The sequence below is a fragment of the Cupriavidus sp. GW823-FHT07B10 genome (assembly GCF_058794355.1).
Map to the genome: position 1 here is coordinate 1 of NZ_JBXAGS010000018.1, position 57,269 is coordinate 57,269.

The 57,269-nt window shown below is 68.5% G+C and carries 46 protein-coding genes and 1 tRNA gene (1 of these 47 running past the window's edge); 15 read left to right on the forward strand and 32 right to left on the reverse strand.

What is annotated here, in order from left to right; translation table 11 throughout:
• The 3 genes from AC1Q6V_RS27595 to AC1Q6V_RS27605 all read right to left on the reverse strand — a co-directional run.
• The coding region (locus tag AC1Q6V_RS27595; RefSeq protein WP_492316421.1) for an ATP-binding cassette domain-containing protein at positions 1-221 on the reverse strand (221 nt) is incomplete at its 3' end.
• A gap of 352 nt (positions 222-573) precedes the next feature.
• Positions 574-2,241, reverse strand: coding sequence for a GMC family oxidoreductase (locus AC1Q6V_RS27600; RefSeq protein ID WP_439671074.1), 1,668 nt, complete (start codon positions 2,239-2,241; stop codon positions 574-576).
• Between the two features lie 27 nt (positions 2,242-2,268).
• Positions 2,269-3,828, reverse strand: a complete 1,560-nt coding sequence (locus tag AC1Q6V_RS27605; protein ID WP_492316420.1) for a CoA-acylating methylmalonate-semialdehyde dehydrogenase — start codon at positions 3,826-3,828, stop codon at positions 2,269-2,271.
• A gap of 230 nt (positions 3,829-4,058) precedes the next feature.
• Here AC1Q6V_RS27605 and AC1Q6V_RS27610 point away from each other — a divergent pair, with 230 nt between their 5' ends.
• Positions 4,059-4,946, forward strand: a complete 888-nt coding sequence (locus tag AC1Q6V_RS27610) for a LysR family transcriptional regulator (RefSeq protein ID WP_010811291.1) — start codon at positions 4,059-4,061, stop codon at positions 4,944-4,946.
• Here the strand turns inward: AC1Q6V_RS27610 and AC1Q6V_RS27615 are convergent.
• The 3 genes from AC1Q6V_RS27615 to AC1Q6V_RS27625 form a co-directional block, all read right to left on the reverse strand.
• A complete protein-coding gene (locus AC1Q6V_RS27615; protein ID WP_058697413.1) occupies positions 4,943-5,875 on the reverse strand; it encodes an alpha/beta hydrolase in 933 nt (310 codons plus the stop codon). The genes AC1Q6V_RS27610 and AC1Q6V_RS27615 overlap by 4 nt on opposite strands.
• A gap of 103 nt (positions 5,876-5,978) precedes the next feature.
• Positions 5,979-6,398, reverse strand: coding sequence for a Cu(I)-responsive transcriptional regulator (gene cueR, locus AC1Q6V_RS27620; protein ID WP_010811293.1), 420 nt, complete (start codon positions 6,396-6,398; stop codon positions 5,979-5,981).
• On the reverse strand, positions 6,395-8,872 hold the full coding sequence (locus AC1Q6V_RS27625; protein ID WP_454750763.1) for a heavy metal translocating P-type ATPase: 2,478 nt from the start codon (positions 8,870-8,872) through the stop codon (positions 6,395-6,397). The genes cueR and AC1Q6V_RS27625 overlap by 4 nt, the downstream gene beginning before the upstream one ends.
• Before the next feature lie 197 nt (positions 8,873-9,069).
• Between AC1Q6V_RS27625 and AC1Q6V_RS27630 the strand changes: the two genes are divergently transcribed.
• Positions 9,070-9,270: a heavy-metal-associated domain-containing protein gene (locus AC1Q6V_RS27630; protein WP_010811295.1), complete on the forward strand. Its 201-nt coding sequence runs from the start codon at positions 9,070-9,072 to the stop codon at positions 9,268-9,270.
• 72 nt (positions 9,271-9,342) lie between these two features.
• Here AC1Q6V_RS27630 and AC1Q6V_RS27635 read toward each other — a convergent pair whose 3' ends face one another.
• Together AC1Q6V_RS27635 and AC1Q6V_RS27640 are read right to left on the reverse strand one after the other, a co-directional pair.
• Positions 9,343-10,065, reverse strand: coding sequence for an OmpW/AlkL family protein (locus tag AC1Q6V_RS27635; protein WP_010811296.1), 723 nt, complete (start codon positions 10,063-10,065; stop codon positions 9,343-9,345).
• Positions 10,066-10,335: 270 nt separating this feature from the next.
• The gene (locus AC1Q6V_RS27640; RefSeq protein ID WP_454750764.1) at positions 10,336-12,324 is read right to left on the reverse strand and encodes an alkyl/aryl-sulfatase; all 1,989 of its coding nucleotides are present in this window, start codon (positions 12,322-12,324) and stop codon (positions 10,336-10,338) included.
• 180 nt (positions 12,325-12,504) lie between these two features.
• Here AC1Q6V_RS27640 and AC1Q6V_RS27645 point away from each other — a divergent pair, with 180 nt between their 5' ends.
• Positions 12,505-13,137 carry a TetR/AcrR family transcriptional regulator gene (locus AC1Q6V_RS27645; RefSeq protein ID WP_037025237.1) on the forward strand — a complete coding sequence of 211 codons (633 nt, stop codon included), beginning with the start codon at positions 12,505-12,507 and terminating at the stop codon, positions 13,135-13,137.
• Here the strand turns inward: AC1Q6V_RS27645 and AC1Q6V_RS27650 are convergent, their stop codons facing one another.
• From AC1Q6V_RS27650 to AC1Q6V_RS27670, 5 genes are all read right to left on the reverse strand, one after another.
• Entirely contained in the window at positions 13,138-14,091 is a 954-nt protein-coding gene (locus tag AC1Q6V_RS27650) for a delta(1)-pyrroline-2-carboxylate reductase family protein (RefSeq protein WP_011616246.1), read from the reverse strand. It lies immediately after the preceding gene.
• A 59-nt stretch (positions 14,092-14,150) separates the two neighbouring features.
• Positions 14,151-16,379, reverse strand: coding sequence for a penicillin-binding protein 1C (gene pbpC, locus AC1Q6V_RS27655; protein WP_439671078.1), 2,229 nt, complete (start codon positions 16,377-16,379; stop codon positions 14,151-14,153).
• Positions 16,376-17,080: a lysoplasmalogenase gene (locus AC1Q6V_RS27660; RefSeq protein ID WP_011616248.1), complete on the reverse strand. Its 705-nt coding sequence runs from the start codon at positions 17,078-17,080 to the stop codon at positions 16,376-16,378. The genes pbpC and AC1Q6V_RS27660 overlap by 4 nt, the downstream gene beginning before the upstream one ends.
• Positions 17,077-23,148, reverse strand: a complete 6,072-nt coding sequence (locus tag AC1Q6V_RS27665; protein WP_439671079.1) for an alpha-2-macroglobulin family protein — start codon at positions 23,146-23,148, stop codon at positions 17,077-17,079. The genes AC1Q6V_RS27660 and AC1Q6V_RS27665 overlap by 4 nt, the downstream gene beginning before the upstream one ends.
• A gap of 109 nt (positions 23,149-23,257) precedes the next feature.
• Positions 23,258-23,743 carry an Lrp/AsnC family transcriptional regulator gene (locus tag AC1Q6V_RS27670; RefSeq protein WP_010811303.1) on the reverse strand — a complete coding sequence of 162 codons (486 nt, stop codon included), beginning with the start codon at positions 23,741-23,743 and terminating at the stop codon, positions 23,258-23,260.
• A gap of 170 nt (positions 23,744-23,913) precedes the next feature.
• On the opposite strand from AC1Q6V_RS27670, the gene phhA reads away from it, so the two are divergent.
• From phhA to AC1Q6V_RS27690, 4 genes are all read left to right on the forward strand, one after another.
• Positions 23,914-24,843: a phenylalanine 4-monooxygenase gene (gene phhA, locus AC1Q6V_RS27675; protein WP_010811304.1), complete on the forward strand. Its 930-nt coding sequence runs from the start codon at positions 23,914-23,916 to the stop codon at positions 24,841-24,843.
• 149 nt (positions 24,844-24,992) lie between these two features.
• On the forward strand, positions 24,993-25,292 hold the full coding sequence (locus AC1Q6V_RS27680) for a 4a-hydroxytetrahydrobiopterin dehydratase (RefSeq protein WP_010811305.1): 300 nt from the start codon (positions 24,993-24,995) through the stop codon (positions 25,290-25,292).
• A 158-nt stretch (positions 25,293-25,450) separates the two neighbouring features.
• Entirely contained in the window at positions 25,451-26,155 is a 705-nt protein-coding gene (locus AC1Q6V_RS27685) for a response regulator transcription factor (protein WP_010811306.1), read from the forward strand.
• Positions 26,156-26,283: 128 nt separating this feature from the next.
• Positions 26,284-27,906, forward strand: a complete 1,623-nt coding sequence (locus AC1Q6V_RS27690) for a sensor histidine kinase N-terminal domain-containing protein (protein WP_439671080.1) — start codon at positions 26,284-26,286, stop codon at positions 27,904-27,906.
• A gap of 43 nt (positions 27,907-27,949) precedes the next feature.
• Here the strand turns inward: AC1Q6V_RS27690 and AC1Q6V_RS27695 are convergent, their stop codons facing one another.
• On the reverse strand, positions 27,950-28,465 hold the full coding sequence (locus tag AC1Q6V_RS27695) for an SET domain-containing protein (protein WP_010811308.1): 516 nt from the start codon (positions 28,463-28,465) through the stop codon (positions 27,950-27,952).
• 1,184 nt (positions 28,466-29,649) lie between these two features.
• Here AC1Q6V_RS27695 and AC1Q6V_RS27700 point away from each other — a divergent pair.
• Both AC1Q6V_RS27700 and AC1Q6V_RS27705 read left to right on the forward strand, forming a co-directional pair.
• Positions 29,650-29,928: an HU family DNA-binding protein gene (locus AC1Q6V_RS27700; RefSeq protein WP_010811309.1), complete on the forward strand. Its 279-nt coding sequence runs from the start codon at positions 29,650-29,652 to the stop codon at positions 29,926-29,928.
• A gap of 239 nt (positions 29,929-30,167) precedes the next feature.
• Positions 30,168-31,184, forward strand: a complete 1,017-nt coding sequence (locus AC1Q6V_RS27705) for a DUF2272 domain-containing protein (protein WP_011616254.1) — start codon at positions 30,168-30,170, stop codon at positions 31,182-31,184.
• A gap of 74 nt (positions 31,185-31,258) precedes the next feature.
• On the opposite strand, the gene dinB is transcribed toward AC1Q6V_RS27705, so the two are convergent.
• From dinB to AC1Q6V_RS27720, 3 genes are all read right to left on the reverse strand, one after another.
• On the reverse strand, positions 31,259-32,338 hold the full coding sequence (gene dinB, locus AC1Q6V_RS27710) for a DNA polymerase IV (protein ID WP_010811311.1): 1,080 nt from the start codon (positions 32,336-32,338) through the stop codon (positions 31,259-31,261).
• 53 nt (positions 32,339-32,391) lie between these two features.
• On the reverse strand, positions 32,392-33,297 hold the full coding sequence (gene rarD, locus AC1Q6V_RS27715; protein ID WP_454750765.1) for an EamA family transporter RarD: 906 nt from the start codon (positions 33,295-33,297) through the stop codon (positions 32,392-32,394).
• Between the two features lie 151 nt (positions 33,298-33,448).
• Positions 33,449-34,585 carry a TRAP transporter substrate-binding protein gene (locus AC1Q6V_RS27720; RefSeq protein ID WP_010811313.1) on the reverse strand — a complete coding sequence of 379 codons (1,137 nt, stop codon included), beginning with the start codon at positions 34,583-34,585 and terminating at the stop codon, positions 33,449-33,451.
• Between the two features lie 349 nt (positions 34,586-34,934).
• On the opposite strand from AC1Q6V_RS27720, the gene AC1Q6V_RS27725 reads away from it, so the two are divergent.
• Positions 34,935-36,752, forward strand: a complete 1,818-nt coding sequence (locus AC1Q6V_RS27725) for a carbohydrate porin (RefSeq protein WP_454750766.1) — start codon at positions 34,935-34,937, stop codon at positions 36,750-36,752.
• Here the strand turns inward: AC1Q6V_RS27725 and AC1Q6V_RS27730 are convergent.
• The 11 genes from AC1Q6V_RS27730 to def form a co-directional block, all read right to left on the reverse strand.
• Positions 36,736-37,461 carry an aquaporin gene (locus tag AC1Q6V_RS27730; protein WP_010811315.1) on the reverse strand — a complete coding sequence of 242 codons (726 nt, stop codon included), beginning with the start codon at positions 37,459-37,461 and terminating at the stop codon, positions 36,736-36,738. The genes AC1Q6V_RS27725 and AC1Q6V_RS27730 overlap by 17 nt on opposite strands.
• A gap of 287 nt (positions 37,462-37,748) precedes the next feature.
• Positions 37,749-38,369, reverse strand: a complete 621-nt coding sequence (locus AC1Q6V_RS27735) for a LysE family translocator (RefSeq protein WP_010811316.1) — start codon at positions 38,367-38,369, stop codon at positions 37,749-37,751.
• Between the two features lie 106 nt (positions 38,370-38,475).
• The gene (locus tag AC1Q6V_RS27740; protein WP_011616259.1) at positions 38,476-38,967 is read right to left on the reverse strand and encodes a hypothetical protein; all 492 of its coding nucleotides are present in this window, start codon (positions 38,965-38,967) and stop codon (positions 38,476-38,478) included.
• A gap of 499 nt (positions 38,968-39,466) precedes the next feature.
• Positions 39,467-39,542 (reverse strand) — tRNA-Phe (locus AC1Q6V_RS27745).
• A 60-nt stretch (positions 39,543-39,602) separates the two neighbouring features.
• A complete protein-coding gene (locus AC1Q6V_RS27750; protein ID WP_011616260.1) occupies positions 39,603-40,313 on the reverse strand; it encodes a response regulator in 711 nt (236 codons plus the stop codon).
• A gap of 52 nt (positions 40,314-40,365) precedes the next feature.
• A complete protein-coding gene (locus AC1Q6V_RS27755) occupies positions 40,366-42,798 on the reverse strand; it encodes a sensor histidine kinase (protein WP_010811320.1) in 2,433 nt (810 codons plus the stop codon).
• The gene (locus tag AC1Q6V_RS27760) at positions 42,795-43,685 is read right to left on the reverse strand and encodes a DUF4390 domain-containing protein (protein ID WP_081050210.1); all 891 of its coding nucleotides are present in this window, start codon (positions 43,683-43,685) and stop codon (positions 42,795-42,797) included. The genes AC1Q6V_RS27755 and AC1Q6V_RS27760 overlap by 4 nt, the downstream gene beginning before the upstream one ends.
• 9 nt (positions 43,686-43,694) lie before the next feature.
• Positions 43,695-45,095 (reverse strand): 16S rRNA (cytosine(967)-C(5))-methyltransferase RsmB, encoded by a 1,401-nt coding sequence (rsmB, locus tag AC1Q6V_RS27765; protein ID WP_010811322.1) that lies wholly within the window; start codon positions 45,093-45,095, stop codon positions 43,695-43,697.
• Positions 45,096-45,228: 133 nt separating this feature from the next.
• Positions 45,229-46,089, reverse strand: a complete 861-nt coding sequence (htpX, locus tag AC1Q6V_RS27770; protein ID WP_010811323.1) for a zinc metalloprotease HtpX — start codon at positions 46,087-46,089, stop codon at positions 45,229-45,231.
• Between the two features lie 189 nt (positions 46,090-46,278).
• Positions 46,279-47,292: a methionyl-tRNA formyltransferase gene (fmt, locus tag AC1Q6V_RS27775; RefSeq protein WP_010811324.1), complete on the reverse strand. Its 1,014-nt coding sequence runs from the start codon at positions 47,290-47,292 to the stop codon at positions 46,279-46,281.
• 152 nt (positions 47,293-47,444) lie between these two features.
• The gene (def, locus tag AC1Q6V_RS27780; protein ID WP_010811325.1) at positions 47,445-47,951 is read right to left on the reverse strand and encodes a peptide deformylase; all 507 of its coding nucleotides are present in this window, start codon (positions 47,949-47,951) and stop codon (positions 47,445-47,447) included.
• Between the two features lie 161 nt (positions 47,952-48,112).
• Between def and AC1Q6V_RS27785 the strand changes: the two genes are divergently transcribed.
• From AC1Q6V_RS27785 to AC1Q6V_RS27800, 4 genes are all read left to right on the forward strand, one after another.
• Positions 48,113-49,294: a LysM peptidoglycan-binding domain-containing protein gene (locus AC1Q6V_RS27785; RefSeq protein ID WP_439668415.1), complete on the forward strand. Its 1,182-nt coding sequence runs from the start codon at positions 48,113-48,115 to the stop codon at positions 49,292-49,294.
• Positions 49,295-49,301: 7 nt separating this feature from the next.
• Positions 49,302-50,501 (forward strand): DNA-processing protein DprA, encoded by a 1,200-nt coding sequence (dprA, locus tag AC1Q6V_RS27790; protein WP_011616266.1) that lies wholly within the window; start codon positions 49,302-49,304, stop codon positions 50,499-50,501.
• 68 nt (positions 50,502-50,569) lie between these two features.
• Positions 50,570-50,974, forward strand: coding sequence for a thioredoxin family protein (locus AC1Q6V_RS27795; protein ID WP_011616267.1), 405 nt, complete (start codon positions 50,570-50,572; stop codon positions 50,972-50,974).
• A gap of 147 nt (positions 50,975-51,121) precedes the next feature.
• Complete coding sequence (locus AC1Q6V_RS27800; protein WP_439671087.1) at positions 51,122-53,809, forward strand: DNA topoisomerase III; 2,688 nt, start codon at positions 51,122-51,124, stop codon at positions 53,807-53,809.
• Between the two features lie 74 nt (positions 53,810-53,883).
• On the opposite strand, the gene AC1Q6V_RS27805 is transcribed toward AC1Q6V_RS27800, so the two are convergent.
• Positions 53,884-54,831 (reverse strand): LysR family transcriptional regulator, encoded by a 948-nt coding sequence (locus AC1Q6V_RS27805; protein ID WP_010811330.1) that lies wholly within the window; start codon positions 54,829-54,831, stop codon positions 53,884-53,886.
• A 200-nt stretch (positions 54,832-55,031) separates the two neighbouring features.
• On the opposite strand from AC1Q6V_RS27805, the gene AC1Q6V_RS27810 reads away from it, so the two are divergent.
• On the forward strand, positions 55,032-55,286 hold the full coding sequence (locus tag AC1Q6V_RS27810; protein ID WP_010811331.1) for a hypothetical protein: 255 nt from the start codon (positions 55,032-55,034) through the stop codon (positions 55,284-55,286).
• A gap of 293 nt (positions 55,287-55,579) precedes the next feature.
• On the opposite strand, the gene AC1Q6V_RS27815 is transcribed toward AC1Q6V_RS27810, so the two are convergent.
• From AC1Q6V_RS27815 to AC1Q6V_RS27825, 3 genes are all read right to left on the reverse strand, one after another.
• A complete protein-coding gene (locus AC1Q6V_RS27815; RefSeq protein WP_010811332.1) occupies positions 55,580-56,035 on the reverse strand; it encodes a YMGG-like glycine zipper-containing protein in 456 nt (151 codons plus the stop codon).
• A gap of 224 nt (positions 56,036-56,259) precedes the next feature.
• Positions 56,260-56,454 (reverse strand): YbdD/YjiX family protein, encoded by a 195-nt coding sequence (locus AC1Q6V_RS27820; protein WP_010811333.1) that lies wholly within the window; start codon positions 56,452-56,454, stop codon positions 56,260-56,262.
• Positions 56,455-56,468: 14 nt separating this feature from the next.
• Positions 56,469-57,269, reverse strand: partial view of a carbon starvation CstA family protein gene (locus AC1Q6V_RS27825; RefSeq protein WP_010811334.1) — the 3' portion only. Its footprint extends 1,272 nt past the window's final position; 801 of the gene's 2,073 nt are visible here — the last part of the coding sequence; the start codon falls outside the window, past its right edge — the gene reads right to left on this strand; it ends in the stop codon at positions 56,469-56,471.

The following is a 57,269-nucleotide window of genomic DNA, read 5'->3' on the forward strand; positions in this document are numbered from 1 at the left end:
TCACGGGTGATGTCGATGCCGTTGAAAAGGATGGTGCCGGTGGTCGGCTCCAGGAACTTGGTGAGCAGGTTGAAGCAAGTCGTCTTGCCCGCGCCGTTGGGCCCGATCAACGCATGGATCGACCCGCGGCGCACCTGCAGGTTGACGTCGCTCACCGCCGTGAACCCCTTGAACTCCTTGGTGAGGTTCCGCGTTTCCAGGATGGTTTCCTGCTGGTTCATGTCTCCTGCCCGCCCTCTTGCTGAACTGCCGGGGTGATGCCCGGCACTGACAATGGTCCGAACCGGCCTTGTAGGCCCTTGCTGCCGCTTGTTCCGCCAGGCTGGCCGTGCTTGCGGCCCTGCCTGCGGCTTTCTGTACTGGTGCGGGGCGGCTCCCGCGCAGGTTGCGGCGATGGCTTCGATGTGCTGCCGACGCACCCTGTGAGGCGTCTATTGTGTGCGCCTGTTGCATCGCAAAACATCGGGGTTTGCACTATGAAACATGAACCAAGTGTCAGTTTTTTTGCAAGCGCACATGAGCAGGCTGCGCCACTCGGTCACGGCCCCGCCCGCGACCCGTGGCGCGCTCATGTCAGGCGCCTGCAGCGGCTGCCGCCGGCGCCGATTGCACCAATACTTCCGCCGCCGCCAGGCCCTGCCGGCGGTCTTCGCGGATCAGGTCGCTGGCGCGCTCGGCGATCATGATGGTCGGCGAATTGGTGTTGCCCGATGTGATCAGCGGCATCACCGAGGCATCGACCACGCGCAGGCCATCGATACCCAGCACGCGCAGGCGATGGTCGACCACGGCCATCGGGTCATCGGCGCGGCCCATCTTGCAGGTGCCCACCGGATGGAAGATGGTGGTGCCGATATTGCCGGCCGCTTCGGCCAGCTGTTCGTCGGTCTGGAATGCCGGGCCCGGCAGCCATTCCTCGGGCTGGAACGGTGCCAGCGCCGGCGACGCCACGATGCGGCGCGTGAGCCGGATGGAGTCGGCCGCGACTTTCCGATCCTCGTCGGTCGCCAGGTAATTGGGCGCGATCACCGGCGCCTGGCGGAAATCCGCGCTGCCGACATGCACGCTGCCGCGCGAGGTCGGCCGCAGGTTGCAGGCACTCGCGGTAAAGGCGTTGAACGCATGCAGCGGGTCGCCGAACTTGTCCAGCGACAAGGGTTGCACGTGGTACTCCACGTTCGGCCGCGCCTGCGCCGGGTCCGAGCGCGCAAAGGCACCCAGTTGCGACGGCGCCATGCTCATCGGCCCGCTCTGGTTGAAGGCGTACTGCACGCCGATGCAGAACTTTCCCCACAGGCTCGCGGCGCGCGTGTTGAGCGTGCGCACGCCGCTGACCTTCACCACCGAGCGCAGTTGCAGGTGGTCCTGCAGGTTCTCGCCCACGCCGAGCAGCGCATGGCGCACCGGGATACCCAGCGCCTGCAGGCGCTCGGCCTGGCCGATGCCCGACAGCTCCAGCAGCTGCGGCGTATTGACCGCGCCCGCGGCGAGGATCACTTCCTGCGTGGCCGCCACCGTGTGCGGCCGGCCGCCGCCGATATAGTTCACGCCGGTGCAGCGGCGCCCGTCGAAGGTCAGCCCGCTCACCTGCGCCCCGGTGACAATGGTCAGGTTGGGACGCTCCGACGCACGCCGCAGGAAGGCCTTGGCCGTGTTCCAGCGGATGCCGCGGCGCTGGTTCACTTCGAAATAGCCGACGCCGAAGTTGTCGCCGCGGTTGAAGTCCTCCGTGCGCGGAATCCCCGCCTCTTCGGCGGCATCGGCAAAGCGCTCCAGGATGTCCCAGCGCAGGCGCTGGCCTTCCACGCGCCATTCGCCGCCGGCGCCATGGAATTCGCTCGGGCCGCGGTGGTGGTCCTCGCTGCGCTTGAACAACGGCAGCACATTGTCCCAGCGCCAGCCAGCATCACCGGTGAGCCGCGCCCACTCGTCATAATCCTCGCGCTGGCCGCGCATATAGATCATGCCGTTGATCGACGAGCAACCGCCCAGCACGCGCCCGCGCGGATAGCCGAGTGAGCGGCCGTTCAGGCCGGCCTCGGCCTCGGTGCGATAGAGCCAGTCGGTGCGCGGGTTGCCGATGCAGTACAGGTAGCCCACCGGGATATGGATCCAGTGGTAGTCGTCCTTGCCGCCGGCCTCCAGCAGCAGCACGCTGACGTCCGCATCCTGCGTCAGGCGGTTGGCCAGGACACAGCCTGCCGAACCGGCCCCCACGATGATGTAGTCGAATGTCTCCATCGCTGTTCTTGTCGTCATCGTTGCGGCTTATTTCGCCACCGGCATGGTGAACTCGGCGCCCTTGGCGATCGAATCCGGCCAGCGCTGCATCACGCTCTTGTAGCGCGTGTAGAAGCGCACACCCTCTTCGCCATAGGCGTGATGGTCGCCGAACAGCGATCGCTTCCAGCCACCGAAAGAATGCCACGCCATCGGCACCGGGATCGGCACATTGATGCCGACCATGCCGATCTGGATCTGCCGCGCGAACGCACGCGCGATGCCGCCATCGCTGGTGTAGCACGACACGCCGTTGCCGTATTCATGCGCATTGATCAGCGCCACCGCTTCGGCAAAGTCATGCACGCGCACTACCGACAGCACCGGGCCGAAGATCTCTTCCTTGTAGATCGTCATATCCGGCTTGACGTTGTCGAACAGCGTGCCGCCGACATAGAAGCCGTTCTCATGGCCGGGTACGGTATGACCGCGGCCATCGGTCACCAGCGTCGCGCCCTCTTCCACGCCCTTGGCGATATAGCCCTCCACCTTCGCCTTGTGCGCAGCGGTTACCAGCGGACCCATTTCGGCGTCGGACTCCATGCCGTTGCGGATCTTCAGCGAGCTGGCGCGCTCGGCGAGGCGCGGCACGAGCTTGTCAGCGACATCGCCCACCGCTACGGCGACCGAGATCGCCATGCAGCGTTCGCCGGCAGAACCATACGCGGCACCGATCAGCGCATCGACCGCCTGGTCGAGATCCGCATCGGGCATCACCACCAGGTGGTTCTTGGCGCCGCCCAATGCCTGCACGCGCTTGCCGTGCCTGGTCCCTTCCGTGTAGATGTACTCGGCGATCGGCGTCGAGCCGACGAACGACAGCGCCTGCACATCCGGATGCGCAAGCAATGCATCGACGGCTTCCTTGTCGCCCTGCACGACATTGAACACGCCATCGGGCAAACCAGCCTGGCGCAGCAGGTCGGCAATCAGCAGGCTCGGCGACGGATCACGTTCCGACGGCTTCAGCACGAAGGTATTGCCGCACGCCAGCGCCACCGGGAACATCCACATCGGCACCATCACCGGGAAGTTGAACGGCGTGATGCCGGCCACCACGCCCAGCGGCTGGCGCAGGTTCCAGTTATCGATGCCGCCGCCGATGTTGTCGGTGAAGTCGGTCTTGAGCAGGTTGGGGATGCCGCAAGCGAATTCCACCACCTCGATGCCGCGCGTGACTTCGCCCCTGGCGTCCGAGAACACCTTGCCGTGCTCGCGCGTGATCAGCGCGGCCAGGTCGTCGTGGTGCTGGTCGAGCAGTTCCTTGAACTTGAACAGGATGCGCGCGCGGCGCAGCGGCGGGGTGTCGGCCCAGGCGGGGAATGCCGCATGGGCGGCGGCAACGGCGTCGGCCACGTCCTGGGTGGTGCCGAGCGCCACGCGTGCTGCGACTTCGCCGGTGGCGGGGTTATAGATATCGGCCAGACGCTGCGATGCGCCGCGTGTCTGCCGGCCTGCGATGCTATGGCCGATGATGGTCTGCACCGCGCTGGCTTCTGCAAGGATGTCTTCCACTTCCGCTCCTGAATGCTGGGTCGCTGACGGCATGCGGCTCGCCCGATCTTTGCGTCTGGTGAAGACGCTGGCGCAAACACCCGCCAGTCTCGCACTGGCATCGATGCCGCGCCGCACAAGGCGTGCCGGGCCGTATTGAGCGCAAGCTTGGTGCAGTTGCGCGGCCCCGTCCAATGATTTATCGTCAATCGCAATATAAGCCGCGCAAAATATTGCGCCGCACCACGCCTCGCCCCTGCGCCACCTTTCGCCCCGACACCGCCTTGGACCTCCACCACCTGCGCGCCTTCGTTGCCGTCGCGCGCGAGGGCAACCTGACCCGCGCCGCGCAGCGGCTGCACCTGACCCAGCCCGCAGTCAGCCTGCAGTTGAAGGCGCTGCAATCGGCGTGGCGCATCCGGCTGTTCGAGCGCACTGCCGCGGGCCTGACGCTGACCGCCGACGGCGCCGCACTGCTGCCGCTGGCCGAACGCATCCTCGACGGCGTGGGCGACCTGCAGCACACCGTCAGCGCGATGCATCACACCGTGCGCGGCCGGCTGGCGATCGGCACCATCCTCGATCCGGAATTCACGCGGCTGGGCCCGATGCTGCGCACGCTGGTGGAACGCCACCCGCAGATCGGCACAGAACTGCGCCACGGCATGTCGGGCTGGGTGCTGCAACAGGTACGCAGCGGCGCGCTCGACGTGGGCTTCTACCTGGGCCAGCCGCCTGACGCCGGCTTCCATGCGCTGACGCTGACGCCGTTCTCCTACTATGTGGTGGCACCCAAGGGCTGGAAAGAGCGCACCGCGCTGCGCTCATGGGCGCAGCTGGCAACGCTGCCGTGGATCTGGACGCCGCCCGAATCGGCGCACAACCGGCTCTTGTCCGCGCGCTTTGCGCAGGCCGGCGTCGACCCGGCCGGCGTGCCCAAGGTGGCGCATGTCGACCAGGAGGCTTCGATGCTGGACCTGGTGCGCTCCGGCGTGGGGCTGTCGCTGGTGCGCGACGCGATCGCGCTGCGCGAATCGCATGCGCACGGGCTGGTGATCGTTGAAGGGGTCTCGGTGCAGACCGAGCTGACGCTGGTATGCCTGGCCACGCGCCGCGACGACCCGGTCGTCGCGGCAGTGTTCGGCGTGGCCGAGTCGGTGTTCCGGACTTAGTGTCCCTGCTGCTGCAGGTGACGCTGCAGCCAGCCGGTCAGCGCCGCGAACACTTCGCCGCGCAGCGGCTGCGCTTCATTGAAGATCTCGTGGTAGCCGTGCTCGAACCAGACCTGTTCGCGCAACTCCGGCGGCGCGTGGTCGAAGAAGCTGCGGCTGCCGGCCGGGTCCACCACGCGGTCGGCGCCACCGACCAGCATCAGCGTGGGGGCCTCCAGCAGCGCGGCATCGGCCTGGGCCTGCGCCATGCCGCGGATAAAGCTCTCCAGTACGCTGGCGGTGATGGTGGTCTGCACCAGCGGGTCTGAGCGGTAGGCGGCCACCACGGCGGGATCGTGCGACAAGAGCCGCGCATCGATCGGATTGGGCACGCGCAGCCGCGGCGCCAGCGCCAGCAGCACGCGGTGCAGCGCCAGCATCGGGCCCGACAGGCGCAGCGCCAGCGCAGGCGAGGACAGCACCAGCGCGCGCACCGGGCGCACGCGCGCGGTGGCAAAGCGCGCCGCGATCATCCCGCCCATGCTGTGGCCGAGCAGGATCGGCAACTCGTTCCAGCCCGGCACCGCGGCATCGTAGATCTCGGCGAGGTCGTCGAGGTAGGCATCCTGATGGTCCGCCACCATGCGCGCGCCGCCGCTGGCGCCATGGCCGCGCAGGTCGTGCGCACGCACGCGCAGGCCCAGCCCGCACAGCACATCGGCCACATGCTGGTAGCGTCCGGCATGCTCGGCAAGCCCATGCACCAGCAGCACCGAGCCGAGCGGCTCGGCAAAGCGCGCCGGATCGGGCTGCCAGGTGCGCAGCAGCAGCTCGGTGCCGTCGCGCATGCGCTGGCGGCTCTGTACCGGCGCGTGCGTGCCGGCTGGGGTATCGGCAGGCATGCCGGCAACACCGGCAATAGCAGGATCGTCCGTCATCGGTTGTTCCATTCGCGCAAGTCTCCTCCCGGCACGGAGCGCCAGCAAAAGGCTGGCGCCGGCTGTCGCTATTCTTTGTGGTGCTGCCTGCTGCCTGCCTTGCACTCTGTCCCGCTCAACCGTGGCAGGCAAGCCTGCCCTGCGCTTCCGGCTGCGCCATATCGGCGAGGATCGGGCAATCCGGCCGATCGTCGCCGCTGCAGTGCTGCGCCAGCTCGCGCAGCGTGTCGCGCATGGCGGCCAGTTCAGCGATGCGCAGCTCAAGGTCGGCCACATGCCGCAGCGTCAGCGCCTTGACGTCGGCACTGGCGCGGCCGCGGTCATGCCAAAGCGACAGCAGGTTGCGGATTTCGTCGAGCGAGAATCCCAGATTACGGGCGCGCCGCACGAAGCGCAAGTTGTGCACCGCGCGTTCGTCATAGCGACGGTAGCCGCCCTCGGTGCGCGGCGGTGCCGCCACCAGCCCGATCGATTCATAGTGCCGGATCATCTTGGCCGACACGCCCGACGCCTGCGCCGCTTCGCCGATATTCATCGCTCGCCTCCCTGTGCCGTGGCAGCCCCGGCCTGCGGACGCCAGCGGCGCAGCAGCAGCGCATTGCTGACCACGCTGACACTGGAGAAAGCCATCGCCGCACCCGCCACCACCGGATTCAGCAACCCGGCCGCTGCCAGCGGAATGCCTACCACGTTGTAGAAAAAAGCCCAGAACAGGTTCTGCCGGATCTTGCGCACGGTGCGGTGCGAGACCGCCAGCGCATCGGCCACCAGCGCCGGGTCGCCGCGCATCAGCGTGATGCCGGCGGCGTGCATGGCCACGTCGGTGCCGGTCGACATGGCAATGCCCACATCCGCCGCCGCCAGCGCCGGCGCATCGTTGATGCCGTCGCCCACCATCGCCACCACCGCGCCATCGCGCCCCAGCGCCTGCACCCGGGCAGCCTTGTCCTCGGGCAGCACCTCGGCCTGCACGTCGTCCAGCCCCAGCGCCTGCGCCACGCGCGCCGCCGCGCCGGCATTGTCGCCGGTCAGCATCACGGTGCGCACACCGGCCGCGCGCAGCCTGGCGATCGCCGCCGGCGCGCCCGGCTTGATGGCATCGCCGAACGCGACCAGCCCGGCCACGCGCGGCAGCGTGGTTTCGACCAGCCACGACACGGTACGGCCGTCCGCGCGCAACTGCTCCGCCAGCGTTGCCAGCGTGCCTGCCGCTGCGCCCAGCGCCTCACGCAGGCGCTCGCTGCCCAGTTGCAGCGCCTGGCCGTCCACCACGCCGGCAATGCCGCGGCCTGGCAGGGCCTGCACTTCCGTGGCCTGCGGCGCGGCAATGCCGCGCGCCTGCGCTGCGGCCAGCACGGCGCGGGCCAGCGGATGCTCGCTGCCGGCCTGCAGCGCGGCCAGCCGCGCCAGCAGCGCGCTGCCGTCGGCATCGGCGGGATCGGCCGCATGCAGCGCCACCACTTCCGGCTTGCCGACCGTGAGCGTGCCGGTCTTGTCGAATGCCACCACGCTGACGCGGTGCGCCACCTCCAGTGCCTCGGCATCCTTGATCAGGATGCCGGCGCGCGCGCCGGCGCCGGTGCCGGCCATGATTGCCGTGGGCGTGGCCAGGCCCAGCGCGCACGGGCAGGCGATCACCAGCACCGCCACCGCGTTGAGCAATGCGGTTTCCCAGTCGCCGGCAAAGAGGCCCCAGCCCAGCACCGTCAGCAGCGCGATGCCCAGCACCACCGGCACGAACACCGCGCTGACCTGGTCGACCATGCGCTGGATCGGCGCCTTGGCCGCCTGTGCGTGCTCGACCATGCGGATGATGCGTGCCAGCACGGTCTCGGCGCCCACCGCCTCGGTGCGCGCAACCAGCAGCCCTTCGAAATTGATGGCGCCGCCGGTGATGCGGTCGCCGGGCTTCTTCGGCACCGGGACGCTTTCACCGGTCAGCATCGATTCGTCCGCGTGGCTGTTGCCTTCGATCACCTCGGCGTCCACCGGGATGCGCTCGCCGGGGCGCACCACCACCTCGTCGCCCACGCGCACCGCCGCCAGCGGCACGCTCTGCTCCACGCCGCCGCGGCGCACGCGGGCAGTATCGGGACGCAGCGCCGCGAGCGCGCGGATGGCATCGGCGGTCTGGCGCTTGGCGCGGGTCTCCAGCCACTTGCCCAGGCGCACCAGCGTGATCACCACCGCCGCGCTTTCGAAGTACAGGTGCGGCATGGCGTCGGCCGGCGTGCGCCACATCAGCCACAGCGACAGCCCATAGGCCGCCGTCGTGCCCAGCGCCACCAGCAAATCCATATTGCCGGCGCCGGCGCGCACCGCCTTCCAGCCAGCCTTGTAGAAGCGCCAGCCGAACACGAACTGCACCGGCGTGGCCAGCAGCCACTGCACCCATGCCGGCAGCATCCAGTGCACGCCGAGCCATTCCAGCACCATGGGTGCCACCAGCGGCAGCGACAGCGCCGCCGAGATCGCCACCGGCCAGGGGCCATCCCAGAAGGCAGTGCCCTGCGCGGCCTGCGGCGCCTGCGATGCGGCATCGGCCACCGGCGTCGCACCATAGCCCGCGCGCGCGACCGCGGCCACCAGCGCCGCAGTATCCGCCGCGCCGCGCAGCAGCGTGACGCTGGCGCGCTCGGTCGCCAGGTTGACCTGCGCCTCCATCACGCCCGGCACGGCGCGCAGCGCCTTTTCGACCCGGGACACGCATGAGGCGCAGGTCATGTCGGCAATATTCAGTTCGATGGTGTCCTGCGGCACCGTGTAGCCGGCATCGGCCACGGCACGGGCGGCGGCCGGCAGCACCGCGCCCGAGTCGGCGCGCAGCGTTGCGGCTTCAGTTGCCAGGTTGACGGCCACGTCGCGCACGCCCGGCACCCGGGCCAGCGCGTTCTCCACGCGGCGCACGCATGAGGCGCAGGTCATGCCGTCGACCGGCAGGCGCCATTCGGGCATTTCGTCGGCCGGCCGGACAGGTTGTGATGCGAGCACAGCGCTGGAATTTGGCATGGGTCCTGAGTCATCCACAGTGTCGATGTCAGCATCATGGACCTTACCATCATTGGAAGGTCAAGGCCGGATGCACAGGGTGTTACCGTCACATCGGCGCCAACAAATTCCTCTTGCGCTTCCCACCATGGGAAGGTTCAAACTGCATCTGTCGCGGCACCCGCCGCCCGTCCCATCCCGTTCAGGAGAGTCCCACCATGATCCAGTTCCAGGTCGAAGGCATGTCGTGCAACCACTGCGTGGGCGCCATCACGCGTGCCGTACAGGCGGTTGACCCGGCCGCGCGTGTCAGCGCGGATGTGCCCGCCCAGGCCGTACGCGTCGAGAGCAGCGCCGACCCAGAGGCCCTGCGCGATGCCATCGAAGAGGCCGGCTATCCGGTCAAGTCGGTGGCGTAAGCTGGCCACCGCAGCCGGCGCCAACAAGAAAGGGCACCCCCGGGTGCCCTTTCTGCCGTCAGTGTGCCGCGCTCAGAAGCGGTAGCCCACGTTCAGGAAGGTCACCACCGGATCGATCTTGATCTTGGTGTGTGACTGGATCGTTACCGGGCCCGCCTGCGTGGTGAAGGACGCGCGGGTCGACAGCGGCACGTACGAGACCGACAGGCCGACGAACCAGTTGTCGTTGATGGCGTAGTTGGCGCCGATGTTGAAGACCGGGTTCCACGACGGCTTGGCGCTGGCGGTCATGCGCGCACCCGGCAAGAACTCGCGGTTCACGAAGTTCTGGTTGGTGATGGTCTCGTCGGTGAACCAGGTGTAGTTCACGCCGATGCCGACATAGGGACGGAACCTGGTCTTGGCGTCGAAGAAGTGGTACTTGACCAGCAGCGCCGGGCTCCACTGCTTGACCGAACCGAGCTTGCCATACTGGGCATAGTTGCCGGTGCCCTTGACGTCATGCTTGGGCGGAATGCCCGCGACGATTTCACCGGAGATGTTGTCGGTGAAGAAGTGCGTGAAGGCCAGGCCCAGCGTGTCGGCAGATTCGATCTCCGCGCCGGTGTTCGGCCGGGTCATGCCGACCGGGCGGCCGTTGATGCTGTCGACAGTCAGCGGATCGGCGGAGCTGTTCGGCATCACGCGGAACCAGCCCAGACTGACGATATTGCTGCCGGCGGACTGCGCGTGTGCGGCTCCGGCCAGCGCCATGACAGCGCCTGCCGCCAGCATCTTCTTATAGGTCGATTTCATAATCCTCTTACTCCTCTTTCGGTTACTGCCGTGTGCATTATCCGGCCAGCCGGAGCACGACTGTTTCACCGATGACACTGATTCGTAGAGGACGCCCCCTAAAGGGAGGGTTAACCACTAAGAAACCAGCATGGGAGCGGCTCTCAGGGCCGTTCACCGAGGCATCCGCACAACGGTTTATGCCGCGCGCAGGAAAAAACCCTCAGGCAAGAGCGGTTTTATAGGGCGGGCACGCAACAGTGGCCGCGCGCCTGCCCCATCTCGGTGCGGTTAGGGTGTCACGATGCTGAAGTTCGGCTCGGACTTGTCCATCAGCGCCGTCCACGTCGCCAGCGCCTGCGGGTCGCCGTCCACACGGGCGCGGCCCGCCTGGGTCTCGGCCTGCAGTGTGGTCTGGCCGGCCAGCACGCCCATCAGCACGGCGCGCGGCATGGTAAGCGTGGCCTGCGGGGACGCGTGCTGCGCGTCGGGCTTGTAGCGGAACACGCCGTTCTCCACCGTCAGCGCAAAGCGCTTGCCGGTGTCCGGCTGTACCCAGTTCAGCGCCAGCGTCTTGCCCGCGGCGCGGTCGCCATTCAGGCTGATCGCCAGGTAGTCCAGGAACATGGTGTCGGTCATGGCGCGCAGCACGTCCGGGCTGCCGGCGCGGCGGCCGGCCTGGGGCGGGCCGCTGCGCAGTTCGGCGGCACCGGTCAGGTAGGCATTGCGCCAGGTCGAGGATTCGGCCTGGTAGCCGAGCTGCTCCAACGCGTCGGCTTCCAGCCGGCGGGCAGCCTGGTTGGACGGATCGGCAAAGACCACGTGCTTGACCACCTCGGCCACCCAGCGGTATTCGCCACGCGCATACGCCGCACGCGCCTGCTCCAGCACGCGCGCCGCGCCGCCCATGAATTCGACATAGCGCTTGCCCGCCTCTTCCGGCGGCAGCGGGTTCAGGTTGGCAGGGTTGGCGTCATACCAGCCGAGGTAGCGCTGGTATACCGCCTTGGCGTTGTGGCTGACGGTGCCGTAGTAGTCGCGCAGATGCCATTCGGCGGCCAGCGACGGCGGCAGCTTCACGCGCTCGGCGATCTCGGCCGGCACATAGCCCATGTTGGCCAGCCGCAGCGACTGGTCATGGATGTACTTGTAGCCGTCGCGCTGCTTGCCCAGGTAAGTGACGATGTCCTGGCGGCCCCAGGTAGGCCAGTGGTGCTGGGCGAACAGGACCTCGGTGCGGCCGCCGAAGCGGCCGATGGTCTCGTCCAGCGCGCGCCACCACTGGTTGGCGTCGCGCACCTGGGCGCCGCGGATGGTGTACAGGTTGTGCAGGTTGTGGGTGGCGTCCTCGGCGGCGCACAGTGCCTTCCACTGCGGGAAGTACATCAGCATCTCGGCCGGGGCCTCGGTGCCCGGCGCCATCAGGAATTCGATCTGCACACCATCGATGGTGCGCGTCTCGCCGGTCTTGTGGATCAGGTCCGTCGGCGGGATCAGCGTCAGCGTGCCGTGCGCCACCCCCTTGCCCAGCCCCGCATCCACCTGCCCGGTTGCCGAGCGCGGCAGGTTGAAGCCATACATGTACTGCGCGCGCCGGCTCATGGCGTTGCCGGCGAAGACGTTCTCGCTGACGGCCTCTTCCATGAAACCTTCCGGGGCCAGCACCTTGACCCGCCCGGCCTTGACGTCGTCTTCGCTGACGACGCCCTTGACCCCACCGAAGTGGTCGCCATGGCTGTGCGTATAGATCACCGCGACCACGGGCTTCCTGGGCCGGTGCTTGAAGTACAGGTCGAGGCCGGCGCGCGAGGTCTCCATCGCTGTCAGCGGGTCGATCACGATCAGGCCGGTATCGCCCTCGATGATCGTCATGTTGGCGATATCGAAGCCACGGATCTGGTAGATCCGATCCGTCACCTGGAACAGCCCGTTGTGCATGTTCAGCTGCGCCTGGCGCCACAGGCTGGGGTTCACGGTGGCCGGCGCCCGGTCTTGCTTGAGGAAGCCATAGGGGGCCAGCGCCCAAACCACATTGCCCTTGGCATCGCGGATCTCGGTGTTATCCAGCGTGCCGATAAAGCCACGGCGCGCGGCCTCGAAGTCACGCCGGTCCTGGAACGGCAGCTGTTGCAGCACGGCCGCATTGGCACGGGCGGTGGCATCGGTGGCGGGATTGCCCGCGGTGGCCGGGGCAGGTGCGGCGCCGGCGGTGCCGGCTAGGCTGATGGCGGCTGCAGCCAGCGCGGCGGCGGCGGCGGCAATGGCAGTCGGGTACGACATCCTGGTCTCCTGGAAATCCTGGGCCGGATGTCCGTATCCGGCCTGCAACACTTCCGTAATTGTGCTGAACGTTCAGTACAATACTGGAGTTTGCTGGCAGACCCCGGCCGCTGTCAAATAGGCATCCGGCCCGAATACTCATAAATTGCTGCCGGCACCACCTGTCTTCCGCCCCCGCCCATGCCACCGACCCGCCCGGCCGCACAAAAGCCTCCAGCCTCCGTCACCAAGAACCGCCGCGGCCTGGAAACCCGGGAACGCGTCCTTGCCGTGACGCGCGGGCTGATCAGCGCACACGGCTACGCCGAGGTGACCCTCGACCAGATTTCCGCCGAGGCCGGCGTGGCCAAGAGCAGCCTGTTGTGGCATTTCGGCAGCAAGGAAATGCTGCTGGCGGAGGCCGCAACCAGCCTGTTCCGGGATATCGGCGAGGAGCTCGGCACGGAGCCGCACCGGGGCAAGACCGCGGCGCGGCGGCTGGAAAACGCCTTCGACCGGGTGGCCGACTATTTCACGGCCAATCCGGAAGCCAAGGGTGTCGTGCTGGCCTTGCTGTTCTCAGGCAGCGTGCCGCCCAGCGTGCGCGAGGAGATCCGCCGCAGCTGGGACGCGCATGTGCAGGACCTGGTCGATGCGCTGTCCGCCCCCGGGCGCCCACTGCCCGCGCCGATGGCGCGCCTGATGGTGGCGACCATCCACGGCTGCTACTGCCACTGGTATGCCAGCGACCGCAGCGAACCGATCGCCGGCTTCCTGGCACCGGCGCGCGAGCTTTTCAGCGACTGGCTGCGTGCCCGCGATGGCGCGGGTTAGTCACCCGCGGCTGGCCAGCACGCAGGCCGCCAGGTCCCACAGCGCGTAGCCCACGCTCTTGAACACCAGCGGGCTGCCGGCCCGCGCACGGATGGCATCGGCCTGCAGGATCGCGGTCTCGAACGGCTGCACGTCGGCCCAGTCGATGCCGGCCTGCAGCAGGTCGCCGGCTTCGTCCTCGATCCCGAACAGGGTATCGGCCAGCAGCCGCCCGCTATCCGCGGCCGCATGGCACAGCGCCGGCGGCAGTTCGCACATGTCGGGCCGGAACGCACCGACCGCGGCAATGAAGTGATCGTCGCGCCAGAGGCCGCTGTCCAGGTCCGGCAGCACCGGGCTGCGGCTGGACGTGACCGTGACCACCATCGATACACGAGGCAATACTGCAGCGACCGACTCGGCTACCTGCGCTTCCACGCCCAGCGTGCGCGCGTGCGCGGCCAGTGCCTCGGCCTTGTCGCGCGTGCGCGAATGCAGCCACACCTTGCGCACGCCCAGCCCGGCCACGAAGGCCTCCAGGTGCGTCAGCGCCTGCACGCCGGCGCCGACGATCAGCAACTCGCAATCCTTGCGCGCGGCAAAGCACTGCGCCGCCAGCAGCGACACGGCCGCAGTGCGCCGTCCCGTCACCGTGGGGCCGTCGAGCATGGCGATGCGCGCGCCGGTGTGCGCGTCGGCCACCACCACCTCGCCGAGGATATTGGGCAGCCCGCGCCGCGGGTTGCCGGGATGGACGGTGATGTTCTTGGTCATCACCAGGCTGCGGTTGCGCGCGGGCATCACCAGCAGCGTGCCTTCGCCCCCTTGCGCATCGCCCACCGGCAGCGCAATGCGCGGCGGCGCCATGGCGGTGCCGTCGCGCAGCTCGGCCAGCATGTCGGCGATGGCTTGCGCCAGTTCGGGATACGGCAGGCGCGCCGCCGTGCTGGCGGCATCGAGGGGGACGAGGGACATGCGCTGGCTCCGGCAAGACGTTGCGAAGCGCCATTATTGCGCACAGAGCGCCAGCGGCCTCAGCGTTTGGCCGCTGGCACCGGCGCGCGCACTGACGCGCCACGCACCTCGATGCCGATGCGGTCCACCACCTTGCCAGACGCATCGAGCAGCTCCACCTGGTGCCGCCCCGGCCACGGCAGCCATGCCACCTCGCCGCCGCGCCCCAGCGGCTTGCCGTCCATGCGCCAGCTGACCGTGCGCGCGGTCTGGCCGGCCACGCCCTCGGCATGGAACCAGACCCGCTGCGCCGCGGGCGGCATGTCGGGGTCCAGCGCAAACACGGTGCCGTCGGCGGGATTGGCGATCACGGGTGCGGTCGGGCGCGCGGCGGGTGCGCTCACGCTGACGCGCCGGATCGCCGTGCCGGCCAGAAAGACTTCATCGCGCGCCGGCTCCAGCCCGTCGTCGAAGCTCAGCGCCACGCGCTGCACGCCGTCGGGCATGGCGGGCGCGTGGCTGGCGCGCGTGCGGTGCAGCGCTTCCATGATGTCGTGCCAGACCGGCGCTGCGCCCGATACGCCCGAGACCTCGTGCATGCTGGCGCCGCTGGCATTGCCGACCCACACGCCCACGGTGTAGTGCTGCGACCAGCCGATGCACCAGTTGTCGCGCATGTCCTTGCTGGTGCCGGTCTTCACCGCGGTCCAGAAGCGCGTGGTGAGCGGGCTGTCCAGGCCGAAGGTGCGCGCGCGCGCATGGCGGTCCGACAGGATGTCGGCAATCACGTAGCTGGCGCCTGGTTGCATCACCACTGTCATCGATGCGGCTGGCGGCGCCCCTTCCCGCAGCCGTGGCGGCGCGTAGCGCCCGCCATTGGCCAGTGCCCGGTACGCATTGGTCAGCGCCAGCAGCGACACGTCGGCGCTGCCCAGCGCCAGGCTGAACCCGTAGTAGTCGCCGGCCTCGGTCAACGGCAGCCCCAGCGCCACCAGCCGCTTGTGGAAGCGGTGCGGGGTCACCATCACCAGCGTGCGCACTGCGGGCACGTTCAGCGACGCGGCCAGCGCCGCGCGCAGGCTGACCCAGCCGGCATAGCGGTGGTCGTAGTTCTGCGGCACGTAGAGCCCGCCGCCGACCGGCAGGTTCACCGGCCGGTCGTCCAGCAGCGAAGCCGCGGTCAGCCGCTTCTCTTCCAGCGCCTGCTCGTACAGGAAGGGCTTGAGCGTCGAGCCCGCCTGCCGCAGCGCCGCCGCGTGGTCCACCTGCGCGGCGCCTGACAGCGTGCCCGACGAGCCCACATAGGCCAGCACGTCGCCGCTGGCATTGTCGATCACCACCACCGCGCCGTCCTCGACATTGCGCCCGGCCAGTTCGCGCAGGTGCCGGTCCAGGCTGGTGGCAGCCTCGCGCTGCAGGCGGGCATCGAGCGTGGACGCGATGCGCGCAGGCATGGGTACGCCCGCGGCCAGTTGCGAGCGCGCTTCGCCGACCAGGCGCCGTGCCAGGTGCGGTGCCAGCTGCGGCGACGCCGCCGATGGCGTGGCGGCCGCGGCGCGCTGTGCGACCGGCCCGGTGCGCAGCAGCGCCAGTTGCGCAAAGCCTTCCAGGCCTTCACACTCGCGCGGCAGGCGCATCTCGCGCAGGATGCCGCAGGCGCGGCTTGCCACCTGGGCGGCCTTGGCATTGGGCGCGCGCACCAGCGCCACCGCCAGGGCCGATTCCCTCGCGTTGAGCCCTTCGGGGTACTTGCCGAACAGCACCTGCGACATCGCAGACAGGCCCACCAGCTCGCCGCGGAACGGCACCAGGTTCAGGTAGCCCTCCAGGATCTGGTCCTTGCTCCAGCTGCGCTCCAGCGCCGCCGCACCGGCGGCCTGCCCCAGCTTCTGCGTCAAGCTGCGGCCCTGCCCCGGCGCGCCCGGCCGGCGCAGGTCCTCATCGAGCAGGCCCGCCAGCTGCATGGTCAGCGTCGAGGCGCCGCGCGTGCGTGTGTTCCACAGGTTGGCCCAGGCCGCGGCCGCCACGCCCTGCCAGTCGACCCCGCTGTGGGCATAGAAGCGCCGGTCCTCCGACAGCACGATGGCAGTGCGCAGCGCGGGCGAGGTATCGGCCAGCGCGACCCAGTCGCCGCGGCGCGCGCGGAAGTCGTCGCGCACGCGGCCCACGGTATCGCCGTGGCGGTCCAGCACCACCACGTCGGCACTGCGCCAGTCGGTACGGACTTGCTCGAAGGACGGCAGCGCCATGGCCGGCGCGGACCAGATCAACGCCGTCGCCAGCACCATGCGAATACAGCGCTGCTTCATGCCTGCTCGCGTCCCGCCACGATGCCCGCCACCAGCAGCACCTGGGCCGCGGCGTAGGTCCACCAGATGCCAAGCTGGAAAGATTCGAACGGCACCAGGAAGCGCGCGATGCCGATCATCATGTCCGATGCGGCAAAGCACAGCGCCCCCAGCGCCGCCAGCGGCGTGGGCAGGCGCGCCACCAGCGCGCTGCAGGCCATCGCCGCAAGCACGCCCACGTATACCGCCACCGGCACCGTCAGCGGGCCCATATTGGGCCAGAAGCGGCCCAGCATGGTGCCCGCCACGCCCAGCATGGCGCCGCACGCAATCAGCCGGTGCGGACGCGTGTCGCCCGCCAGCGGCACCAGCACGCGCAGGTAGGCCAGGTGCGCGAGCAAAAAGGCGCCAAGCCCGCCCATGAACGAAAACGTCAGCGTCGGCAGCGCCAGCAGGAGGTCGCCCAGGGCCGAGAACAGCAGCGCAGTGACCAGCCAGCGGCGCTCAACCAGCGGCCGGTGGAACCACGCGGCGCGTGCCAGCAGCAGCGCCATCGCGGTCTTCCACGCGGGCTGCATGGCGATATGCCCGGTCAGCGGCGCGCCTTCAGGCAGCTCGATCGCCACCTGCACCAGCAGCGCGCCGTAGATGATGCCGGCCAGCGTGCCCGCGAGCCACCACTCGCGCACGCGTGCCGGCATCATCATTGCCAGCCAGCTCATGGGCGCGCCCCCACCGCCAGCCGCGCATTGGGCGCCACACCGAACACGTCGGGCGCGTACAGCGCTTCCACGCGCGTGGGCGGCAGCGCGAAGTCGCCGGCGTTGTTCAGCCGCACCGTGTATTCGACCGATACCGTGCCCTTGGGCAGGTAGCCGAAGTACTCGCGGTAGGCCTGCGGCGTGCGCTCGGTGTAGGCCGGCCAGGCCGCGCCCTTGCGCCGCTCGCCGCGCGTGGCGATCGTGGAGTCACGGCCCAGGCCGCTGCCGAGGATGGTGGCGCCGGCAGGCACCGGATCGCTGACCACCACCCAGGTCATGTCGGCCTGCGCATCGATCTCCAGCTTGACGCGGTACACATCGCCGCGCGACCACTTGCCCTGCACCGCCTGCTCCTGCGGCGTCACGGTGCGCCTGATGCGGTAGCCCGCGGCCAGCGGCGCGGTCACCGGCACCGCCGCCAGCGCCCGCACCGTGGCCCACGGTTGGCCGGCGCCGGCGTGCTCCACCTGCAGCGTGCCGCCGTCGGCGCCGGTCGGCCACGGCAGCTCGACGCTGCCCTGAGCCATACCGTCGGTGCGCTGCGCGCGCGCCCAGTCGAAACTGCGCGAGGCGTCGGCCGCATTGCTCACGCTCGCCCGCGTGGTGCCCGCCACCGGTGTCTTCTCGAACGCCTGCGAGAAGCGCGTCACCGCCAGCATGCCCCACGCGTTGGCAGTGGTGGTGCCCCAGGCACCATGCACCTGCCGGCCCAGCAGCCCGGTGGCCAGTTGCGGCGCATCTTCCTTCCAGCCCGGCAGTTCCGACGCCAGCGCCAGCAGGCGCGCGGCATTGGTGTCGCCGCCGGCCATCATCCACCACCAGTTGTCGTTGCGCTCGGTGGAGAACGCCAGGCGCGTGCCCTGCACCGTCAGGCGCGAGCGCAGCAGCTGCTGCGCCTCGGCCAGGCGTTGCTCGCGCTGCGGGATGTCCTGCATGCGCGTGAGCAGCAGGGTCCAGTCCAGCAGCGCCGAGGTCGGCCACTGCGCCGGCAGGATCTGGATCGAGCCCAGCATGCGCGCCTGAGCATGGCCGGTGCGCGACAGCGCCTCGAGCGCGGCCAGCTTGCGCGCGTCCAGGTACTGCGTGCCGGCCACCGGGGCCCAGCTGTCGCGGCGGATGCGGCCTTCGACGAAGTCGGTCAGCCCGCGCTCCATCTGCGTGCGCTGCGCGTCGGGGATGCGCAGCGCCAGCCCGGCGCGCGCGGCCTCGTCGGTGACCGCCAGCAGGTAGGCGGTCAGCACTTCGCTGCCGAAGTCGCCGTCGGCGTTCAGCGGGAAGTACGAGGCCAGCCCGTTGGCATCGAGGTAGGACGGCAGCTGCGTCATCAGCGCGTCCCACGCGGCGGTGTCGTTCAGGCCGATGGCCTTCGATGCGCGCTGCTCCAGGCAGGTGAACGGGTAGTTGCGGAACCACTCGCGCACGCCCGGCATGCCGCCCGCCAGCGACGACTGGAAGTTCACCTGCAGCCCGCCGCGCACCTTGCCCGCAGGATCCGCCAGCGCGCCCGGCGGTGCCTTGAGCGGCACCGACAGCGACGGCGACACCTGCGCCAGCGTGGCCTGCTGCACTGTCACCGGCACCGCCGGCACGATCTGCTGCGACACCTTGATGCGGTCGGCCGCGCCCCCCGTGCCCTGCTCGCTCGCCTGCACTTCCCACATCACGGTGCCGCTGCGTGAGTACGCCAGCAACGCTGGCGCGGTCACGTCCCAGCCGATCTCGCGCGCTTCGCCGGCAGGGATCTGCACGGTCTGCGCCGGCAGGCTGGCCTCATTGCCGAGCAGCGTGCCGCGCGCGCTGGCCTGCACCGTCATTGCGCGCCTGGTGGTATTGCGCAGCGTGAACATGGCTCGGTAGCGGTCGTCCTCGCGCACCAGCAGCGGCAGGCCGGAAATCACCTGCAGGTCCTGCGTGGCGGCGATGGTGGCGCTGCCCGTGCCGAAGCGGCCGAGGCCGAGGTCCGCCACCGCGACGATGCGGAAGCTGGTCAACGAATCGTTGAGCGGCACCTCGATGCTGGCGCGGCCCTCGGCGTCGAGCTGCACGCGCGGGTTCCATACCAGCAGCGTGTCGAACAGCTCGCGCGTGGGACTCTTGCCGCCGCCGCCGCCCGCCGGCACCGCCTTGCGCCCGTAGTGGCGGCGCCCGATGATCTCCATCTGCGCGGTCGACGTTTCCACGCCGTAGCCGCGCCGCTGCAGCATCGCATCGAGCAGATCCCAGCTGGTGTTGGGCATCAGTTCCAGCAAGGCCTGGTCCACCGCGGCCAGCGCCACTTCGCCGTTGGCGGCGGGCTTGCCGTCTGGCAGCTTCACCTGGATCGCCACGCGCGCCTTGCCGCGCACCGGATAGCTGGCCTTGTCCGGCGTCACGGTAACGTCGAGCCGGTGGCCCGCATTGCCGACGCGGATCTCGGCGAGCCCCAGCCGGAAGGCCGGCTTGGACAGGTCCACCAGCGCGGTCGGCGCGGCGTATTCGCGGCCCTCGCTGCGGAACGCGCGCCACCACTCGCCCGGCTGGCGCCAGCCCCAGGTGAAGAACGAATACCAGGGCACCTCATGCAGGCGCCCGCGCAAGGCCAGCACCGACACGTAGACGTTGGGCCCCCACTCCGGCTTCACCTGCACGCGCACGGTGGGATCGCTGCCATGCAGTTCCACCACCTGGGTCTGGTAGATGCCCTCGCGCTCCACCGCCACCAGCGCGGTGGCATGGCGGAACGGCATGCGCACCTGGAACACGGCGGTGTCGCCCGGCGCGTAGGACTTCTTCTCCGGCAGCAGGTCGATGCGGTCATGGTTCTCGCCGCCGAACCAGAGCTCGCCCTGGCGCGTGACCCAGACCGTCGAGGCCGCCTGCGCGGTGCGCCCGTCCTTGTCGCGCGCGCTCGCCACCAGTTCGATCTGGCCGGCCTGCTCCAGCGCCACGTCGCAGCGCGCACGGCCCTGCGCATCGGTGCGGGTCTCGCACACGGTGCCGAGGTCGCGCGTTTCGGAGCGGTTGTCATAGCGGTAGAAGCCGCCCACCACGCGCTTGCGCGCCGAGGTGGTGATGCGTGCCCGCGCGTTGATCTTGACCGGCGCATCCGCCACCGGCTTGCCGTTGACGTCCAGCACCACGCCGTGCACGGCCAGCTTCTGCTTGACCGAGACCCAGCCATCGGTGCGGATGCCGGCCACCACCGCCGCCGGCCACACCGGCACGGTCTGGCGCAGCGTCTGGATCTCGCCGTTGGGGTCGGCAAAGCCGGCTTCGAGCAGCAGGTCGCGCGGGGCTTCAATCTTGGGCAGCTTGCGCAGCGTGACGGTGCCGTTGCCGTTCTTGTCGAGCGTCACCGGCAGCTTGTCGGCAACCAGCTTCTGGCTGTCGGCACTGGCATCGCCCTGCTCGTCCTCATCCATCTCCTCGTCGCCGCTGGCGCTTTCGCGCTGCGCGCGCGGCGGGTTGAACGAGAACTCGTCATAGCCGGGGAAGCTGACGTACTTGTCGCGCAGCAGCGCGGACACGCGCACGGGCAGCCCGGCCGCACCGCCGCCGGAGAGGTAGTGGATCTCCACGCCGACCGGCAGTTCGGCAGGCGCCACCATGGGCCCCGCCTTGCCTGCCACCTGTAGCGTGCCGGCCAGCACCGGCAAGCGGAATGCCTCGACCCGGAAACTGCCACTGGTGTAGCCGCGCGCACCGCCATTGTCCTGCGCGCCTTCGCCCTTCTGCGTTTCCAGCTCGACGCTGTAGACCCCCAGCTTGGCCGCCGCCGGCACCTGGAAGCTGCTTTCCGCGCTGCGCCCGCCGGTCGCGGTCTGGCGCCATTGCAGCGGCAGCTCGTAGGTCTGGCCACTGCCTTCATGGCGGATCACCACGCGCGTGGGGAGCGGTCGGCTGGCCGGCGGCAGGGCAAAGCCCTGCGCGGTCTCGGCGCGGATCACGTGCTTCATCGACACGGTCTCGCCGGCGCGCAGCAGCGTGCGGTCGAAGATGGTGTGGGCGCGCACCGTGGGTGCGGTGCCGGTGTCGGTCGGCACATTGAAGCGCCAGCTCTCGATGCCGCGGTTCCAGTCCGACATCACGAAGGCCATGTCGGCCTTGCCGCGTGCCTGCGGGTGGCCGACGCCGATGCGGGCCGAGACGAAATAGCCCGACAGCCCGTTCTGCTCGCAGGCGCCCTCGGGCGCGGCAGCCAGCCTGGCAAAGCGCACCACGCCGCTGGCATCGGTACGCCCTTCGCCCAGCAGGCGGCCGCTGCAGTCGCGCACCGCCACGGCGGCATCGGCAACCGGCTTGCCGTCGTCCAGTGCGGTGACCCAGGCCAGCCCGCTGCGGCTGCCATCGTCTTCATTGCCGGCGCTGCGGCCGAGCTTGAAATGCACGCCCAGGTTGGTGACCAGCGCCGCGGTGCGCACGTACATCGGCGCACGCTTGCCCAGCAGCGACTCGCCCAGCATCGGCGAGGCGATCTCCACCACATGGAAGCCCGGTTCCGGCAGCGGGATGCCCACCACCTCGAACGGCCGCGGCGCATCGCCCGAAGGCTTGGGCACGGCCAGCTTCTGCACGCCGGGGGCGCGCTCGAGCAGGGACACCGAGCGCGTCTCGATCGACACGGCATTGCGCGGGTTGTTGACTCGATACGGGGAGCGGCCCGCCAGCACGGCGTCGAGCTCGGCCCGGGTATAGCTGGCCTCATGCATGCGGCGCACCAGGCCAAACCACTGCATCACGGCAGTGTCGTCGTCCACGCGCAGCTTCATCACGGTGCCGGCCCTGGCCTGCACGCCGCGCACGGCGAGGTCAGCCTCGACGTTACGCAGCGTCACCGGCAGCAGCGGCGGGTAGTCGGCCGGCGCCTTGCCGCGCGGCAGCTCGCCGAAGCGTTCCACCACGCCAAACGGCGCCGCGGCAAACTTGGCCAGCGGCGGCATCGATGCCGTGGCCACCTTGAGCGGGAACAGGTCGGCATTGGCCAGCGTGCGGCCGCTGTCGTCCTTCAGGTTGCGCGGCACTTCGATGGTGAACTGGGCCTTCTCCGCGAACGGCGCGGCAAAGGTCAGCGCGCTGACGCTGGCGTCCGGCGCCAGGTCGGGATCGAACTGCGGCGCGCGCGGGCCGGACGGCGTCTTCAGCACCACGCTCTCGGCCAGCTTGCGCGGCACCGGCGAGGAGAAGCTGACCGACATCGGCCGCAGCGGCGTGCACGGCGACTGCGCGTGTTCACGCTCGCAGCTGAAGCTGGCGGTGAAGGGTTCGCGCACGGTGTAGTCAAAGCGGCGCTCGTCGCGCGTGGCCACGCCGGAGGGCGTGGCAATGCCCGCGCCCAGCACCAGTTGCACCCGCGCCGCGGCCGGCAGCTGCTGCTGACAGGCAAGCAGGTGCACGGCATCGGGCGCCTGCTTGGCGATGCGTTCCCAGTGGATGGCGTCGAGCACGGCATCGCGCTCCTTGCCGGCGAGCAAGCGCACCGGGATGCGCTCGCCCAGCCCCTGCGCCTGGCACCAGGCGTGCTCGCGCACCGAGGCCGCGGTGGCGGCGCCATTGAAGCGCAGCGCAAAGACCTGGTCTTCCTCGATCTCGCCGCCCGCAGGCCGGCTGGACACGACCGTCGGGCCGCCGGTCTCGAAACGGTACTCCGGCTTGCCGGCATAGGCGGTGCCGGCCACGCTGCGCAGGCCGGTGCGCATGCGCACGGTGCAGCGCACGCCCGGCGGCAGGTCGCTGGCAAAGTCATAGACCCAGTTCTTCGCATCGATCCAGCGGGCCTGCCCGCCGGTGCCGGCACCGGTGCAGGAAACCGCCGCGGGCGCGGTGGCCTGGACGTCGCCCATCGGCACCATGGCCTCGTCAAAGCGGATCGCCACCTGCCGCACCTGCCCGACCGTGCCTTCAGGGGAGAAGCGCGTCACCTGCGCGGCCTGCGCGCCGCCCGCTGCCAGGATTCCAAGCGTGGCCACCAGGGCCAGGACTGCGCGCCGCGCATGCAATTGCATTGGCATCCTGCCAAGACCCCGATCGGCTCGGGCGACGATTCCCTTCATCCTGCCATCCTCCGTTCCCGCCACGTTTGCGGCACCCGGCGAGGGTGACACGCACGCCACAGGAGCGCAAGACCGGCACGCAAACCTGCAACGCGCCGCAGGAAAAGATTCAGCGCAGGTGCGACAGCGGCAGCGGGCCGTCGCACTTGATCGCGGTCAGCACGATGTTCGAACGCACGCTTTCCACGCCCGGCACCCGCATCAGCCGCTTCATGGTGAATTCGGCCAGCGTGGGCAGGTCGGGCACGACCACGCGGATCAGGTAGTCAGCCTCGCCGGCCACCGAATAGCACTCCTGCACCTCTTCCAGCAGCAGGATCTCTTCGCGGAAGCGTTCGATGATGGTGTCGGCATGGTGGGCCAGCTTGACGCTGATAAAGACCATCACCCCCAGGCCCAGCGCCTGCGATGACAGGTTGACGCGGTAGCCGGTGATGACGCCGTCGGCTTCCAGCCGCGCCAGCCGGCGCCCGACCTGGCTGGGCGACAGGTGCACGCGTTCGGCCAGCTGCTGGTGGGTGGTGCGGCCGTCGGCCTGCAGGACGGCCAGCAGCGCGAGGTCGAAGGGGTCCAGGGAGACGCCGGAGGCAGTCATACACAAATCCCGCATTCTTCAGTTGAATAATGCACATTATATGCGTCACAACACCAATACAAGCGGATTTTGCGGCCTTTCTGCGCGCCTGGATGTCTAAACTACGCAGTAAATCCGCATTGATGCTGCCACCGATGCAGCAAGCACGCATTACAAGGAGACGCGCACCTATGTCCATCGCCACGGCCACCGAAGCCCCCGGCGCCTTCCAGGGCACCCTGACCGACAAGCTCAAGGAACAGTTCGACGCCGGCCTGCTGTCCGGCCAGGAACTGCGCCCGGACTTCACCATCGCCCAGCCGGTGCACCGCTACACCAGCACCGACCACGCCATCTGGCGCAAGCTGTACGAGCGCCAGGCCGCGATGCTGCAGGGCCGTGTCAGCGATGAATTCCTGCAGGGCCTGGCCACGCTGGGCATGGACAAGGACCGCGTCCCCGATTTCGACCAGCTCAATGAAACCCTGATGCGCGCCACCGGCTGGCAGGTCGTGGCCGTGCCCGGCCTGGTGCCGGACCAGGTGTTCTTCGAGCACCTGGCCAACCGCCGCTTCCCGGCCAGCTGGTGGATGCGCAAGCCCGAGCAGCTGGACTACCTGCAGGAGCCGGACTGCTTCCACGACGTGTTCGGCCATGTGCCGCTGCTGATCAACCCGGTCTTTGCCGACTATATGGAGGCCTATGGCAAGGGCGGCCTGAAGGCGAACGGGCTGGGCGCGCTGGACATGCTGTCGCGGCTGTACTGGTACACGGTTGAATTCGGTCTGATCCGCACCGCGCAGGGCCTGCGCATCTACGGAGCGGGCATCCTGTCGAGCCAGGGCGAGTCGATCTACAGCCTGGATTCGGCCAGCCCCAACCGGATCGGCTTCGATGTGCGCCGCATCATGCGCACGCGCTACCGCATCGACACCTTCCAGAAGACCTACTTCGTGATCGACAGCTTCGAACAGCTGTTCGACGCCACCCGGCCGGACTTTGCCCCGCTCTACGAAGAACTGCGCGCGCAGCCGACGCTGGGCGCGGGCGACGTGGCCCCGGGCGACCAGGTGCTCAATGTCGGCACCCGCGAAGGCTGGGCCGATACCGAAGACATCTGATCCGGCCCTCGCCGGCAAACCCGGGGCGCCCTGCCCCGCTTCCCGCTTTGTGAAACAATGCCGGCATGCCCGCCGCCACGGCGCGGGCGGGCCGGCTGTCCGCATTGATTTGCGGCCTTCGTTTTCGTTACGACCAGATCGAGCCCCCTATGACTCCGCTTTCCCCGCAAGCCCGTGCCACGCTGCTGGCAGACCTGCCCGGCTGGACCACCGTCCCGGACCGCGACGCGATCTTCAAGCGCTTCACCTTCCATGACTTCAATGCCGCCTTCGGCTTCATGACCCGCGTGGCGATCCAGGCCGAGAAGGCCGACCACCACCCGGAATGGTTCAACGTCTACAACCGGGTCGACATCACGCTGTCAACGCACGATGCCAACGGCCTGACCCAGCGCGATATCGACCTGGCCCACTTCATCGAGCGCGCCGCCGACGCGGTGACCGACTAAGCGCGGGCGCGGCGGCAGCGCCGGATCGGGCCGCTGTAGGCAATCCGTAAGGAAGCGGAGGCCCGCGCCTAGTACAATCTGCGGCAGGCCCGCACCTCCCGTGTGCGCCAAGAGGCCTTCCCTCCAGCCATGCCCAACTTCCTGCCCGAGCTGCCGCCATGCGTATCCTGCTGATCGAGGACGACCGCCAGATTGCCAGCGGCGTCGAAGCCGGCCTGTCCCGCGCTGGCCACCAGATGCGCGTCGTCCACGACGGCGTCTATGCCACCGAACACCTGCTGCGCGAGCAGCACGACCTGGTCATCCTCGACCTGGGCCTGCCCGGCATCGACGGCATGACCCTGCTGGCGCGCTACCGCGCCCGCAACCGCACCACCCCGGTCATCATCCTGACCGCGCGCGACGAGCTGGAAGACAAGCTCTCGGGCCTGAACGCCGGCGCCGACGACTACCTGATCAAACCGTTCGCCCTGCCCGAGCTGGAAGCGCGCGTGCGCGTGCTGCTGCGCCGCAGCCAGCAGGGCGAGGCCGCCCCCGAGCGCGACGTGCGCCTGGGGCGCCTGCGGCTGTCGGGCAACGACCGCCGCATGTTTATCGACGCCCGCCCGCTGGAGCTGTCGCCGCGCGAGTTCGCGGTGCTGGAACTGCTGCTGCAGCGCCAGGGCCGCGTGGTCAGCAAGGCGCAGCTGCAGGACCACCTGGCCACCTTTGCCCACCCCGCCGGCGAAGGCGGCGACACCGTGGGCGACACCGCGATCGAGGTCTATGTGCACCGCGTGCGCAAGAAGCTCGAGGACAGCGATGTCGAGATCGTCACCGTGCGCGGCTTCGGCTACCTGCTGCAGATCCGCGCCGGACAATGAAACCGCTCCGGCCGCCACGGTCATCCGACACGCGGCCCTGCCCTTCGGCCTAGCCGGCAATGTGGCCTCGCTCCCGCACCTCCTCCCGGGTTTCCTGGCGCACGGCCTCCCGCATCGCAACGCGGAACGTGCCCCCGGCCTCCGCCACCGCTGACGCCGCCGGCGACACCCCCGCGGCGACGCGCCAGGCGTCCCGCCCCGGCTCCAACATCAGCCTGCGCGCGCACCTGCTGCGCGCTCTGGCCACGCCGCTGTTTGCACTGGTGCTGACCAGCGGCTCGCTGTCGTACTGGCTGGCGGCGCACTACACCACGCAGGTGTTCGACCGCGCGCTGTATGGCGTGGCCAACAACATCGCCCAGCAGATCCGCATTGCCGGCCCGCGCCTGGAGCACGACATCCCGATGATCGCGCAGACGCTGGTCGAGGCCGAGGGCACCGACCGCATCTACTGGCGCATCCATGGCCCCGACGGGCTGATCGGCGGCATGGACACCTGGCTGGGCTACGGCACGGGCCAGACCACGCTGCACGATGCGCGCCTGTTCTACGCCTGGTTCAGCGGGCGCCAGGTGCGCGCGGTGCGGCTGCCGGTGATGCTGCCCAGCGCCGCGGTGGACGAACTCGGCACCAGCGAGGCCGGCAAACCCGCGCGCGGGCCGATCGTGGTGGAGGTGGCGGAGCTGCTGGACCGGCGCGAGACCGCCGCCAACGAGATCCTGCTGTCGGTGTCGGTGCCGCTGATCCTGCTGCTGCTGGTCGGCAGCCTGATCCTGTCGCACGTGCTCAAGGAAGAGCTGGTGCCGCTGCAGATCCTGGCCGACAAGCTCAACCGGCAGACTGCCCGCTCACTCGCCGCGCTCGACGAGACCCAGGTGCCGGCCGAGGTGGCGCCGCTGATCCGCGGCCTCAATGCGCTGCTGGCGCGGCTGCGCGACGCGCTCGACGCGCAACGCAAGTTCATTGCCGATGCCGCGCACCAGCTGCGCACCCCGCTGACCGCGGTCAAGCTGCATGCCGACCGGGCCCAGGAAGCCGATTCGCTGGAAGTTGCCCGGCATGCGCTGCGCGAGGTGCAGACCGCCGCCGACCGCGCGGTGCGGCTGTCCAACCAGCTGCTGTCGCTGGCGCGCGCCGAGCCGGGGCTGTCGCTGGAGCGTCTCGGGCCGGTGGAACACTTCGACCTGGCCGAGCTGGCCTTCGAGATCGGCGCCGAGTGGGTGCCGCAGGCGCTGGCGCAACGCATCGACCTGGGCTTCGAGATCCTGCCCGGCCCCACCTTCACCGGCAGCGCGCCCGCGGTGGTGCGCGGCAACCGGCTGCTGATGCGCGAGGCCCTGTCCAACCTGATCGACAACGCGGTGAAGTACGTGCCCGCGGGCGGGCGCATCACGGTGCGCGCCGGCGGCGAGGCCATGGGTCACCGCGGCATGGCGGTGGTGATGGTGGAAGACAACGGCCCCGGCATCCCGCCGCAGCGGCGCGAGGAAGTCTTCAAGCGCTTCTTCCGCGGCGACCGCGCCCCTGAGCCGGGCGGCGGGCGGGCGGCCCATAGCGGCGGCGCCGGGCTGGGACTGGCCATCGTCCATGAGATCGTGACGCTGCACCAGGGCACCATCCGCATCGAGGACGTGCCGCCGGTTCCAGGTGCGGCCGGCGATGCCCCGGCCGCGGACGGCGCGCCCGAACGGCGGCCGACCATGCGCTTCGTGATCCGGATCCCCTGCGAACCGCCAGGATCGGTGGCCTGAACCCGCCGCTGCGCTGGCGGAGGCGCGGGTTGGGACGCGCGCCTTACTTGGCCTTCTTCTTCTTTTCCTTCGGTGCCAGCATGGTGCCGCGGCATTGCGGGCTGCCGCAGCGGCACTCGAACTCCTTCTTCAGCTTGGCGGTATAGCGCGCGTCGATGACCAGGCCGTAGTCGTAGAACAACTCCTCGCCCTCGGCAATGTCGCGCAGCGCGTGGATGAAGACGCGGCCCTTTTTCTCGCGCGCTTCGCAATTGGGTTCGCAGGCGTGGTTGATCCAGCGCGCGCGGTTGCCGCCGTACTTGGCGTCGATGACGCTGCCGTCGTCCAGGCTGAAGTAGAAAGTGTGGTTGGGATCGCTGGGATCGTGCGGATGGCGCTCCAGCGCCTTCTTCCACGAAATGTGCTCGCCCTTGTACTCGATCACGCGTTCGCCTTCGGCGATCTGGCCGATCGCATAGACGCCCTTGCCGTGCACGCCTGACTGGCGCACCTCGATCCGGTCGCTCGCCGTCTTCTTCTTGCCCTCGTCCGCTGCCTTGCGCTTTGCCTTGTCCGCCATTTGCCTTTCCGTGCTCGTCGCCTGTTTGCCTGAGTGGCCCGCTGTGCCGGCCGTTCCGGCGCGATCGGGGATGATACCGGTGCAACCGTGACACGTATACGTAACCCCCTTTTCCGGCGACCTCACCGTATACGCCCTGGTTGCGATTGACACGTATACGGCACCCCATTTCCGCCTCAGCCGCGACGCCCGTTTACGTCCCCGCGTGTGGATAACCCCGCCTCGAACTGTGGACAAGCACGCGGATTGGATGTGGGCTGCCTGGGGCTGGCATGGGGATGCCTCAGGCATAAGTCGGAGGGCTTGCGGCACTGGCCTCCTCCGGATGGCTGAGTCATCCACCTCGACCAACATTGGATACGACCACTTCTCGTTTACGTAAACCGTTGAACCGAAAGACGTTTACGTGGTTTTCCACAGCGGGGGCGGGTGTTTACTTACTACTACTATTTGTATACATGAAAGAAAAAGGTAAACCGAAAGAACGAACCAACGGCGTCAGCAAAAGAATGCCCCCAAGGCATCATCCAAATGGCCGGGACTGTAAACGTCGCGATAGCGCGAAGCTTTGTGGTTTTGGATTTGAAGATTCGGCGTATACCTCGGGCGTATACGCCCAACCACACCGACTTGCGCGTATACGCCGCCCGCAGGATCTGGAGCCGGTCCGTAAACCGCCCCGGCAAGGTGCCATGCATGCGCCGAATAGCGGCTGGGTTCGCCGCCAGCCCAATGATCCGACAACATGCAACATAGTGCAGTCTGCGCCTCCGAGGCTGCCAGAGCGCCTGCAAGCGTTTCTGGCCGTCACTCGCTCTCCAGCCCTGTCCAATGCGCCTGCGCGTGCGCAGAGGGCCTCTGAGGGCCTCTGGCGAGGGATGGGTGAGAGGCTAGGTACGCGGCCCGCCCGCTATCTCGCCTGCGCGACCTGGGGGCCCCTGCCTGTCAGCTTAGGACGCTTTCGTCACCTTCCGCGGCTTGCGATGGCTGTACCCAGCTGCGTCGATTTGCCGCGAAGCCCAGCCTGGCGCGGCCTCGCGGAAACTGCCAGGTAACAATCTGTTCCCGGTGCGCCTTGTCCGACACGGTATCATGTGGCCCGCGGTGTCTTTGCCGGAGCGGTGCCAGTCAGGCCGCCCGGCATGCGGACGCCTGTGTTTTATCAACTCGATACGGAGTGAAGCATGACGAAAACCGAACTGATCGACGCTATCGCAGCCGGGGTGGACGGTCTGACCAAGTCCAAGGCGGAACAGGCACTGAACGTGACCCTGTCGGCCATCATGGACGCCGTGGCCAAGGGCGAAACGCTGAGCCTCATCGGCTTTGGCACGTTCAGCAAGGGCGAGCGTGGCGAGCGCATGGCGCGCAACCCGCGTACCGGCGAAGAAATCAAGGTCGAAGCAGCCAAGACCGTGAAGTTCAAGGCTGGCCAGAAGTTCAAGGACGCTGTCAACCAGTGAGCCTGACGGGCTGCACTGCAGGGCCCGAATTGTCAGACCCCGCCATGCCGCCGCCCGGTGCCCGAGGGCGCAGGCGAGCGCCAGGCGGGGGACGTTATCCACAGCGGTAAGCTGATTTTCTGCAGTATCCGCCGCATCGCTGAATCCGTCGCCGGAGCGATCGCGCGCGAAGTCTTCCAACAGGCGTCCAGCCGTGGCCGTGACAGGCCGGACCGGGTGCCGTGCCACATGGGGCCTCCATGCTTGCCCGTCCGCCGCGCCGCAGATCTCCACAGCGTTATGCACAGCGCTTTCCACAGCCGGTTCCACAGCTTTCTCCACAGGCTGCAGGCACCATGCGCGCGGCCTGTGTTGCCGTGGCGCTGGCACTGCTGAGTGCCTGCACCACCGTCAGCGAGCCGGTGCGGCCGCAGGCGCGCGCGCTGCCCGACACCGAAAGGCCGGTGACGCGCCCGGGCGCCACGCCGCGCGAACGCATCGTCGAGATCGCCACGCAGGAATGGGCCCGCTGGGGCGGGCAGGTGGTGCGGCTGGGCCGGGACGACACCTCCTGCGTCACCTACAGCCCGGTGCCCGCACCGGAACTGCCTGCGCCACTGCCAGAGATCCCGGAGGCCCAGCCACCGTCCCCCGCGGAGGCCGGGGCACCCGCTGCCGCCACCACCGATACCGAATCCAAGACCAACGGCAATCCGCCACCGGCCGCCAGCTGCCTGTCCTTTCCGGACGGCACCGGCATGGAAGCCACGCCCCTGGGCTGCTCGCTGGCGCGCCGCTACTGGGGCATCGTCGGCGAAGCGCCCGGCTGCCGGCAGGTGACGCAGGGATCCTGGGCCTGGTCGGCGGTGTTTATCTCATGGGTGCTGCGCAAGGCGGGGCTGGACGAGCGCCAGTTCCTGACCGGGCAGTCGCACTCGATGTACGTGGTCGATGCCCGCGACGGCATCCTGCCCAGGCCAGCCTTCCATATCGAGCCCGTCCCCGCCATGCCCCGGCCCGGCGACATCATCTGCGCCGGGCGCGGACGCGACCGCTATCTGGAGGACATCGCCGAAATCGGCTTCGGCACCACCCCTATGCACTGCGACATCGTGGTCGGCGTGGATCCGGCCACGCGCGTGGTGCGTGCCATCGGCGGCAATGTCCAGCAGTCGGTGTCGATGGAGGAGATCGAGCTGGGCGATTCGGGCCGGCTCGACGGCGTCACCAATTCGCATATGCCGTGGCTGCTGGTGATGCGCAACGACCTGCAATAGCTTGGCTATTGATGCGATTTATCAATACACCATTATTTAAGGTGCGTTGATTATTCGCTAGAATAATCCTGCGCTCAGTCGAACAGTTCCAGCTGCGACGTATCCCGGTCGCTGGTCCCTACCCCCACCCCCAGCAGCCGCACTGGCAAGCCCCGGCGCGCATGGCCCTCGGCCAGCAGGCGCGCGTAGACGGTGCGGTCCGGCGCGTGGCCGCGGCATTCCACCGTGGTCTGGCGGAAGTCAGAGAAGCGCAGCTTCACGGTCAGCTTGTCGATGGTGTCGTGTGCCTGAGCCCGCTCAATGCGGGCTTCCAGCATGGCGATGAGCGGTTCCAGCTCGGCCATGCAGGCCTGCAGGTCGGGCAGGTCGTCGGCATAGGTCTCTTCCACGCTGATCGACTTGCGCTCGCGCTCGGGCGTGACCTCGCGCTCGTCGACCCCGCGGCACAGCTTGTAGAGCCGCGCCCCGAAGACGCCGAACTCGCGGTGCAGCCGGTCCGGCGACCACGGCCGCAGGTCGCCGCAGGTCCCGGCACCCAGGCGCCGCAGCTTGGCCGCGGTGACCTTGCCTACGCCGTGGATGCGTTCCACCGGCAGCGCGGCGACAAAGCCATCGACCGCCGCCGGCTTGACCACGAACAGCCCGTCGGGCTTGTTCCAGTCGCTGGCGATCTTGGCCACGAACTTGCTCGGCCCCACCCCGGCCGATACCGTCACGCCCACTTCATCGCGCACACGCTGGCGGATTTCCTCGGCGATGCGGGTGGCGCTGCCGGCGTGGCGGGTGCAAAGGCTCACGTCCAGGTAGGCTTCGTCCAGCGACAGCGGTTCGACCAGCGTGGTGTATTCGCGATAGATCGCGAAGATCCGGCGCGAGACCTCGCGGTACTTGTCCATCGCCGGGCGCACGATCAGCAGGTCCGGGCAACGCTTGAGCGCCTGCGCCGACGGCATCGCCGAACGCACGCCAAAGGCGCGCGCTTCATAGTTGCAGGTGGCAATCACCCCGCGCCGGTCGGGCGAGCCGCCCACGGCCATCGGGCGGCCGCGCAGCGAGGGGTCGTCGCGCATCTCGACCGAGGCGTAGAAACAGTCGCAGTCGCAATGGATGATCTTGCGCTGGACTGCGGGGGTGGCATCAGGCGGGGCAGACATGGTGGCCAGGCACCGTATCAGTTATGCGTGTGACAAATGAAATGAGTTGATTTTTAGTTGGTTTCATTGATCGACTGGATGATAGCGGACTTCTGCCGCGTATTCATCCATAGCCCCTCGGCTGCATACAAGGCCAGCGATAGCCAGATCAGCGCGTAGCCGACCTGCTTCTGCGCCGGGAACGGCTCGTTCCACAGCCACACGCCCAGCAGCAGCTGCAGCGTCGGCCCGGTGTACTGCAGCAGGCCCAGCAACGACAGCGGAATGCGCCGCGCGCCGGCCGCAAAGAACAGCAGCGGCACCGCCGTGACCGGCCCGGCCAGCAGCAGCAGCCACTGCGTACCCGGCGCTGCGTGGGTGAAGCTGTCCTGGCCGGTCGCGAACAGCCAGGCCAGTGCCGCCGCGGCCAGCGGGAACAGCAGCAGCGTCTCCAGCGACAGCCCTTCCAGCGCACCCAGCGCGCCGGTCTTGCGCAGCAGGCCATAGCCGCCGAAGCTGGCCGCCAGCCCCAGCGCGATCCACGGCAGCTGGCCTGCCGCCACCGTCAGCCAGGCCACACCGGCCGCGGCTACCGCGATCGACAGCCATTGCACCAGGCGCAGCCGCTCGTGCAGGAAGACCACGCCCAGCAGCACGCTGAACAGCGGGTTGATGAAGTAGCCCAGGCTGGCATCGACCACGCGGTTGGCCGACACCGCCCAGATGTAGAGGAACCAGTTGGCGCACAGCAGCGCCGCGCTGGCGCCGAACGACAGCAGCAGGCGCCGGTCCCTGAGCACCCGGCCGAGCCACGCCCACTGGTGCCGCCAGGTCAGGATCAGGCCGAGGAATACCAGCGACCACACCATCCGGTGCAGCAGGATCTCCAGCGGCGCAATGCCGGGCAGCGATTTGATATAGAGCGGGAGCAGCCCCCAGATGATGTAGGCCAGGAGGGCGTAGAGAATGCCGAGTTGCATAGGGATTTCCGGTAGATGCCGGCGATTCTACCGGCGCCGCGCGATCCCCGCCCGGCGGGCGCCCGCCTGCCGTGGCCAACAAAAAACCCCATGCTCCCGAGGGAACATGGGGTTTGCGGCAAGCCCCGTGCGGCCCGGGGCAGTGTGCCGCTTACAGCTTGCGCGCGAAGCTGAACTGCGCGAAGCCCTGCTCGGCCACGTTGAACCAGGCGGCCTGGTTGTTGCGGAACACGCGCCAGTCGTCGTAGATCTTCTTGAACGACGGGTTCTTGGCGGTTTCGTCGGCGTAGGATTCCTGGGTCGCCTTGAAGCAGGCCTCCATGATCTCCTTGGAGAACGGGCGCAGCTTGACGCCGTTTTCCAGCAGGCGGGCCAGCGCCTGCGGGTTGACCGTGTCGTACTTGGCCATCATGTTGGTGTGCGCCTCGATGGTGGCGGTTTCCAGCGCGCGCTTGTACAGCGCCGGCAGCTTCTCGTACTCGGTGGCCGAGGCGTAGAACGACAGCTGCGCGCTGCCTTCCCACCAGCCCGGGTAGTAGTAGTACGGCGCCACCTTGTAGAAGCCCAGCTTCTCGTCATCGTACGGGCCCACCCACTCGGCTGCATCGATGGTGCCCTTTTCCAGCGCAGGGTAGATGTCGCCGCCGGCGATCTGCTGCGGCACCACGCCCAAGCGCGACAGCACCACGCCGGCAAAGCCGGCGATGCGGTACTTCAGGCCCTGCAGGTCGGCCACGGTCTTGATTTCCTTGCGGAACCAGCCGCCCATCTGTGCATTGGTGTTGCCGCCCAGGAAATTGACGACGTTGTATTCCTTGAAGAACTCGCGCATCAGCTTCATGCCGTTGCCCTGCATCATCCAGGCGTTCTGCTGGCGTGCGGTCAGGCCGAACGGCACCGTGGTGTCGAAGCACAGCGTCGGGTTCTTGCCGAAGTAGTAGTAGCCGGCGGTGTGGCCTATCTGCACGGTGTTGTTCTGCACCGCGTCCAGCACCTGCAGGCCCGGCACGATTTCACCGGCGGCAAAGACCTTGATGTTGAACTTGCCGTCGGTCAGTTCCTTGACGCGGGCCGACAGCAGTTCGGAACCGCCGAAGATGGTGTCGAGCGACTTGGGGAAGCTCGAGGCCAGGCGCCATTCCACGGCCGGGTTGCTGCCGACCACGGCCGGCGCTGCCGGCCCGCTGGCTGCGGCAGGTGCAGCCTTCTCTTCACCCTTGCCGCACGCGGCCAGTGCCCCGGTGGCGGCCACGGCCGACGCTTTCAACAGAAAGGAACGACGTTCCATCTCCACTTCTCCTCTTATAGATATTGATTCGGATGCAGGCTCGCGGCTTGCATGATGCCGCGCGCCGGACCGTGACGCACCAGCCGCCGGGGTACAGCGGCTTGCGCAACGCTGTGCCTGTTGCGAACGGGCACGGCGGCGTGCCCAGCATGCCTGGCGCCGGACGCGGGCCACGGCAAAGGGCTGTCTTACCCGAAAGACAAGCCAGCCGATTATAGCGGTGGCTCTTTCGCCACGGGGTATCGCGCAAGTGCGGGTTTTCGCTAGTCAATCGCGCCATATCCGGGGGTTTTTCGCATTGTGAGACGGCGCACAGTGTGATGGATTTTGTAACCCGGCTTGCGGTCAAATGGGTCGGCTGATAAAAAACAGTCCCGCCTCCGGAGCCCTTGCCTGCTCCGGCCATCGATGTTGCTTGACTGAATTGCTGTCCGAATTGCCGCCAGTCTCTCGTCGGATTCCCGCCATCCCGCTTTGTCCCGGCCCTGCCGGACGCGGTGGCCTGCCCCTGCGCCGCCTCGGTTTTGCCGTGCTGGCCGCGTGGGGCCTGGTCGCGTGCGCGCAGACCGGGGATGCGACGACCAGCGCGACCACCCCGCCGCCCCGCATCGAACCGCGCCCGGCGGTGCCGCCGGTGGTGACCGCTGGTTCGGCGCAAGCCGCCGAGCCTGCCACGCCGGCCACGGCAAGCACGGAGGATCCACTGGCGGCGCTGATCGCCGGCGAAGCGGCACCCGCGGCCAGCGTGACCGTGCCAGCGGCACCGGCGCCAGGTACCACGGGCGAGCCGGCTGCCCAGCCCGGCGTGCAGCCTGACGGCAGCGCGCCGGCAACCCTGGCCGGCACCAGCTCCGCTGCCGACCCGAGCTTCGTCGGACCGCCTGAACCGCCACCCCAGCCGCCGCCGCCACTGGTGCTGTTCCCGCCCCGGCTCGGCCAGTTCCAGGCCGAGGCGCCCGCCGAGCCGGCGGACAGCACCACCGGTGGCATACCGCCGGACGCCCCGCCGGTACTGCACTCGCAGCTGCCCGCCGACGACCCCGCCGGGGATTCCGTGTGGCGCCTCGGCTACAGCGGCCGCGCCGCGGCCGAGGAACGCCCGGCCACCATGCGCGCCTGCCCCGGCGGCGCACTTTCCACCGGCATCGGCAACGGCCTGGCCTGCCGCAGCGCCGGCGAGGTCAAGATCCGCGAATCGGTGCTGGACCTGGATGGCGGCGCGCAGGTGATGCTGATCGCGCAGGCGCGCGGCACCGACGCCACCACGGTCAATGGCCGCCCCGCCGCGATCGATCCCTACGCCCTGGTGCCGCAGTTCTATACCGCCGTCAGCGGCCTGGCGGTGCTGGACGGCGCCACCATGTGGGCCGGCCGGCGCGACAATGCGCCGTTCCTGCTGTCGTCCGGCCTGCTGCCGCCCAATTCCACGGCGATGCGCTTCGGCATCGACAACGCCAAGGTGATCGGCGATATCGGCCTGAGCTACCAGTACACCGCGCGCGCCGACCAGAACGGCCAGAACCTGCCCAGCTACCACTCGCTGCGCACCGCGCCCATCAACACCAACGAACAGGGTTCGATCCAGCTCGGCTTCACGCGGGTGGAGGCGCAGCCGCTGGTGCAGGACCCCGGCGGTGCATGGTGGGCGTCTGCGTTGCATGAGCAGAAAGGCGTGCTGTACGGCACCAACCGGTTCGGGGTGCAGTTCGGATCGGGATCGCGCAACGCCATGACCGGCTACACCGGCATGGGACCGGCGCTGTCGCGCACGCGCGTGGCGGAATCGATGGAATGGAGGGGCCGTTCAGGGCTGAGCGGCGCGGTGGAGCAAAGCCTGCAGTTCGACCGGTCGCCGGTCGGCACGCTGCAGTGGACCACCACGCGCTTGCGTCCTGCTTACGTGGCCAGCAACCAGTTCCGCCTGAACTTCGAGGTCTCGCACGACCAGATCTCGTCCGGCTTCGGCGTCAGCGGCCAGCGCACCGCGCTGACCGTGGCGCCCACGCTGACGCTGGGCAAGTCGGCCGGCAATGCCAACCTGCGCGCCTTCTACACCTATAGCCGTGCCAGCGACGTCGACGGCATCGGCTACACCGCGCCGGCCGACGCGTGGGCCTCGCAGGCGAGCGGCTCGATCTTCGGCGTGCAGCTCAATCGGCGCTGGTAGGGGCGCTGGCGGGCGCAGCGCGCCAGTCGGCTTGCGCCGTGGCGGCCGCAGCGGGTTTGCGGCACAGCCAGTGGAACAGCAGCGTGGCAGCCAGCCCGCCGCCGATCTGGGCCAGCACGAAGCCCGGCACGTCTTGCGGCCGGATCCCGGTGAAGGTATCGGTCAGCGCGCAGGCGATGGTCAGCGCCGGGTTGGCAAACGAGGTCGACGACGTGAACCAGTAGCCCGCGGTGATATAGCCTGCCACCACGAACGGCACCAGCTGCGGCCGGCTGCGCAGCGTGCCGATGCCCACGCCGACCAGGCCGAAGGTGGCCACGCACTCGCTCCACCACATCGCCGCGCCGGTGCGGCTCTGGGCCGACCAGGCCAGCGCCGGCTCGCCGAACATCGCATGGGCGGCCAGCACGCCGCAGACTCCGCCCGCCACCTGCACCAGCACATAGCGCAGCGCATCGCGCGGCGGCAGCGTGCCCTGCAGCAGCGCCGACAGGCTCACCACCGGATTGAAATGGCCGCCCGACACCGGGCCCAGCGACACCAGCAGCGCCACCAGCCCAGCCCCGGTGGCCAGCGAATTGGCCAGCAGCGCCAGCGCGGTGTCGCCTGCGGCGAGGCGCTCGGCACGGATGCCGGAGCCCACCACGATCGCCACCAGCAGGGCCGTGCCCAGGCCTTCGGCCACCAGGCGGCGTACGAGCGTACTCATCGCTGCGCTCCGTTGACGGCGCGCGGCAGCGATAAAGCGGAGCAACGAACGGGATACGAGAGCGACCGCGAGATCGCGGCAAAGGCAGTAAGGAAAACGTGCAGCGGCAAGATGGACAACGTCGCCTGAGACGACGCCTCGAACGGTGGCGGTTCAGTAGCAAGCCCGCGCACATGCGGTGAGCGCGGACGCGACAGTGTTCCGTTCGTGCACGGAGCGCGTCAATGCGTGGCCGCTTTGTTGTGTGCAGACGCGCGGTATCGAATCGCGGCGCTGGCCGCGGGCCGTTACCGGTTGCTGGCCGCCAGCCGCAGGCCGAAGCCGACCAGCGCGATCCCGGCCAGTCGCGTTGCCAGCGTGCGCGCGAACGGCAGCGCCCGCAGCCGGCTGGCCACCGCGTTGCCCGCCAGCACCAGCGCCGCCTGGTAGGCAAGGCTGAGCACCGTGACGTGGGCCATCATCGCCGCCAGCGTGGCCGGCGACGCATCCGGGCGCAGGAACAGCGGGAAGAACGCGACAAAGAACAGCACTACCTTGGGGTTGGTCAGGCTCACCGTGAAGCCCTGGCGCAGGTATACGCGCGTGGACTTGCGCGGCTCGGGCACGCCGGCGTCCGCGGCAAAGCGTGTACGCAGCAGCTGCACCCCCATCCAGCACAGGTACGCGGCACCGAACCATTGCAAGCCGTGGAACAGCAGCGGATTGGCCTGCATCACCGCCGCCAGCCCCGCCACCGCGGCGAGCATGTACACAAGGTCGCCCAGCAGCGTGCCGCAGACCGCGCCCATGCCGGCCGCCATGCCATTGCGCGCGGTGGCGTTGAGAATGGCGATCGTGCCCGGGCCGGGGATCAGCTGGAACACCAGGATGGCGAGCACGAAGCTGGTGTAGTTCTGGATGTCGAACATGGTGGCTTGGCAGTGTCGGATGCGAGTGCGGGATGCTTCGCTGCCGCCATGTTAGTGCAGCCGGCCCATCGCGGCAAAGCGCATGGCTTGACGGCTGCAGCGCGCCTCAGCGCAGCAGGAACGCGATGTCCTCGACGCGGATCTGTGCCACCGGAATGCCCTTGCGGCGCTGGAACAGGATGTGCTGCTGCACGCGGCTGCGCTGCTCGGCAAAGACCCCGGGATCGATCGGCGTGCCCAGGCGCATGTAGTGCTGCACCAGCAGCTTGTAGGCGCGGTGGCGCACCTGCATGGCCTCGGTCTCCGCACGCAGCCGCCGGATCTCTGCCGGGCTGCGGTCGATCGCCTGGTGCAGCTCCTCGACCGTGCGCGCATGCAGCTCGCGGTAGACGTCGCGCTCGGCCTCCATCTGGTGCAGCTCGTCGCGCAGCGCGCGGATCTTGTGCTGCAGCTTCAGCGTCTGCGAGACCGCCTGCTGCACCCGCCCCGCCGCCCCCAGCGCGTGGCTGGCCGCGGCCATGGTGCTCTTCCACAATCCGCGCTCTTCGCCCGCAGTCTGCGGCGGCCAGCGGTTGTCTGTCCCGATCAACGTATCCATCAGACCCCCCGGTAAGAAAGTAAGCCCTGGACCGGCTGTCCGCGTTATGGGTGCGGCTTGGCCGGCTCGGTCCGCGCCGCCGGGCGGCAGCGCGTCAGGCCATCGTAGAGATACATATATCGGCTGCCAAGTAGAAGATATTTACTTCTGGGTTGGCTGTTGCGCGTTGGTCAAGCACGCCGGCAGCGGGGCTGCAGCATGACCAGGGCCATCTTATCCCCTACCAGTCTCGGCAGGATTTCCCGCGCCGGCCGCATGCGGGCCAGTTCCCGGGCGGTGAGCGGGGGGTGTCCGCGTCCGCGCGCGCGGCAAGCGTCAGCGCCTTGTCCTCGGCATCAGATGGGATATGGATTTTGCGTTTCGTCGACATGGTTCAGTATCTCGCGGCGGGTTACCAACGCCGGTTCACAGGGCCCAGCGCTGCCTGTACACAAATCTGCCTATGCGATGCCACAAAGCAAAAAGCCCGGCTCTTGCGGGAGCCGGGCTTTTCTTGTTCTGGTGGCCTGGGACGGAATCGAACCGCCGACACAAGGATTTTCAATCCTCTGCTCTACCGACTGAGCTACCGGGCCAAAGAAGCGAAACTATAACTGGACTTTTTTGGTCAGTCAAGCGTCATGTGCGTCACAGCCTCATTGCTCGGCCGGCTCGGGCTTGTTGCGGCCCAGTTCGACGCCGAGCTGCTTGAGCTTGCGGTACAGGTGGGTGCGCTCCAGCCCGGTCTTCTCGGCCACGCGGGTCATGCTGCCGTGTTCGCGCAGCAGGTGGTATTCGAAGTAGGCGCGCTCGAACAGGTCGCGCGCTTCGCGCAGCGGCATGTCGAAGGAGAACTGCATCTCGGCCTCGGGCACGCGCGCGGGGCTGCCGTTGGGGGCGGCCTCGGCGGTGGTCTCGGGCACGATGTCTGACGAACCGGGTTCGGCAGACGGGACCGTGGCGGGGGCGGCGGTGGTGGCCGAGCTGCTGCGCGGGCGTTCGATGCCGCGGGCCAGGCCCTGCTCGACCGCGGACAGCAGCTTCTGCAGTGCGATCGGCTTCTCAAGGAAATTGAGCGCGCCGATCTTGGTCGCCTCGACCGCCGTGTCGATGGTGGCGTGGCCCGACATCATGATGACGGGCATCGTCAGCTGTCCCTGCGCGGACCATTCCTTGAGCAGGGTCACGCCATCGGTATCGGGCATCCAGATATCGAGCAGCACGAGGTCGGGCGTACCCGCCGCGCGGTATTCGCGCGCTTGCAGCGCGTTCTCCGCGAGTTCAACCACGTGGCCTTCGTCGCTGAGGATCTCCGAGAGCAGCTCCCGGATTCCCATTTCGTCATCGACTACGAGGATCGTTGCCATACTTCCCCTCTTAACCCCACCGCAGCGTTCCGGGACCGGACGCCATTGTTGACTATGTCAGTTTAACGAACAGGATCGAGATCTGTGCACCGACGATCTCCGCACCTTCCATGCGATTGCGCATCTCGATTCGCGCGCCGTGTTCGTCAATGATCTTCTTTACCATCGCGAGCCCCAGGCCCGTGCCCTTGGCTTTCGTGGTCACGTAGGGCTCGAACGCACGGCTCAGGATTCGTGGCGCAAAACCGGGACCATTGTCCGCAATGGTGAGCTTGACGGCCTGCCGGTTTTCGCCGGCAGAATCTTTGTATTCTACAGTCTCGGTGTTCAGAGTGATATGGGGCGCCGCCCTACCGGCCGCGACGTTCTCGGTGGCGGCATCCTGTGCGTTCTGCAGCAGGTTGTGGATGACCTGGCGCAACTGCGTCGGATCGCCCTTGATCTCGGGCAGCGCGGTGCCCAGCGTCGGATGAATCACCGGATGCTCGTGCACCGCGGGATCATCGATGCCATACAGGTGCAGCACTTCCGCCACCAGGCTGTTGAGCTGCAGCGACTGCAGCACCGCGGGCGGTGTGCGCGCGTAGTCGCGGAAGTCATCGACCATGCGCTTCATCGCGGCCACCTGGTTGACGATGGTGGCCGCGCCACGCTTGAGCACATCGGCGTCGGTGCCTTCGAGCTTGGGCGAGAGCTTCATCTGCAGGCGCTCGGCCGAGAGCTGGATCGGCGTCAGCGGGTTCTTGATCTCGTGCGCAAGGCGCCGTGCCACCTCGCCCCAGGCCACCGAGCGTTGAGCGGAAATCACATCGGAGATATCGTCGAAGACGATCACGTAGCCGGGCTCATCGCGCTCGCCGCCGGGCAGGCGTGCGCCGCGCACCAGCAGCGTAAGCGGCTGTTCCTCGCCCTGCGGCAGCTCGATCTGCTTCTGCCAGTGCTCGGCGCCGCCCAGCACCTCGCTGGTGTTCTGGTCCGAGAAGGCCTGGCGCACGATCTCGCCGAACGGCCCCATGCCAGGGATCTGCTCAACCGGCAGGCCCAGCACCGCGCCGAACGGCTGGCGGAAGATGCGCTCCGCGCCCGGATTGGCGGTAATCAGCACAAAGCGGCGGTCGAACACCAGCACGCCGGCGGTCAGGTTCTGCAGCACGCTTTCCAGGTAGGCCTTCGATTGCTCGAGCGCGGTGCGGTTCTCTTCCACCGCCAGCCGCGCCTCGGCCAGCTGTCGCGTCATCTGGTTGAACTGCTGCGTGAGCATGCCGAGCTCGTCGCGGCTTTTCAGTTCGCGCTTGGGCGAGAGGTCGCCCTCGGCCACTTCCTTGGTCCCCTGCAGCAGCATCAGCAGCGGCCGCGCCAATTGCCCGCCCAGCAGCAGCGCCAGCATCACCGCGATGAACACGGCCAGGAACAGCGTCAGCGTCAGCGTGCCGATATACATCTTGCGCAGGCCGGTGCGGCCCAGCGCTTTCTCCTGGTATTCCTGGTACGCGCGCTGGACCTCGTCGGCATTGCGCGCGAGCACCGCCGGCACGGGGTGCAGCACCTGCAGGTAGCGTTCCTCGCGCACGGTCTCGCCGACCAGGCCGAAGCCGCTCGACGGCGATTCCTCCGGGCGGCGCTCCACGGACAGGCCGGAGCCGGCCCAGCGCGGCGGCTTGGCCAGCGCGCGCGGGGCGCTGCCGCCTGCGGCGTCATCCTGTGCCGCGGTTGGACTGGCGCCCAGCGGAATGATCACGCGCAGCCGGTACAGGTGGCTGCTGTCGACGCGTTCGGGGCTCGGGCTGCCGTCGCCCGACGGGTCGGTGCCGCCCTCCACCGCCGCGTAGCCGCCGGCCAGCCGCGCCTGTTCGGCCAGCACGCCCGAAGGCAGGTCCGGCACCAGCGACGCGTAGTTGCTGGACGCCGTGGCCAGCACGCGGCCGCTGCCGGTGAAGATGGCGGCTTCCTGGACGCCATACTGCTCGCGCAGCCGGTTCAGCTGCAGCGAAGTGGCCACGCCGGAGGCGCCGGCGAGCTGCTCGGCCATCAGGCGTGCCTTGACCTGCAGGTCGGCGAGCGAGCTGTCGATGGTGGAGCGGCCCAGGTTCAGGCCGGCCTCGAGCGCGGTTTCCACGCGCACGTCGAACCAGGACTCGATGCTGCGCGAGACGAACTGCAGCGATACCAGGTAGATCAGCACGCCGGGCAGCACGCCCACCACGCCGAAGAACACGGCGAGCTTGGTCATCAGCCGCGTGCCGAACTTGCCGCGGCGATAGCGCAGCCACAGCGTCAGCGCCAGCGCACCCACGATCAGCACCAGCAGGGCGCCGATCACCAGGTTCACCTTGAACAGCAGCGTGAAATAGCGATCGAAGAATTCGGTGTTGGCCGATGCGCCGGCCAGCAGGCCCACCAGCACCAGTGCCAGGAAGACGATGATCCCGGCCACGACGCGGTACAGCACGCGCCGGAACCGGCTGTCCCACAGCGAGTTGTTCATGGCTGGCTCGAGGCGGGCTGCAGCAGCAGTGCGGGCGACAGTCCGTAGGACACCGTCTGCATGGTCAGGCCGCGTGAGTCAATGGCAGCAGCAGGCGCCGACGCAGGCGCGGGTACGGCGGGCGAGGCCGGCAGCGCCGGCGACACGGGGCCTGGGGCCGGCGCGGGCGGCGGCGCTGCGGGCGGCGGCGGTGGCGGCGCTGCGTTCAGGTCCGTCGGCACCGTATAGGCGAAGCGCCGCCAGTCGGAGGCCAGGTTCCATTCACGCGTGTTGACGGCGTTGATCTGGAACGGCTTGGGCAGTTGCGACAGGTCCAGCCGCATGCGCACTTCCGCGTGGTAGGTCTCGCCCGGCTTGACCACATTGCGCTCGAACACGCGCCAGCCGCGCACGCGCTGGATGAACTGCAGCGCGCCCTTCAGGCGCGTGAACGGCAGTTGCAGGCCGCCGGTGGAGACACGGTACTGGCGCGTCAGCGGCTGGTACGACAGGCGCACGCTGCGGGTGGTGTTGACCGGCTTGTCGTCGAACCAGTACCAGCGCGAGCGCGAGAGCTGGAAGTCGACCGCGAAATAGAGGGAGATGCCCTTGTGCAACGCGTCTTCCAGCGCGGGCGGCAGGTCGAAGTCGAAGCTGGCGGCGAGCTCGAAGCCGCCGTCCTGGAATTCGATGCGCGCCTCGGTGGCCTCGATGACCTGCGCGCGCGCGACGGGCGGCAGCCACAGTAGCGAGGCGAGCGCCAGCACCAGTGCCAGCCACCACCGCGCCAGCAGGCCACGCCTGCCCGCGCCGCCGGGGCGCAGATGCAGGCACGCCCGGTCCGCGGCAGTGTCCACGTTCGTGTCCACCATGACGCGGAAGTCTGACAGGCGCGGCGTGCTCAGCATCGGATCAGATCAGGCGCGTTTCTGGAAGCGGGCGTAGAAGAAGCCATCGTGATCCGACGGCAGGCTGGTGCCGGCAGTGGCGTCCTTTTCGCCATTGGCGCCGGCGGCTTGCGTGGCATGGGTGCCGGGCAGCAGCTGCCCCGGCGCCTGCAATCGTATCGCATCTGCCAGCTGTGCACCAAACCAGCGCGCCTGCTCCTCGCCTTCCGTTGGGAAAATTGAACAGGTGACATAGACCAGGATGCCGCCCGGTTTGAGCAGCGGCCACAGTTGCGAGACGATGCGGCGCTGCTCGGTGATGAGCTTGGCAATATCGGTCTCGCGGCGCAGCCAGCGGATATCGGGATGGCGCCGCACAATGCCCGAAGCCGAGCACGGCACGTCAGCCAGGATGCGGTCAAAGGGCTGGCCGTCCCACCAGTCGGCGGGCCGGCTGGCATCGCCGACCACGATCCTGGCTTGCTTGCCCAGGCGCGCCAGGTTCTCGGCGATGCGGGTGGTGCGCTGCGGGTCGCTTTCCACCGCGGTGACTTCAATATCGGCCAGTTCCAGCAGGTGCCCGGTCTTGCCGCCGGGCGCCGCGCAGGCATCCAGCACGCGCATGCCGTCGGCCACCTCGAGCAGCGGCGCGGCCAGCTGCGCGCCGGCATCCTGCACCGAGACCACGCCTTCGGCAAAGCCCGGCAACTGCGTCACCGGCACCGCGCGCACCAGGCGCACGGCCTGCGGGCCGACCACATGGCCAGCCAGGCCGGCGTTGGCAAGATCGGTCTGGTACTGCTGCACGGACACGCGCGCGGTGTTGACGCGCACCGTCATCGGCGGGCGCACGTTGGCGCTGGCGGCCAGGGCCATCCACTGGTCCGGGTAGGCCTCGCGCAGCATGCGCAGCCACCACGGCGGCAGGTTCCAGCGCGCCTGCTCGTCGCGGTTGACCTCGGCCAGCAGCGCCTTGCGTTCGCGCAGGAAACGGCGCAGCACCGCGTTGACCAGGCCGCGCGCATGCGCAGTCTTGGGTTCGGAGGCGGCGGCGCTGACCGCCTGGTCGACCACGGTGAAGGTGCTGTAGCCCGGGCGGCCGGCGTCCGCGCCGTCCTGCTTGTCGCGCGGGCCCGGTGCGTGCTCCAGCAGCAGCGCCAGCGCCACCGCCAGCAGCGAATCGACCTGCGCGCCCGGCGGGCGCGTGACCAGCTTTGTCACCAGTGCGCGTGCCGTACCGAACTGGCGCATGGTGCGATAGGCGATGTCCTGCAGCGCGCCGCGCGTGGCGGCATCCTGCACGCGGTCCAGCCGCAGCTGCGCGGCGGCGTCCTCGATCGCCTGGGGCAGGGCTGTGCCTTCGCTGACGGCGCGCACCGCGGCGGCGGCGCCAAGCATCTGGAAGGCAAGCGAATCGGGAGGCAGGCGCATATCGGTCAGGCGGCGGATCAGGCGTTGGAATCGGGAAGCAGGCCGGCGCGGGCACAAAAAAAAGCCCGCCGGTCCATGCGGAACAGCGGGCAGTTTACCCTGTGCGGGGGCCCTGCCCCGGATTTCCGGCCGCTCAGGCGGGATAGGTGCCGGTCTGGGCCATCTGCATCAGGCGCGCGATGCGCTCCTCGGTGGCCGGGTGGGTCGAGAACAAATTGGCGATGGCGCCGCCCGAGAGCGGGTTCATGATCATCATCTGCGCCGTGGCCGGGTGTTCTTCGGCCGCCTGGAACGGGATGCCCTGGGCGTAGCGGTGGATCTTGTCCAGTGCGCTGGCCAGTGCCTGCGGGTCGCCGCTGATCTCGGCGCCGCCGCGGTCGGCTTCGAATTCACGTGCGCGCGAGATTGCCATCTGGATCAGCGATGCCGCCAGCGGGGCCAGGATTGCCACGGCAATGCTGGCGATCGGGTTGCTGCGGTTGCCGTTCTCGTCGCGGCCGCCGAAGAACATCGCCATGTTGGCCAGCGCCGAGATCGCACCGGCCATGGTGGCGGCGATGGTCGAAGTCAGGATGTCGCGGTGGCGCACGTGCGCCAGCTCATGCGCCATCACGCCGCGCAGTTCGCGCTCGGACAGCACCCGCAGGATGCCGGTGGTGGCCGCCACCGCGGCGTGCTCCGGGTTGCGGCCGGTGGCAAAGGCGTTGGGCGCGTCTTCGTTGATCAGGTACACGCGCGGCATCGGCAGGCCGGCGCGCTGCGCCAGGTCCTGCACCATGCCGTAGAACTGCGGCGCGCTGCCGGCGTCGACTTCCTGCGCGTTGTACATGCGCAGGACCATCTTGTCCGAGAACCAGTAGGAGAAGAAGTTCATGCCCAGCGCAAGCAGCAGCGCCATCATCATGCCGCTGCGCCCGCCGATCATGCCGCCGATGACGATGAACAGCGCCGTGATGGCCGCCATCAGCATGAAGGTCTTGACCCAGTTGAACATTGCGGTGATCTCCGTGTAATCGTGAGCCGCGTCCCGGGGGAAAGCGGACGCGATGACCGTTAGATAGGGGGCGATACCCGAAAATTCAACGGCTGTTCAACGGTTTCAGGGGGGAGCCGTGGCCGCTTGCGCCGGCCGGGGCGGTGCCGCCGGCACTTATGCCGCCATGTGCGGCCAAGGCCCGTCCGATCATGCCTGCGCGGCGCCGTTGCCGGGTACCGCGCAGCGCGTGCCCGGCGGCAGCGGCAGGGCCTGCAGGAACTGCTGCGCCGGCTGGCGGCGCCCGCCCGGCTTCTGCAGCTCGGTGACCTGCAGTGCGCTGCCCTCGCCGCAGGCGATGAGGACGCCGGCGGCGTCGGCCGCCAGCACTGTGCCGGGCGGATGCGGCAGGCTGCTGGCGGCGGCCAGCGGCACGGCCTGCCAGCACTTGATCACGGTATCGCCGACCTGCACCGTCGCGCCCGGGAAGGGGTTGAACGCGCGCACCTGGTTGGCCAGCGCCGCGGCCGGGCGGCGCAGGTCCAGCGGGGCCTCGTCCTTGGCGATCTTCTCGGCGTAGGTGACGCCTTCGGCCGGCTGCGGCGTGGCGGCCAGCGCGCGGCCGGCGGCGAGCTCCTGCAGCGCTGCCACGGTCATGCGCGCGCCCAGCGCGGCCAGCGTGTCGTGCAGCGTGCCGGTGGTGTCGTCCGGGCCGATCGGCACGGCCGCGCGCGTGAGCATGTCGCCGGTGTCCAGGCCTTCGTCCATCTGCATCAGCGTGATGCCGGTCTCGGCATCGCCCGCCTCGATGGCGCGGTGGATCGGCGCCGCGCCGCGCCAGCGCGGCAGCAGCGAGCCGTGGATATTCAGGCAGCCCAGGCGCGGCAGGGCCAGCACCTCGGCCGGCAGGATCAGGCCGTAGGCGGCCACCACCATCACGTCGGGCGCAGTGCCGGCGAGCGCGTCGATGGCCGCGGCGGCGTCTTCCGGGTACTTGCCCTGGCGGCGCAGCGAGCGCGGCTGCAGCACTGGCCCAAGGCCGCTGGCGGCGGCGAACTGCTTCACCGGGCTGGCGTGCAGCTGCAGGCCGCGGCCGGCGGGGCGGTCAGGCTGCGTCAGCACCGCCACGATGGGAAAACCGGCGGCGTGGATGGCTTCCAGCGCGACGCGCGCGAACTCGGGCGTGCCGGCAAAGGCAACACGCAGGGGTCTGGCTTGGGACATGGCAGGTTCCGTGGCCTGAAACAGGACCGGCCGCTATCGCGGCCGGTTCTTTTGTTCTTCGGAAGTCATAAAGATAACAGACCCCGCGCGGGTGCCGCGCGCTGGCGGCGGGAATCCGGGCGGGCTGTTACATCTTTGTGGCAGGGCGCCGCTTACATGCGGGTGCGCTCGCGCTTCTGCAGCTTGCTCTTGATGCGGTTGAGCTTGAGCGGCGACAGGTATTCGACAAAGACCTTGCCGCGCAGGTGATCGATCTCATGCTGGATGCAGACGGCCAGCAGGTCGTCTGCTTCGAGCTCGAAGCTCTCGCCCTTCTCGTTGAGCGCGCGCACGCGCACCCGGTCGGGGCGCTCGACGCGGTCATAGACCTCGGGCACCGACAGGCAGCCCTCTTCCCACACCTTTCGGTTGTCGCTGGCCCAGACGATCTCCGGGTTGATAAAGACCTGGAGCTGGTCGCGCGTTTCCGAGACGTCGATCACCACCACCTGCTCATGCACGTTGACCTGTGTGGCGGCCAGCCCGATGCCGGGCGCTTCGTACATGGTTTCAGCCATGTCCTTCACCAGCTGGCGGATGCGGTCGTCCACTGCCGCAACGGGTTTGGCAACGGTGTGCAGACGGGGATCGGGGTAGGTCAGGATATCGAGTTTTGCCATGATGCTCAGGCGCAACGCCGGCTGCTGCCGGCAACCGGGCCGCGTTGCGGCGGCGGGTGTTTACATGCAGAATCGGGGCGCAAGTACAAAAATTCAAGGCGCGCCGAAACAGGCACGCTCTCCCGGGTCAATCCGGCCGAAACCACCGGCCGGTCAGGAAAATGCGCGATCTTACCAAAGAACACCAGGCGGCGTCGGGCCGCAGGCTGCACGCGTTCATCCCTAAGCTTGCCTATGCGTTGCTGAGTGCCGCCGGCTTCACTGCGGCGGCCGCGCTTCCGGCCCTGGCTGCGGACCTGACGGTCACGCCGGCGCAGCAGGCCGAAGCCCAGCGCACGGCCCAACAGGGCATCCCCGTTTCAGACCTGGCTGCCAATGCGCCGTCGCAGTACACCGTGCGCACGGGTGACACGCTGTGGGGGATCTCGGGCCGCTTCCTGCGCCAGCCATGGCGCTGGCCTGAGCTATGGGGCATGAACCGGCAACAGATCCGCAACCCGCACCTGATCTATCCGGGACAGATCCTGTACCTGATCCAGCGCGACGGCCGCGCCTGGCTGTCGACCACGCCCGCCGGCAGCGGCACGGTGCGCCTGTCGCCGCAGATACGCGGCAACGCCGCCGACGGCGCCGCCATCCTGAGCATCGCGTCTTCCGATATCGAGCCTTTCCTGATCCGCCCGCTGGTGGTCGACCAGGATACGCTGGCCACCTCGGCACGCATCGTCGCCGTGTCCGAGTCGCGCGTCATCCTTGGCCGCGACGATACCGGCTACGCGCGCGGCATCCCCGCCGACGCGCCGCAAGGCAGCGACTGGCAGGCCTACCGTCCGGTCACCCCGGTGCGCGACCCCGTCTCCAATGCCGTGCTCGGCTACGAGGCCGAATACGAAGGCAACGTGCGCCTGGCGCGCGCTGCGCAGGGCCCGGATGCGGTCTCGACCATGCAGGTCACGCAGGCCAGGCAGGAAATGGGCGTGGGCACGCTGCTGATGCCGCAGCCCGCGCGCGAAGCGGCGCGCTATGTGCCGCACGCGCCCGATACGCAACTCGACGGCCGCGTGGCCAAGGTCTATGGCGGGGTCGAGTTCGGCGGCGCCAAGCAGGTGGTGGTGCTCAACCTCGGCAGCCAGGCCGGGGTGGAGCCCGGGCATGTGCTGGCGCTGTCGCGCACTGGCGAGACCGTCGCCGACAAGACCGACAGCAACCGCGCCATCCGCCTGCCCGACGAGCGCTACGGCCTGGCCTTTGTCTTCCGCGTGTTCCCGGGGGTGTCGTATGCGCTGGTCACCGACGCCTCCAACGTGATCGCGGTCGGCGACCGGGCGACCTCGCCGCGCTGAGCCGGTCTTGGCGACATCGCAGGCGGCCCTGGCGGCCGCCGCTTCTCTTTGCCATGCCGGCGCTGCCCGGCAGCTCACCACGCGCGATCCCGACGAGCTGAAGGCGTGGCTGCAGCTCGCCTGCGCGCCCGGGGTCGGCCCGGTCACGGTGCGCCTGCTGCTGACCGCATTCGGGTTGCCGCAGCAGATCCTGGCGCAGAGCGTGGCAGCGCTGTCGTCCGTCGTCCCCAAGAAACACGCCCGCGCGGTGCTGGCCAGGCCCGGCACCGGGCTGCCGGCACTGGTCGAACGCACCCTCGCCTGGCTCGGCACGCCCGGCAACCACGTGGTCACGTTTGGCGACGACGCCTACCCTGCCCGCCTGTTCGACCTGCCCGACCCGCCGCCGCTGCTATATATCAAGGGCGATCCCGCGCTGCTGGCGCGTCCTGCGGTGGCCATCGTCGGCGCGCGTGGCGCCACCGAGCAGGGCAAGCGCGATGCGCAGGCCTTCGGGCGGGCGCTGTCCGAGTCGGGGCTGGCGGTGGTCTCGGGGCTGGCGCTGGGCGTCGATGCCGCCGCCCATGCCGGCGGGCTGCAGGGTTGCGGCGGTACCGTCGCTGTTACGGGTACGGGGGCCGACCGGGTCTATCCGGCCGAGAACCTGGCGCTGGCCCACGAAGTGGCCGCGCGCGGCGCGATCGTCACCGAATTCCCGCTCGGCATGCAGGGCCTGCCCGCCAACTTCCCGCGCCGCAACCGTATCATCGCCGCCCTGGCACGCGGGGTGCTGGTGGTGGAGGCCGCGGCGCGCTCGGGCTCGCTGATCACCGCACGGCTGGCGGCCGACCTGGGGCGCGAGGTATTTGCGGTGCCGGGCTCGATCCACGCGCCGCTGTCAGCCGGCTGCCACCTGCTGATCCGCCAGGGAGCGAAGCTGGTGGAGCGCGTGGAGGATGTGCTGGAAGAGATCAACCTGCTGCCGGCACCTGCCCGCCCCGCTGCCGCGCGCGTTCCCGCATCCGTACCGGAGCAACCAGATCTTTCTGACTTTGCCGGCCACGCCGACCCCCTGCTGGCCGCTCTCGGCTACGATCCGGTTACGCTGGATGCGCTGTGCGAGCGCAGCGGCCAGCCGCCGGAAGCCGTCGCGGCGCGCCTGCTGGAACTGGAACTGGCCGGGCACGCCGAGCGTCTACCGGGAAACGTGTTTCGGCGGCTTGGGTGAGCCGCAGCGCAATACCGATACAATCGCCGGCAGCCCGCGTGCCGCGGGCGCCTCATGTTTCCGATGCCATGACCGTTTACTTTCCAGAACGTGACGCAGGCGCCATTGCCGGGTGCCTGGCAGCGCGGCCGCAGGGCCGCCTGGTGGCCTGCCTGTGCGCGCAGTGGTGCGGCACGTGCCGGGACTACCTGGCGGCGCTGACCGCGCTGGCCTCGCGTCATCCGGAGGATTGCTTCGTCTGGATCGACATCGAGACGCACGCGGATGCGCTTGGCGATATCGATATTGAGAATTTCCCGACGCTGCTGGTGCAGCCTGCGTCGGGCGGCACGCCCCAGTTCTATGGCACCCTGCTGCCGCACATCGAGGTGCTGGAACGCATGCTGAGCCGCGGTGCGGCGATGCCGGCGAGTGCCGAAGACGTGCCGCAGGTGCTGGACTGGTTGCTTGCCGGGGGGAGCAGCGCCGCCTAGGCGGCGACAGGGTCGGCGGCGGGGCTTGCTTGCACCGCCGTTGAAAGCGCGCTTATTATTGGCGCCTCATAGCCCCCCGGCGTTCTGATTACTTCGTTTGTAGTGCAATTCGCGGGTTGCCGGATGCAGCTCGCAAGGACCCTTCCCATGTCAAAAGCCCTCATCATCGCGGAAAAACCGTCGGTCGCGGCGGATATCGCCCGTGCCCTCGGGGGGTTTACCAAGCACGACGAGTATTTCGAGAGCGACGACTACGTGCTGTCCTCCGCCGTCGGCCACCTGGTCGAGATCGCCGCGCCGGACGAATACGAGGTCAAGCGCGGCAAGTGGAGCTTCGCCAACCTGCCGGTGATCCCGCCGCATTTCGACCTGCGCCCGATCGCCAAGACCGAGTCGCGCCTGAAGGTGCTGAACCGGCTGATCAAGCGCAAGGACGTCACCGCCCTGATCAACGCCTGTGACGCGGGACGCGAAGGCGAACTGATCTTCCGGCTGATCGCGCAACAGGCCAAGGCCAAGCAGCCGGTGCGCCGGCTGTGGCTGCAGTCGATGACGCAGCAGGCGATCCGCGATGGCTTCGCCAGCCTGCGCGAAGACGAAGACATGCTGCCGCTGGCCGACGCCGCGCGTTGCCGCTCCGAGGCCGACTGGCTGGTCGGCATCAACGGCACCCGCGCCATGACCGCCTTCAACAGCAAGGGCGGTGGCTTCTTCCTGACCACCGTGGGCCGCGTGCAGACGCCGACGCTGTCGATCGTGGTGGAGCGTGAAGAGAAGATCAAGCACTTCGTGCCGCGCGACTACTGGGAAGTGCGGGCCGAGTTCATCGCCGCCGCCGGCCTGTATGAAGGCCGCTGGTTCGACCCCAAGTTCAAGAAGAGCGAGTTCGATCCCGAGGCGCGCGAATCGCGCCTGTGGAGCGAGGCCGAGGCCAAGAGCATCGTCGCCGCCTGCCGCGACAAGCCGGGCACCGTCACCGAGGAATCCAAGCCGTCGACGCAGCAGTCGCCGGCGCTGTTCGACCTGACCACGCTGCAGCGCGAGGCCAACTCGCGCTTCGGCTTCTCGGCCAAGAACACGCTCGGCCTGGCGCAGGCGCTGTATGAAAAGCACAAGGTCCTGACCTACCCGCGTACCGATGCGCGCGCGCTGCCCGAGGACTACCTGGACACGGTCAAGCAGACCATGGACATGCTGGCCGACAGCTCGCCCAACTACCTGCCGCACGCCAAGAAGATTCTGGCGCAGGGCTGGGTCAAGCCGAACAAGAAGATCTTCGACAACAGCAAGATCAGCGACCACTTCGCCATCATCCCGACGCTGCAGGCGCCAAAGAACCTGTCCGAACCGGAGCAGAAGCTGTACGACCTGGTAGTGCGCCGCTTCCTGGCGGTGTTCTTCCCGGCGGCCGAGTTCCAGGTCACCACCCGCATCACGGAAGTCGCCGGCCACCACTTCAAGACCGAAGGCAAGGTGCTGGTCAACCCGGGCTGGCTGGTGATCTACGGCCGCGAGGCGCAGGGCGACAAGGATGCCGCCAACCTGGTGCCGGTGGCCAAGGACGAGAAGGTCAAGACCGACAAGGTCGAGAGCGTCGGCCTGACCACCAAGCCGCCCGCGCGCTACAACGAAGCCACGCTGCTGTCGGCGATGGAAGGCGCCGGCAAGCTGGTGGACGACGACGCGCTGCGCGAGGCCATGGCCGGCAAGGGCCTGGGCACGCCGGCGACGCGCGCGGCCATCATCGAAGGCCTGCTGACGGAAAAATACCTGGTGCGCGAAGGCCGCGAGCTGATTCCGACTGCCAAGGCGTTCCAGCTGATGACGCTGCTGCGCGGCCTGGGCGTGCAGGAACTGACGCAGGCCGAGCTGACCGGCGAGTGGGAACACAAGCTCTCGCAGATCGAGCGCGGGCGCCTGAAGCGCGACGAGTTCATGCTTGAGATCGCGCAGATGACCCAGCAGATCGTCAAGCGCGCCAAGGAATACGACAGCGACACCATCCCGGGCGACTACGCCACGCTGGACACGCCGTGCCCGCAATGCGGCGGACAGGTCAAGGAGAACTACCGCCGCTTTGCCTGCACCGCGTGCGAGTTCTCGATCAGCAAGATCCCGGGCGGGCGCCAGTTCGAGATCGAAGAGGTCGAAGAACTGCTGCTGAAGAAGGAAATCGGTCCGCTGCAGGGTTTCCGCAGCAAGATGGGCCGTCCGTTCGCCGCCATCCTCAAGCTGGGCAAGGACGACGAAGGCCATTACAAAATGGAATTCGACTTCGGCCAGAACGACGACGACAACGACGGCGAGCCGGTCGACTTCAGCGGCCAGGAGCCGGTGGGCACCTGTCCGAAGTGCGGCGGCTCGGTGTTCGAGCACGGCATGAAGTACGTCTGCGAGAACAGCGCGACCAGCCCCAAGAGCTGCGACTTCACCACCGGCAAGATCATCCTGCAGCAGGAAATCAGCCGCGAGCAGATCGGCAAGCTGCTCACCGACGGCAAGACCGACCTGCTGACGGGGTTCAAGTCGTCGCGCACCGGCCGCAACTTCAAGGCCTTCCTGGTCAAGCAGCCGGACGGCAAGATCGGCTTCGAGTTCGAGGCGCGCGAGCCCAAGGCGGGCGCCAAGACGGCGGCGAAGACCACGGCCAAGGCGGCATCGAATGGCACGGCCGAGGCGGCGCCGGCAACCAAGACGGCAGCGAAGACCGCGGCCAAGACGCCAGCCGCCAAGGCTCCGGCCACCAAGGCACCGGCCAAGAAGGCGGCAGCCAAGAAGGCCCCCGCCAAGACCGCCGCGGCCAAGAAGTCGCGCGCGGCGGCCGCCGGCGAGTAAGCGTCAGCGCGTCACGGCAAAACGCCCGGCATCGCCGGGCGTTTTGCTTTGGGTGGATCGGCCTAGGTAGCCGCTCAGGTGCGCACGGCTTGCGCGCCGTGGCTGGCGGCTGGCGCCGGCTGCGCTTCCTTGCCGCGTACCTGCCCTTCTTCGAGCAGGAAGTCGATAAAGGCGCGCACCTTGGTCGGCAAGAACTTGCGGCTCGGGTAGACCACGCTGACATCGCGCCGCGGCAGCTGGTATTGCGGCAGCACATGCACCAGCTTGCCGGATTCGATATTGGGACGCGCCAGGTAGGACGACAGCATGGCCACGCCCATGTCGGCCAGCGCCGCCTGGTGGGCCAGCTCGGCATTGCTGCACAGCAGCCCGGGGCGGATCGGCACGGTCACCTCGCCTTCCGGGCCCAGCAGCGTCCATTCGTGCTCGGCACTGGGCAGGCGCATGGCAATGCAGCGGTGGTGGCTGAGTTCATGGGCATGGCGGATCGGCGCGTGCGCCGCCACATAGCCCGGCGATGCGCACAGGATCACTTCGGCCGACAGCAGCGGGCGCGCCACCAGGTGCGAGCCCAGGCCCAGGTCGGACAGCATCACGGCCACGTCGCGGCCTTCCTCGACGATATCGACGTTGCGGTCCGACAGGATCACGTCGAACACCACGTCCGGATACAGCTGCTGGAAGCGCGCCAGCAATTCCGGCAGCAGGTGCAGGCCGAACATCACCGGGGTGACCAGCCGCAGCGTGCCTGACAGCGACTGGCTGCGCGCCGTGACCACGCTTTCGGCTTCTTCCACGTCTTCCAGGATCTGCTGGCAGCGCTGCAGGTAGGTTTCGCCGGCGTCGGTCAGCGACAGGCTGCGGGTGGTGCGGTTGAGCAGGCGCGTGCCCAGGTGGCTCTCCAGGTCGGCCACGTAGCGCGTCACCACTGCGTTGGACATTTCCAGCTGCTGCGCTGCACGCGCGAAGCTTCCCAGTTCCACCACCTTGGAAAACACACGCATCGATTGCAGGCGATCCATGACACAGTCTCCCGGTTCTGCGCTGAATTCTTACGTAATCAGCCTATTTTATTGTTCGAATCAAAACTAATCATTGTGGATCCTGATATTTATTGATATGAGGGAAATGCCTAATATCTAGCCATCGGATGCCGCAATGCAACATAGTCTTTCGTCGAAGTGACGGCTCAGGCATCCATGCAATAGAGAAAGCCTGAATCATGAAAACCAACCGCTACGCCCTGATCGCTGTCGCCACCCTCGCCGCCGCCCTGTCGGCCGCACCGGCCTTTGCCAAGAACGGCAAGTTCGATGTGTTCACCGACGGCGCCAAGGTAGCCAAGTTCGATCCGTACACCGACGGCGCCCGCACCGGCAAGTTCGATCCGTACGTCGATGGCGCCCGCACCGGCAAGTTCGACACCTACACCGAAGGCGGCAAGTACGACACCACTACCGATCGCGCGCCGCTGTAAGGCCGCCTGGCCGCCTCAGGCCTGCCTCCCCGGCGGTCTCTGGCAGCGCGATCCCGGGGCCGCTTCCTCCGCTTGTGCGGCCCCGCCTGCTTCAAACCTGGTCTCCACAGGTCCTTGGGGGAGCGCCTTGCAGCCTCTCCGCCTTTATTGGAGAAAAAGCCCGCACCGGTTCCGGTTGCGGGCTTCTTTGTTTCTGCATCCGGCGGCTTTGCAAGCACTGGCGAATGATTATGCCAGACGCCGCAAATAAAAAACGGGCCATGACGGCCCGTTTTGGTGACCACTACGACTTCTTAGTCGTCGTAGTGGTGGCGATGGTGCTTGTGCTTCTTGCGCTTGTAGCTGCTCTTGTAATAGCGGCGGTGGTCATCGTCGTACGAGTTGCTGCGCGAGACATTGCCGCCCAGCGCCGCACCCGCGCCGCCGCCCAGGCCGGCGCCGATCAGGCCACCGGTGCGACCGCCCATGGCGTTGCCAGCTGCGGTGCCGGCACCGCCACCCAGCGCGCCGCCGATGATGGCACCGGTGCGCTCACGGCGGTTGGAGGTCACTGCGCCACCGGCGCCGCCGCCTACTGCACCACCGATCACTGCGCCGGTGCTGCCGCCCAGCGCGCCGCCCACCGCGGCACCGGCGACGCCGCCGAGTGCGCCGCCCAGGGCGTTGTTCATGTCACTCGCGACGGCCGGCAGCGCGCAGGCCGCCAGGGCGAGGGCAATGGTCAGATTGCGAACGGGATGGCGAGTCATATCTTTTTTCCTCGAATTGCCATGATGTGTCGCAAGTGTAGAGAAGGAGCCGCACCCTTGCTGTAACTACCTGTAAAGCCCTGTAACCCGCTACAGAAACGGTATCCGTGCATTACAAAAGCGCGGTAAACACGCAACACTTGATAAAAAGACAGGCGATCAAGTGATCGCCTGTCTGCTTTGTATGCCGCCGGCCCCGCAGGAGGACGGCGTTCAGCGTGTGCTCAGCAGCACTTGCCCTGCCCGCCGCCGTAGCGTGCCTCCTGGCGCTCGCGGAAGAATTCCTCGTAGCTCATCGGCTCGCGGTCGGGGTGGGTGCTTTCCATATGGGCCACGTAGGTCTGGTAGTCGGGCAGCCCGACCATCAGCCTGAGCGACTGCCCCAGGTAGCGTCCCATCGTTCCGAGTTGTTCCAGCATGGCGGGCTCCGGTATCAGGACTGGGCCGAGGCGGCGCCCGGCAGCGGCTCGAACGGCGTTTCCTTGTCGGTCGGGCGCTTCGCGGCGCGCGCCTGCAGCGCGGTCTTGAAGCCGTAGAACACGATCGACAGCACCACCAGCATGAACAGCGCGCACAGGCCGGCGTCCAGGTAGTCGTTGAAGACGATGCGGTGCATCTGCTCCATCGACTTGGCCGGGGCCAGCACCTTGCCTTCGGCAATGGCGGCGCTGAACTTGGCGGCGTGGGTCAGGAAGCTGACCTTGGGGTCGGCATGGAACAGCTTCTGCCAGCCGGCGGTCAGCGTGCAGATCAGCAGCCACACGGTCGGCACCAGCGTGACCCAGGCGTACTGGCCGCGCTTCATTTTGACCAGCACGCAGGTGCCCAGCACCAGCGCCACCGCGGCGAGCATCTGGTTGGAGATGCCGAACAGCGGCCACAGCGTGTTGATGCCGCCCAGCGGATCGACCACGCCCTGGTACAGGAAGTAACCCCATGCCGCCACGCACAGCGCGGTGGCGGTCAGGTTGGCGACCAGCGAATCGGTCTTGCGCATCGACGGGATAAAGCTGCCCAGCAGGTCCTGCAGCATGAAGCGGCCGGCGCGGGTGCCCGCGTCGACGGCGGTCAGGATGAACAGCGCCTCGAACAGGATGGCGAAGTGGTACCAGAACGCCATCATGGCCTGGCCGCCCACCACCTGGTGCAGGATATGGGCGATGCCCACGGCCAGCGTCGGCGCGCCGCCGGCGCGCGAGAGGATGGTGTTTTCGCCGACGTCCTTGGCGGTCTG

Bases quoted from the DNA above. Each gene is read 5' to 3' on its own strand.
- AC1Q6V_RS27705 (WP_011616254.1), top strand. From the start codon at position 30,168: ATGCTTGCCCGTCCGCCGCGCCGCAGATCTCCACAGCGTTATGCACAG.
- AC1Q6V_RS27815 (WP_010811332.1), bottom strand. From the start codon at position 56,035: ATGACTCGCCATCCCGTTCGCAATCTGACCATTGCCCTCGCCCTGGCG.
- AC1Q6V_RS27680 (WP_010811305.1), top strand. From the start codon at position 24,993: ATGACTCCGCTTTCCCCGCAAGCCCGTGCCACGCTGCTGGCAGACCTG.
- AC1Q6V_RS27750 (WP_011616260.1), bottom strand. From the start codon at position 40,313: ATGGCAACGATCCTCGTAGTCGATGACGAAATGGGAATCCGGGAGCTG.
- AC1Q6V_RS27635 (WP_010811296.1), bottom strand. From the start codon at position 10,065: ATGAAATCGACCTATAAGAAGATGCTGGCGGCAGGCGCTGTCATGGCG.
- AC1Q6V_RS27600 (WP_439671074.1), bottom strand. From the start codon at position 2,241: ATGGAGACATTCGACTACATCATCGTGGGGGCCGGTTCGGCAGGCTGT.
- AC1Q6V_RS27645 (WP_037025237.1), top strand. From the start codon at position 12,505: ATGCCACCGACCCGCCCGGCCGCACAAAAGCCTCCAGCCTCCGTCACC.
- phhA (WP_010811304.1), top strand. From the start codon at position 23,914: ATGTCCATCGCCACGGCCACCGAAGCCCCCGGCGCCTTCCAGGGCACC.
- rsmB (WP_010811322.1), bottom strand. From the start codon at position 45,095: ATGCGCCTGCCTCCCGATTCGCTTGCCTTCCAGATGCTTGGCGCCGCC.
- def (WP_010811325.1), bottom strand. From the start codon at position 47,951: ATGGCAAAACTCGATATCCTGACCTACCCCGATCCCCGTCTGCACACC.
- fmt (WP_010811324.1), bottom strand. From the start codon at position 47,292: ATGTCCCAAGCCAGACCCCTGCGTGTTGCCTTTGCCGGCACGCCCGAG.
- AC1Q6V_RS27685 (WP_010811306.1), top strand. From the start codon at position 25,451: ATGCGTATCCTGCTGATCGAGGACGACCGCCAGATTGCCAGCGGCGTC.
- AC1Q6V_RS27800 (WP_439671087.1), top strand. From the start codon at position 51,122: ATGTCAAAAGCCCTCATCATCGCGGAAAAACCGTCGGTCGCGGCGGAT.
- AC1Q6V_RS27720 (WP_010811313.1), bottom strand. From the start codon at position 34,585: ATGGAACGTCGTTCCTTTCTGTTGAAAGCGTCGGCCGTGGCCGCCACC.
- AC1Q6V_RS27785 (WP_439668415.1), top strand. From the start codon at position 48,113: ATGCGCGATCTTACCAAAGAACACCAGGCGGCGTCGGGCCGCAGGCTG.
- AC1Q6V_RS27625 (WP_454750763.1), bottom strand. From the start codon at position 8,872: ATGCCAAATTCCAGCGCTGTGCTCGCATCACAACCTGTCCGGCCGGCC.
- AC1Q6V_RS27640 (WP_454750764.1), bottom strand. From the start codon at position 12,324: ATGTCGTACCCGACTGCCATTGCCGCCGCCGCCGCCGCGCTGGCTGCA.
- AC1Q6V_RS27810 (WP_010811331.1), top strand. From the start codon at position 55,032: ATGAAAACCAACCGCTACGCCCTGATCGCTGTCGCCACCCTCGCCGCC.
- AC1Q6V_RS27695 (WP_010811308.1), bottom strand. From the start codon at position 28,465: ATGGCGGACAAGGCAAAGCGCAAGGCAGCGGACGAGGGCAAGAAGAAG.
- htpX (WP_010811323.1), bottom strand. From the start codon at position 46,089: ATGTTCAACTGGGTCAAGACCTTCATGCTGATGGCGGCCATCACGGCG.
- AC1Q6V_RS27700 (WP_010811309.1), top strand. From the start codon at position 29,650: ATGACGAAAACCGAACTGATCGACGCTATCGCAGCCGGGGTGGACGGT.
- AC1Q6V_RS27795 (WP_011616267.1), top strand. From the start codon at position 50,570: ATGACCGTTTACTTTCCAGAACGTGACGCAGGCGCCATTGCCGGGTGC.
- AC1Q6V_RS27805 (WP_010811330.1), bottom strand. From the start codon at position 54,831: ATGGATCGCCTGCAATCGATGCGTGTGTTTTCCAAGGTGGTGGAACTG.
- pbpC (WP_439671078.1), bottom strand. From the start codon at position 16,379: ATGAAGCAGCGCTGTATTCGCATGGTGCTGGCGACGGCGTTGATCTGG.
- AC1Q6V_RS27670 (WP_010811303.1), bottom strand. From the start codon at position 23,743: ATGACTGCCTCCGGCGTCTCCCTGGACCCCTTCGACCTCGCGCTGCTG.
- AC1Q6V_RS27820 (WP_010811333.1), bottom strand. From the start codon at position 56,454: ATGCTGGAACAACTCGGAACGATGGGACGCTACCTGGGGCAGTCGCTC.
- cueR (WP_010811293.1), bottom strand. From the start codon at position 6,398: ATGAATATCGGCGAAGCGGCGCAGGCGTCGGGCGTGTCGGCCAAGATG.
- rarD (WP_454750765.1), bottom strand. From the start codon at position 33,297: ATGCAACTCGGCATTCTCTACGCCCTCCTGGCCTACATCATCTGGGGG.
- AC1Q6V_RS27735 (WP_010811316.1), bottom strand. From the start codon at position 38,369: ATGTTCGACATCCAGAACTACACCAGCTTCGTGCTCGCCATCCTGGTG.
- AC1Q6V_RS27660 (WP_011616248.1), bottom strand. From the start codon at position 17,080: ATGAGCTGGCTGGCAATGATGATGCCGGCACGCGTGCGCGAGTGGTGG.
- AC1Q6V_RS27665 (WP_439671079.1), bottom strand. From the start codon at position 23,148: ATGAAGGGAATCGTCGCCCGAGCCGATCGGGGTCTTGGCAGGATGCCA.
- AC1Q6V_RS27730 (WP_010811315.1), bottom strand. From the start codon at position 37,461: ATGAGTACGCTCGTACGCCGCCTGGTGGCCGAAGGCCTGGGCACGGCC.
- AC1Q6V_RS27740 (WP_011616259.1), bottom strand. From the start codon at position 38,967: ATGGATACGTTGATCGGGACAGACAACCGCTGGCCGCCGCAGACTGCG.
- AC1Q6V_RS27615 (WP_058697413.1), bottom strand. From the start codon at position 5,875: ATGGAACAACCGATGACGGACGATCCTGCTATTGCCGGTGTTGCCGGC.
- AC1Q6V_RS27755 (WP_010811320.1), bottom strand. From the start codon at position 42,798: ATGAACAACTCGCTGTGGGACAGCCGGTTCCGGCGCGTGCTGTACCGC.
- dinB (WP_010811311.1), bottom strand. From the start codon at position 32,338: ATGTCTGCCCCGCCTGATGCCACCCCCGCAGTCCAGCGCAAGATCATC.
- AC1Q6V_RS27605 (WP_492316420.1), bottom strand. From the start codon at position 3,828: ATGCCGTCAGCGACCCAGCATTCAGGAGCGGAAGTGGAAGACATCCTT.
- AC1Q6V_RS27630 (WP_010811295.1), top strand. From the start codon at position 9,070: ATGATCCAGTTCCAGGTCGAAGGCATGTCGTGCAACCACTGCGTGGGC.
- AC1Q6V_RS27760 (WP_081050210.1), bottom strand. From the start codon at position 43,685: ATGCTGAGCACGCCGCGCCTGTCAGACTTCCGCGTCATGGTGGACACG.
- AC1Q6V_RS27725 (WP_454750766.1), top strand. From the start codon at position 34,935: ATGGGTCGGCTGATAAAAAACAGTCCCGCCTCCGGAGCCCTTGCCTGC.
- AC1Q6V_RS27650 (WP_011616246.1), bottom strand. From the start codon at position 14,091: ATGTCCCTCGTCCCCCTCGATGCCGCCAGCACGGCGGCGCGCCTGCCG.